Here is a 57,671-nt window from a genome sequence, read left to right on the forward strand (position 1 = left end):
GTGATGAAGCGAATTGGAATTCTGACGGCAGGCGGTGACACTCCCGCCCTGAATGCGACGATCTACGGTGCCGTCGAGCGAGCGAATACCGCCGGAGTGGACGTCTTTGGATTCCAGCGGGGATACGCAGGGTTACTCGATCCACGCGTGCCGCACGTTCATCTCAATCCGCTGTTCACAACGATTCCGGAATTGGACCCATGCAAGGGCGGGACTCTGCTGGGTTCGTCACGCACCTACATCGATCGTGACACAACCGACCATCTGGAAACCATACGAATTCATCTTAAAAAACTGGAAATCGACGGACTGATTTGCATCGGCGGTGACGGCACGATCAATGGCATGCAGCCGATCGCTGAATTCCTGCCCTGTGTGCTGGCGCCCAAGACAATCGATAATGATTTGGGGCTCAATTATCTCGATGAACCAAACGAATGGGTACGCACGCCCTGTGCGAACCACCCTGGCTACATTGAAGGTCGGACCGGTGGACAGGAAGTTCTGCGACTCTCTGACATCATTAACTATGCGACGCCGGGTTACGCAACCGCTGTTTTTGTTGTGGCTCAATGTGTGGAACGAATTCGAACGACGGCAGAAAGTCATCGTCGCGTTGCAATCGTGGAGGTTATGGGACGACAATCCGGCTACATCGCTCTGGGGTCGGCCTACGGTCAGGCTGACGTGATTCTGATACCAGAGGTGGAGTTCAATCTGGACGAACTGGAAAGACGTGTCCGACAGATCTACTCGGTTCAACAACATTGTGTCATCGTTGTGGGCGAAGGCGTTACGGCGGCAGCGGACGGAATCGAGCTCGGGGCTGCCATGCCAACCTACGATCCCGCGGGAAACATTCGCTACAGCGGCGCTGCGGATGCATTGCAGAAGATGCTGGCGAAGCGACTCGGTGACGATATGTTCCTTGAAAATCGGGCATTTGAACCCGCCTCTTCTGCGCTATTCACCCGTAAAGTGGGACACACGCAACGGGGAGGGCGGCCAATTCTGTTTGATCGCTTCAATGCTTCCCAGCTCGGCGGCAAAGCCGTCGAACTACTCATGAATGGGTACAGCAACGAAATTGCAACGTTGCAGTATCAAAGCGACCACGGGTTTTCTGTGAGTTCAGTTTCGGCCAACAGACTTCGTGATCAGTGGGGAGAGATTCATCCGCGAGAAGTCCATCCAAGCATGTACGATGCTCGACGAATGCACTTGTCCCAGTTCGGGATCGACTATCTGAAACCAATCTTCACAAATGCCATTGGCTGGGACGACATGGAATTCTGTCGAGCGACTCTGTTCAACCCTGGCAATCTGACAAGCCGCTATCAAAGCGTGAATACAGATATTCGAAAACGGATCCGATATCTGTAGATCTTCTTCTTGCCACGTTGAGGCTCCCGGTGAACCCTTCCTGATTCTGCAGAACAAGCGATACCGGGATTGAGTCTGGGTGGTTCTGTGAAGTGCCGACGAATCTCCGCCTGAGAAGAGTTTACGCAACAGGATGCATCCCGCTAAGCTCCGCCCATGCAATGCTCGTATTTTCAGCAGGGGATTTGTCGATCCTGCTCGCAACTCGATAAACCCTATCACCAAACGGTGACGACCAAACATCACGCGCTGGCTGCACTGTTTCCTGACGTCCGCATTCAGGACTTCCGAATCAGTGAAGCCGCAGGGGCACGTATCCGTGCCAGGATAGCCATCAGTGGCAGTATAGCGGCGCCGGAGTTTGGTTTTCTGGATCAAACTCGAAAACTTGTGGCTGTGGATCAGTGCCCGCTGCACCATCCTCGCATTAACGGGCTCATTGAATCTCTGAAGCCGTTGATTGCTGAATATCGTCTGCATCCCTGGTCGGTTACGACAGGGAAAGGCGAGCTGCGGCATATCATCGTCACGGTCTCTCCTCTGGACGGGCGGATGATGCTTCAGTTCGTCCTTCGTTCCCGCGAGGCTGTCGATCGTATTCGCAGCCTGTGGCGCTGCCACAGGGACAACGTTCTGTCATCGGTGGATGTGCTGTCGGTTAATCTGCAGCCTGGTCGAACTTCACAGCTGACCGGTGATACAGAAATCCCGATCTCTGACTCAAGTGAGTTTCGGATTCTCTATCAGCTATCGGAAGACCAGACCAGCACAGATTCCAACGAAGCCTCCGCGGTTGGGCTGTATTACGGACCGCAGAGTTTTGTTCAGACAAACCATGCGGTTGCGACCCGGTTGTACTGCGAAGCTCGCAACATTCTGCAATCCCACGGATGTACTCGGGTGCTCGATGTGTATTGTGGTGTCGGGGCGTTTTCATTACTGGCGATCGGCGGCCAGAATCAGGATGGCAGAGGCGTGTCGATACACGGATTCGACATTTCCGAGGATTCCATTCACTGTGCCCAACGATCTGCCGTTGCCATAAAGAACCTGGAAACACATTTTGAAGTGGCTGATGCAGCGACCTGCCAGGCGACACGGACGAGCTTTTCGACAGACAGCAATGGTTCAGCATTCGACGCGGTCATCTGTAACCCACCAAGGCGAGGACTTGATGAAGGGGTCCTTCAGTTACTTGACCGCACGCCGGCACCAATGGTGTTGTATTCCAGCTGCAATCCCATGACTCTGGCTCGGGATCTGGTGCGGCTTTCAGGAACCTATCGCTTCGAACAACTGACGCCATTCGACATGTTTCCATTTTCGGAACACATGGAAGTACTGGCCGTTGGGTTCGCTCGATGATAAGAGACGTGGAGTCACGCTGATTATTGGCCGCCATTCCGCTCCATGATACGGGCTGGGCTACCCACCGATGGCGTACGATATCGCTCAGCCGAACAAGTCATCGGAAAAAGGATGCAGATTCTTCAGCCCACCCTTCGTTGGCAAAGCGTTGACGAATAATTCCGCCAGCCGGAAGTCCTCCGGTGTGGTGATTTTGATGTTCATGGGCCATCCATCGACGACGAAGACTGCATGCCCGAATTGTTCGACGACTGATGCATCATCTGTGGTCGCCGTCAGGTCTTTGCAGGCAGAATATGCATCCAGAAGCAGCGATTTCTTAAAAACTTGCGGTGTCTGCGCCTGAACGAGGCTGGTCCGGTCAACCGTCTCAGAAATGCTGTTCCGCGGTGTCAGACGTTTCACTGTGCTGCTGATTGGCAATCCGGGAATTGCGGCTCCGAATTTTCGAGCTGCATCAAAAACGCTGTCGATCCACTGTTTTGTCAGTAACGGTCTGGCTGCATCATGGACCGCGACAAATTCAGCCTGATCAGCTACCACTTTCAATCCGTTTTCTACACTTTCTGCACGGGTCTTCCCGCCTTCCACGAGTGTCAGTGTCATGAATGCCAGGTTCGCGCGGAACTGTTCTTTGAACCATTCGATATCGTCGGGGCTCACGACCAGAATGGTCTGACAAACGTCCGGATGGTTTGCAAAATGTTCTGCCGTGCGGACCCAGACGGGGCGTCCCTTCAGTTCAACGAATGGCTTTTTCCTTCGAAACCCACTGAATCGACTGCTTTGCCCTGCGGCAGGAAGGATGACGGCAAATTTTGACATGCTGATCGCCTGGAAGCTAAATCCCCGAAATGTGCATGGTTCTGAACTTACGATTGGAATCACGCATCGGATGCTGCGCGTGACACGCGTTTGCGTATTGCAGAAAACTGGTCCGCCATTGCCATTCTCGCCTTCGTAAAGCCTTCCGGCGATTTATCTGAAGTGCGAACGTAATCCAGAACAATCTTCTCAGCCAGAATGAGCTCGCGGCAGACCTGAGCAATCTCTGAAGCGATGTCCAGTGGAATGGTTGTCACGCCATTGCAATCCCCGTGAATCAATGTGCCCTGATGAATGGTGGTGCCACCAACTGAAACTTCGACGCCAACATCCATGATGTGGCAGTATCCATGCGAACAACAGGTTCCACTGGTAAACACAGGAAAACCAATGGCTCTTACCTGGTCCAGGTCCCGCCCTGTGCCGGAGGTGATCAGCCCGACGGCTCCAAAGTTCTGATAGGTGGTGCACATCACTTCACCGAACGTTGCCGCAACTGACGGTGCATCAAGATCCTGAAATATTATCACAGGTGGGCCAGGTAGCGCTTCGAATGCCTTCAGCTGTCCATCGATGCCAGCGTAGGAAGAACCAGCTGGTGGGGCCTGTTGCGCGCGAAATGTGGATGTCAGCGCGTATCCCACCAGTGGGGGCATCTCCGGAAAACAGCTGCGAATGCTGGAGTTAATGTACCCGGATGTTCGCGGCCTGACATCGAACAGCTCGATGGCATTACAGATGGTGGGCGTGTCGAACTCACGGAGTTCCTTCAATTGGCTGCTGGAAAGCGCACTCACACGACTGTTCCTTCGAAGAGATGTGTACAGAATCAGTTCACGAGTCCCATTCCACGACAACAACGATCCTGCCAGGGGCGACTCATCTTGCTGCGCGTGTCCTGCCGACAATCATAATGAAATCGCTTCCAGCAATCGCCTGATATCGGCCTCTGTTGTGTACAGATGCGCCGAGATGCGTAGATATCGGTGTCCATTCCACGAAGCTACCGGGATTTCGATGCCGAAATCCTTTCGCAACGACAACTGCAGGGGATCCGGGTGCCCATGATATCCGGGTTTCCAACCATCAGGCTGCGGCAATTCCATGCCACACATGCTCACGTAAGTATCAGGCGCGGGATTGAAGAAAGGTCCGGTGTGCGGATGCTTCAGCAACTCGCTGCGTGCCATCGTTACCAGTCGATGTGCGTGGCTGCGAAATGTTTGAAGTCGCTCTGGCGTGAAGAAGTCAATTGCTGCGCCAATTGCCAGTAAGGCGGCCGGGTCCCGTGTTCCCAGCCAGTTGATGCGGTCCTGCCAGGAAGCGGCTCGGCCGGCGATGCTGCCACCCCAGCTGACAACCGGGCAACGCACTTTTCCATGGTGCCGTGGGTGCACCCAGAGAAAGCCACTTCCAAACGGAGCGCAAAGCCATTTGTGGCAACTGGCACAATAAAAATCGCAACCAATGTCCTCCATGAAAATGTCCAGCATGGCTACGGCATGCGGTCCGTCAATGCAGACCAGAACACCATGACGCTGTGCCATCCGGCAGATGGCCTTCACCGGGAGTATGCAGGACGTTGCCGAAGTGACATGGCTGACAACAATCAGTCGTGTTCGGGGTGTGATTCGTCTTTCGATGGCGTCGACAATTTCGGATTCGGAGTCTTCCGTCGTTGTTTTGTCCCTGGTTGATCCCAGGGACAACGGAATCTCTACCGACTGCAGTCTGGCGCCGGTACTCTGACATTTTCTGCTCCAGATGTTTCGGACAGCACCATACTCATGATCCGTGAGAAGAACTTCGTCTCCGGCGCCCAGCACGACAGAATCTGCAACGACGTTCATTGCGACCGTCGCATTGTCAATCAAAGCCAGTCGCTCTGGTTTGGTGTGCAGAAAGCCCGCCAGCTTTGCGGCAGTGATCTCCAGATGTTCTTCCATCTCCTGACAGAAGAATCGCATCGGCTGCCGTTCGAGCCTTTCCGTCCATTCGTTTCGAGCTTTCTGTACGGGCAGAGGAGATGGCCCGAAAGATCCGTGATTGAGATAAACGGTGTCCGGATCCAGATTCCAGAACGATCGCAATTGCTCAACGGATTCTGTACTTGTCGACGGTTCTGTACGGGATCCGGATTCGATTGTCTCGTGCGTCATTGGGATCGTTACTTCCTCGATCATTGCGAAATGCTCATCTCATCGGACTCCTGAAAATGTCTCGCGTACCGGAACTGTTTCATTACTGGCAATGAGAGGTGGATTACGAAACTGAGTTGCGAGCCTGATGCAGGTCGGTAGCATGCCGAAAGAGTTTATGGGTTCTGAAGTGGACTCAGTACAGATTTGCCACCGCCGCTGCCAAAAGTCTCACGGAAATTGATGCAAATGAACTTTGACGACGAGAAGATTGCCTTCATTGGAGCGGGCCAGATGGCAACCGCGCTGGCGTCCGGGTTTGCCAGGAGTTTCGTCCTACCAACGGCAATCAGTGCCTGCGATCCATCCGAGGAGGCACGAGAGCGTTTTCTGTCTGCGGTGGGTGACGGCGTGAAAATATCGGGGGTGATGGGCGACGTGGTCAGCGATGCAACCATTGTTTTCCTCGCCGTCAAGCCGCAGGTCATGTTTGCGGCCCTTGAGGAACTGTCGACTTCAGTAACGCCGGATCATCTGGTCGTTTCAATTGCCGCAGGAATTCCCCTGAAGCAACTGGAATCGCGAATGCCGAGTGGAACTCGTGTCATTCGGGTGATGCCAAACACACCATGCCTGGTCGGTAAAGGTGCCAGTGGAATCAGTGCCGGAAAGCATGCGACTCCAGGCGACGTGGAACTGATCACCACTCTGTTGCAGACCGCCGGGTTGGCCGAAGTATTCCCGGAATCTCTTCTGGACGCAGTGACAGGCCTTTCGGGTAGCGGGCCAGCATATGCATTTCAGATCATCGAAGCGTTGAGCGATGGTGGAGTGAAAGTGGGACTGCCACGCGCTGCAGCCACTCGTCTGGCTGCTCAGACATTATTAGGTGCGGCAGAGATGGTGCTTCGTACGGGCCGCCATCCTGCAGAATTAAAAGATGGTGTGACCAGTCCCGGCGGAACCACAATTGCGGCCCTTCATGCGCTGGAACAGGGGGGGCTGCGCGCGGCATTAATGGACGCCGTGGAAGCGTCAACAGTTCGCTCAAGAGAACTGGGGGCCGGATAGATGGAAGTCAGGAAATCGAGCTGACTTCTGCAGGTGCGGCTGTCTGGCCTTCCCCTAATGAAACGTCCGGAATCCTCCGGACGAAAATTCGCGACGCTGCGATGTGTCAGCGATGTCCAGTTACTGCGCTCATTCGGTTTGATCCGATGGGTGGGATTTCACTATTCCAGATGCGCTGAATCTAAGGATTGTTGCAGTCAACGGACGTTAGAGTTTCTCACCAATCTACCGACATCGTGTTTCAGAATGGCATACATTTGTTTGAAGCGACCGATCGTCAATTGTTGATTTGATGCCGCACCTGGCAGTTCTGCCGTGTGAACTCAGTCGACACAGCCAATTCGAGCAAAACCTTGTCTGCAACGAAGTCGAGTACCAGCATTTTTTCTGGCGGATGTGCGGGGTTAGCCCCAGCCGTCCCAACGGATACGTGCGCGATTCTCTCGAACCTTCTGCATATTTCAGATGACGCTTTGCGGCAGAGCAATGGTAGTGACATTGAATGCATTCCGCGGTCGATCTTATCGATGCTGCTCAAAGCCATGCAGTTGCGAGACCCCTCGACTCTGACCCATTGTCAGCGTATCGCGGCCATTTCGAGTGGTGTCGCGAGACTTCTGGGTTGGGATGACGAACAACGACGTCAGCTGGAAACCGCGGCGCTGCTTCACGATCTCGGCAAGATTGGAATTCCTGAGCACATCCTGAAAAAGCCAGGCAAGCTCAGCAGCGAAGAATACGACTTTGTTCTTCTGCATCATCATGCGGCCGTCAATCTCCTGCAGGCATTTCAGACGCATCCCACAGTTGTGTCGATGTTGTCTATGCTTTACCACAATTTCGATGGTGGAAGCATTGTTGTCGACATGGAAGCGATCCCACAGGATCTTCCTCTGGGAGCACGTATTCTGGCAGTTGCGGATGCTTACGATTCACTTAATTCTGCCAAGCCGTACCGCCGTGGGATGACTCACCAGGAAGTGATGGCGGTGCTCGAGGAAAAATCGGGCAGTCGATACGACGGCAATGTCGTTAGAACGCTGGCCCGATGGTACGAACTGGAAGGCGACACCTTATTTCGGCATACGGAACCGTTTCAGCAGAATGAACCGTCAGGCGACTTGGGAGGTGAACTCCGAAACAGCATCGTATTGCTGTCTCAGGTGGTCAATACGCTGTACCAGTTTCAGCAATTGTACGACGGCTACTTCCTGCTCGATTCCAGAGGCAGATATTGCATCTGGAGTGACGGAATGCCGGGAATGACCGGGCATACCCTGCATAAAATGCTTGGTCGATCATGGCAGCCGACCGACGTGCAGTTGCGTTCGCTGACAGAAGATAAAGACGCCCCGGCGTCGCTGGATGAGTCTGCTGTCGGGCAGGTCATGAAGAACAACCGCGCACAGTTTTCGAGCCAGTTGCTGAAGAACAGCGAATCCCGACACTTCAAAGTCGACGTGTATACCATTCCAATTTCAGATCACTCCGGCAATCCGTTCGGTGCGATTCAGTTGCTTCGCAACAAGAGTGGTGTCCGGCGGCAAAGCCGCGAATATGTAGAATTAAAACTGGCTGCGACGCGGGATGCTCTGACCGGTGTTGCAAATCGAGGGCAGTTGGAAACTCAGCTGCGACACTTGCTGGAAGATTTTCACGCGCATGAGGGCACTCGGAATCTGAGTGTCATTTTTCTTGACGTCGATAAATTCAAAGGGATCAACGACACATACGGACACCAGACAGGTGATGAAGTGCTCGTCGATCTCACGCGGTTGCTGCAGCACGAAACCTACTCTGGCGAATCCATCGGACGATACGGTGGTGAAGAGTTTGTTGTGCTTTGCCCGGATACCGACCTGCCATCAACTGTTCGACGAGCCGAACGTCTGCGCCAGGCGATTCAAAAGAGTTCCATTGGTGGGGTGAGCACCTTAAATGTTACCTCTTCTTTCGGCGTCTCAACTGCTCGTCTGGGTGACACCGTGCAGACTCTGCTGGAACGAGCTGATAATTGCCTTTACCGAGCGAAGGAAACCGGACGAAACCGCACCTGTTGGGAAGGACAGGACGAGACTGTTGAGGAAGAGCCGCAGGAGGAGGAATCTCCCTATTTCAACACGGTGAATGGCGTGTTTACGTTCAACGACCAGATTGAAGTAGCCACCTCACTCGAACTGACCGCGATGAAGCTTCATGCGTTCATCCGTGAATATCAGGTCATCATTCAGCATCAGGACCATGGAAACATTAAGTTTCGCATGGGGGCTCTTGGTTTCACTCGGCGGTGGGGTGGCTCAAAGGATCGGCAGCCACTGGATGTTGAACTGAAGTTCGAATCCGCCCGGATCGTCAGCAAGATTGATGGAAAGCCACGAACGCAGCGCCGCGTGGTTGTCACGGCAATTCCGCATGGTCGGGCTCCGGATATGACGACGTTTGCAACACGCTGCGGAATCCTGATCCGAGAATTGCGAGCTTACCTCCTTGGGTCTTAAGTCAACGCTGAAGAACAAACGCAAAACCGGTTGACCGATACCATGGTATTCAGTCAACCGGTTTTATTTTTGGTTTCAGACTTGCTGACACCCATTCTGGTGGTGACATCAGGTTCTCCTCTTGAGATCTCGAAAATTAAATCCGCGGCAGTAGCCGGAACGGACCATCCTGGTCCATCCGTGCCGGTGATCGGCTTTCGGTTTAGCGAACCGCTGTCACGATATGGGCTGGGTCATTAAAGTTCTCAAGTGATGAACTTCGTGCGGCAGATGGCTGTCCGGTGCGACAGGTTCCAGCTGCTTTGGCCATTTCCTGCACTTGTGTACTCTGAGCAATCCGAACGGCCTGCATCAGAACCTTGTCGCCATTCGCAACACCGTCCGCGTCTTCCACTCGCACATCGGGTTTGACTCCCTGACCGGCCATCTCCCGACCATTGGGGGAATAGAATTTCGCAGTTGTGAGGCGAAGATTCCCACTGATTGAGTTGAGTGGAAAGTGCGTTTGAACAGTTCCCTTACCATACGAGTTTGTACCCACAACTACACCACGCTGATTCTCCTGCACGGCTGCAGCAAAGATTTCACTTGCACTTGCACTGTCTCCGTCGACCAGCACCACGAGTGGAGTGTTCCAGGTCCTCGACCATGTGGCTTGTTCGAGCATGTTGTCCGTGCTCAGCCGACCTTTCGTTGAGACAATCGTACCACAGGGCAGGAATCGATCACTGATTTCCACACAAGTCGTCAGCAGTCCGCCTGGGTTACCTCGAAGATCAATGATCAGAGAATTCATTCCCTGCGAATGCAGTTCAGAAAGTGCCTGATCCAGTTCGGCGGTTGAATTCTGAGCAAAACGGCTCAGGCTCAGATAACCAATCTGTGTGCCATCAAGGATTCGTGTGTCGTTTACAGTCCAGACTCGAATTGAGCGACGGACGAGTGAGAAGTTCTTTTCCCCTTTACCGCTTCGATAGATGCGAACCACCATGCTGCTGCCAGCAGAGCCCTTCATCAGATCGACGCTGTTGACCATAGGCACGCCTTCGATAGAACGTCCATCAATACTGACAATCACGTCACCCGACTGGATGCCGGCTTCTTCAGCAGGTCCGCCCCGCAGAGATTTCACAACCAGCAGTCCGCGCTGGTCCTCTTTCACTTCAACTCCAACACCAACAATCTGATCTTCGAGCGATGCGTTACGCGTCTCCTTTTCAACGGCGGCACCTGGTACCGCAGGATCTTTGGGTTCAATTCCTGAAAACTTATCAAGAGTGTCGATGCTGGCATTTGCAAACTCAAAGGCAACGACGTTTGGTGAAAGTCCGGGAACTGTCTGTGCCTGCTGCATGACTGTGTTCATAACATTGCGGGCATCGGACTGGTTTGAAACTCGCATGGAACCAGCCATGCTGGACAGAGTGTTCCGGAAACCATCAAGGCGAAACGAATCCGAGGAGATCCCCAGAGACTGTGTAAAAGCGGGATTGTCGAGTGCCATGACAAGGTTTCGTAATGCTCGACGGACTCGCACATCGTAGGACGTTGGCTGCAGATGTCGCTCATCAATTCTTTGTGAAACTTCCGCGAACAGGTTTGTGGCCTGGCTGGCGGACATCGCCCAAATCGCTCGAATATTTACTGGGTTCGAATATCGTGAGGAGATTAACTTGTTGATAGCATCAGCCTCATCGTCCATGCGACCAATGGGTGTTGGAGCTGGCACAAACGGATCGCGGCCCGGTGTTGGTGAGTATCTGTCTTCGTACGATGGTGTCGCGGGGCCGATAAATCGATCACGACTCAACTGTGGCTGATTCCAGTCGCGTGAATCAAACTGTGAACCGTCCGGATTGCTCCGATCCAGAGGAATTCGGTACCGAGTCTGTCGATGGCCTACGCCCGAACCGAATGGATCGGCGTCGCTGTTCCGACCGCGATTCAGTCCCCGGAAGGGATCCTGCAGACCTCGATCGTATCCATCATTGATTGGTGTGCCGTAGCGATTTCTCCAATCCAGCTCTCGACCATTCCCATATCCGTTTGCTGCACCGGAAGAGTAACTCACCGGCAGTTCAGGAAACTCCCCGCCGCTGGTCCCCCGATATCCGGCAGCCCGGTGGAAGGGATTGCCAGACGAAGCATTTGGTGATCTCCATGTATCGAGATCACTTTGCATGTCTCTGATTTCCGGCATCCAATTATTGGACGCTGCAGGCCGATCCACGCTGTCATACCGAGGAACACACTGCCCATTGGGGCAGTTGTAGCCCGGCGTGCTCAGGTAATTATTTGTATTGTTGTCGTACGCACCCGTCGGACTCGTGTAGCCCCGATACTGGGCGGCTGCTGGAACACAGAAACTCAGCATCGATACCAGGGCAAGTCGTGTGATTTGATTTAAGGCCGTCATGTCCATTTCTCCTGAATTTGTTGAGACTGTCTAGGTTGGGAAAACTTGATAATGAAGGAGGTTAGGCAACGTGCGGAAACTGGTCTGAAAGCACACCGAAACCAAATCCGGGGAGCGAGACTGTTGGTGCGGCGACGGGCTTTTCAACAGCAGCCAGTTCGCCGCGAAGCACGCGGACATTGATCGGAGCCTCAATCCCCAGCTTGACCGTTCCATTTCCGATCCGTGTCACTTTGATAACAATGTCATCGCCGATTCGGATTGTTTCTTCGGTTTTTCGTGTCAGTACTAACATTGTCCCAGACCTCCTGTGATGTGTTCTGATTCATTCTGACACTCAGCTTCCAGTAGTTGAGTGCATTCGTCGTCACTGTGATAAGTACATTGCCAACGGTGTGCCAATTCGGATGCATTTCGGCCAAAAGATATCTGCACCGCTGTAACACGCTGCTGCCATTGGGTTTATGTTGTGTGTTAGTTGGTAGCGATTGAGTTATCTTTGATGGTTCAGCAAAACCTGCGTGGAAAACATTTCAATGATCCCGCAGCGGACACGCCGACGCATTGTCAAATCGACAATCCGCATCGCGACAGTGAAATTTCCTCAAGCCGCGTGTGCCATGTGCCGAAGCGCTGGCCGAATGCTGAAGTGCAGTAGTTGTGTTGCGCTGGGAACATTTGCGCGGAACGTGGTTGAATTAATGCCCAGAGCGCTAAGTATGGTCGTGCGCGGATGTTGACATTTTGCACGCAGGAGTTTGCCTCAGACTCCCCAGCCTGCCACCGCATCCTGCGCTCTGTGGTTTAGGATTCTTACGCAGGTGGATTCTTTCAAAAGACCACCCGGGATTTTTCAACAACTCAGCAGTGATTGGGTTTGGTGAAGCCAAACAACAACGGTCTAATAGCAAACGAGGCCCAGCTACTGAGTGCCATAGTTCCGCGAACGGATTTGCGGACTTCCGAATCGAGGGCGGAGGTTCAACAGATGCGATTGCAAATCATTTTCTCTGGCGTGGCAGCACTCCTGTTTGTGTCCGGAACGGCAATGGGGGGACTTTGTGGTGTGCCCTCTTATTCATGCTGCCCAACGACGGCCTGCGCTCCGGCGTCGTGCTACACCACGTGTAAAGTGATGAGCGAAACCTGCTACCGTTCCGTTTGCGAGACGGTTTACGAGCCTGAGCAGTACAAAGTCATGCGGACGGTGTACGAGAATGTCTACGAAGACGTCGAGCAAACGTGCTACCGCAACGTGACTGAAACTGCCTACCGAGACGAAACCTACACTGTTTGCCGTCCTGTTACCGAGACAGCTGTCCGTGAGGAAACGTATTGTGTTCAGCGGCCGGTCTATGAGACCCAGTACCGTGACCATGAATATGTTGTTCAGCGACCGGTTTTCGAAGAACATGTGAGAGAGCAGAAATATACGGTGATGCAGCCTGTTTGCGAGACTGTTCAACAGACCTACCAGCAAACCGTAATGAAGTGTGTGACAGAGACCGTGCAGCAGGAACGCTGCTACACAGTCATGCGTCCTGAAACTAAAACTCGCTGCGTACGACGAATGACCGGTAGCTGGGTCACTCAAACTCAATGCATTCCCGGTCCGGTGCTGCCTCGAATCGTGTGTGGACCATGTGGCCCCAGTGTCTGCATGACCCAATGTCCGCCTCGGCAGATCGCCCGCCGTGTTTGGTGTCCTCGCGTCGTCGAACAACAGGTCCCCTACACAGTCATGGTACCACAGGTGGTTCGTCAGAATTGTCCAGTGCAGGTGACGCGATACGTTCCGGAGACCGTTACAAAAACTGTGCCCGTTCAGGTGACCCGAATGGTGCCAAAGGAGCTGGTTCAGCGAATTCCTTATCGTGTGTGCCGTATGGAGACAGAAACGAAAGTTCAGCGAATACCCTATCGGACGTGTCGCATCATGACAGAGCAAAAGACGCGGCAGATTCCTTACACGGTTTGCAAAATGGTATCGGAGACTCAGACGCGACAGGTTCCTTATTGCGTCACGAAACGAGTGCCATACACCTCCACACAGCGCGTTTGCAAGACGGTTCCACGACAAGTGGAAGCCACGTGCACGCGGATGGTCGCGAAGCAGGTTGTCAGGCAGGTTCCCTACACTCGTTGTTACATGGTCCCGGAAACTGTCTGCGGCGGAGCAATGTGTGCGCCATGCGTTGGGGGCGGTTGCTCAACTGGCGGCTGTGCGACTGGCAACTGCGGGGCGACGGTCGAAACCGGGAAACCGGTTGTTCCAAAGCCGGACGAACTGAATTCAATCTGAGGTCGCGGTGCTGCCGGATTCCGGCGCTGCACAGTCAACCAGGTGAATTCGCTTCCAGCGCCCGGTTTGGAAGCGAACGAACATTGCCGTTCCGGCAAACGAAATGTGCAGCGCACAGGTCCACCAAAGCAGCGGGAGGGTCGTGGTGGGCTGGCGTGACAAGTACCATGCGGGTACGACCATGATCAGCCAGCTGGACCCCATGGTCAACAGCATCGGATAGACGGTATCGCCAGCTCCACGCAGTGCCGAGGAAAAGATCACGGCAAGTGCATCGAACACGGAGTAGAACGCGACAAACCGAAGCAGAAGGATGACCGACGGTGTCAGTTCATCAAGTGCTGCCGCTGCGGCCGGACGCTCCTGAGCGAAGGCCGAAAAGGGCATCAAAGCAACTTCGGGAATCGTCAGCAGCAGTAGGCTCGTGACGCCGGTCCAGCCGATGCCCAGTTTGACCGCATTCCATGTGGTCTTTGACGCCGCATCCGGAAGTCCAGCGCCCAGATGGTGGCCAACAATGGTTTGAATCGCCGTCCCGAATCCGAGGAGCGGGACAAAAATCAGACCATTCACACTGAATGCCAGGTTGGTCGATGCCAGAGCGTCGCGCCCAAGGTTGCCAATCATCAGTAGAAAGATCGTAAACCCCGAGTTATCCACGAAGTAATGAAGTCCGCTGGGGAAACCGTAGCGAAAGTACTTTGCGAGTAATTCAAAGTTGGGACGCCAATGCGCGAGCAGTGGGAAGTTTGTCCTTCGGACCGATCGGTGAATCAGGAAGCAATAGATGATGATATCACCGCACCTTGCGATGAGCGTGGCGATAGCCGCGCCTCGAATGCCGAGTTCCGGGAAGGGCCCGACTCCATAGATCAGCAGGTAGTCCAGGACGAAGTTAACAACGACGCCCAGCATATTTACGTACATCACGACCGATGTTCTGCGGCGGCCGCTGAAGTAACAACTGAGTGCAATGGAGAGAAGCAGGATACTGCTTCCGGCACACAGAGTATTGAAATACACCGACCCTTCCGAAATGACTGCCGATGGTTGACCGCTGACTTCAAAGACCATTCGGCTGCACGGCAGCAGTGCCACCATCAGCAGACCGCAAACGATGGCGAGCCAGATGGCCTGCCAGAGCGAGGATGCCATCCGATTCGGTAGTCCGGCGCCGTCAAACTGAGAGATAAACGTATTCGCGTAGAGAATCGTTCCCATGGGGATGCAAACGACTGTCCAGTGCAGCATCGAACCGGGAGTGACTGCGGCAAGTGCATCGGCAGAATATCCGGTGAGCAGGATTCGATCGACAGCGCTCATCAGCGACAACGAGCCAGCGCTGAGTACCAGTGGAACGGCGACTCGCAGCAACTCCAGCATGCTTCCCGGCGCAGCGTCTCTGGCTTCTGGCAGTTCGGTGGGCTGATCACTCTTTGGCGACATTCGGGGCCGGGATCGCTGGGATGTGCGAAGCTGCAGGGCAATTGTTGCAGTCGCGGAGAATGGCGTGAGATAATTGGACGCGGAGTCTGATGGATTCTCCTGCCGATCTCAAGCAGCCTCGATTCGGCCGACGCTCATAATTCATGGACCGGGTGTAAATCCGTGCAAAAGCTGCTAAAGTCGATGGCCGAGTTTTCAACAATGAACAAACCGGACCATTAACATCGCTGATACTCTTCAAGGCAAACTCGTTAGGAACCGTATATGAACCGTCACCATCACGGAATGCGAATTCTGCTTTGTTCTGCAGTTATTGCAGTGTGTGCTCCCCTGGCATCAGATTTCGCCGCAGGACAGAGCAAGCTCGAAGGGAGTCGTCCGAACATTATCCTGGTGATCACAGATGATCAGGGCTACGGTCCCGTTGGACGCCATGGCCATCCCTGGCTGAAAACTCCCAACATGGATCGCATGTTTGATTCCAGTGTTCGATTCGATCGATTTCTGGTGAGTCCCACATGTTCCCCAACTCGTTCAGCGGTGATGACTGGTCGTCACCCAATGCGAAACGGGATTACGCACACAATCCTTGAAAGAGAACGCCTGACCCTGGATGCAGTCACCCTGCCTCAGATGCTTAAGAAAGCCGGATACACGTCAGGCATTTTCGGTAAGTGGCATCTGGGGGACGAAGAACCCTATCAGCCCCACAATCGTGGTTTTGATGAGGCCTTTATCCACGGCGCTGGGGGAATCGGTCAGGCCTATGACTGCAGCTGTGCGGACGCGCCTGACAATTCTTACTTCGATCCCGTGATCCGTCACAACGGATCATTCGTGAAGACGAAGGGGTTTTGCACAGACGTATTCTTCCGGGCTGCATTAGGCTGGATTGAGAAAACGAAGGATCGGGATCAGCCGTTCTTCGCGTATCTTGCCACCAATGCTCCGCACGGGCCATTTCTGGCGCCGGAGTCGAGTAAAAAGCGATTTCTCGATGCGGGATTTACGGAGCAACAAGCAGGATTCTATGGAATGATCGAAAACATCGACGACAACGTCGGCCGCCTGCTTGATCAACTGGACAAATGGAAGCTGTTCGAGAATACCGTGGTCATCTTCATGTCCGACAATGGAATGACGGGGGGCGGTTCAGGAAAACTCGGACAAGCCATGGGCACCGCCGGAGATGGAACAAAGATGCTGCCGTACAACGCGGATATGCGAGGTCTGAAAGGGTCGCCGGATGAAGGTGGAGTGCGTGTGCCGTTCTTTGTCCGCTGGGATGGTCATCTGAAAGGCGGACAAAAGGTCGAACGCATTGCGGCACATATCGATATCGCCCCGACGCTGGCCGCGCTGGCGGGTGTGGATGTGCCCGGAGAACAAGTGGAAGGCAGAAATCTGTTGCCCCTGATGCTGGACCCGGAAGCGGAATGGAGCGATCGCACTCTTGTCACCCACGTTTGTCGCTGGAAAACAGGAGATAACCCGGACAATCATCAGTGGGAACGGTTTTCATTGAGGAACGAACAATACCGATTCGTAAACAACAAGGAATTGTTTGACATGAAAGTCGATCCGTCACAAACCAGGAACGTGATTGACCAACACCCCGAAGTGGTGGCCGAATTCCGAAAGTTCTATGAACAGTGGTGGAAGGACACCAAACCGCTGCTCGTGAACGAATCCGCACCGATGTCGCCAACTCGACCGTTCCACGAACTGTATCGCGCACAGCTAAAATCCGGTGGAATTCCAAACTGGGAGTAACCGGGTGGTCTGCCATTCGGCGGCCCGAATTTGGATTGCTTGTCTACAATCCTACCGTTGCATTCACGCTGAATACTTTAAAGTTCCGCTCTATGGCTGAGTTTTCTTCTTCAATTGTCCTTCCCTGTTCGCTTGCCGCCGTGCGGGCATTCCTGGGGACGCCTGCGAATCTTCCGCGGGTCAGTGATCCGGAGCTCAAGCTTGAAATTATCTCTGCGCCGGAAGTCGTGACCGTGAATGAGCGGATTGAATTTCGTGTCACCTCATTTGGCTTCAAACATCGTTCCATCCATGTCTATACCCATATCTCGGATACAGAGATCTTCGAAGAACAAATTGAAGGACCAATGCGATCGTGGCAACATCGCCAGAATTATGAGCTGGTCGAAACCGGGAAGATGAAGTTGATTGACACATTCACATTCGAGCCACCCGGGGGCATGTTGGGATTTCTTCTGACTGAAGAACGGCTTCGCGAGTCACTCGAACAAGGTATGGAAGCCAGACACTCGGCATTATCAGACATGGTCGAGGCTGGAGAACTCGTGTGAATCGACACCCTGTCTCAAATCGACCGCCGACAGTAACCCTGGCAATCATGCTTTTGCTGGTTATGGGGGCGGCCTTTGTGGGTCTCATTTCGATCATCATCCCCGGCGCGATTCAGATGGTTGGCGTCATGGTGGTGCTGTTCCTGTTTTTCGTGGCACAGTACTTCATTTGGGGCAAATGGCTTTATCCGTATGTCGTTAAACTGGACGCTGCGCGGACGACTGAAACTTCTCTTGACCACGAATCTGTCGCTGCGGAATCACCGGACGATTCTGGTATCGAATAAATCGCCGGGAATTGCATCGAAACATCGCACGTCACCCGGGGGATTGTCACAGATTCATCGGCTTCCAGGATGAAGCCTGATGCTGACCGTACCTGAAACTGAAGCTCACGAAGTCGGACACGTTCAGAAATGCCGGGGTTTCCCGCCGACTTTCGATAGTGGATGCAAGGCGTTCTCAAAGCCTCAAGCTTCTGAAGTTGAATGTCTCACTCTGGTTGTCGACCAGACTCCGACAATTCCAATGACGATACACAGCGCAGAGGTTGCCAGCCACTTCGTTGGAAGATGTTCCGCCTGAATATCTCCCAGTGACAGATTGGCAAGTTCATCTCGAAAATGTGCTAGTGCCAACAGGGTGGAATTGTGCAGGACGTGCATCACCAATCCAGGCAGAACGCTGCCGCTTCGGATCGCGATCCAGGAGAGGAGGCAGCCAAGTGCCGTACTTGGCAACAGGCGTTCCAGCGTTGCTCCTTCAGCCGCGATGACGTGAAACACCCCAAAAATCGTGCCGCAGGCGATGATGGCCATCCAGGGACGAATGGCTTTCTTCAATCCGGAGAGAAGGAAACCCCTGAAGAACAATTCTTCGCAAACGCCTGGCAGCACACCGAGACAGATAATCATTAAAGCGAGCGGGACAGCACGCCATCGTTCCAGGATCTCGGCAACCTGCTTCAATCGGGCGGGGTCGAGCTGTGCCAGGCCGAATTGTTGTGTGGTCATTACGAGTTCATAAATCCACGGCCAGGTCCCGACTCCGAGTATCGCCACGAATGGCCAGAGAAGGAGTGAGATTCGGTGATCCAGCGTTGGATTTCCGCGAGTGACTCGAAGCATGGGCCACGTTGCAGAGAACGAAAATCGTTGCCACATAACAACGATCGCCGGATAAACGGCGAAGAGCAGTACGGTTAGTGTTCCGGAAAATAACAGCCTCGCGTTCGGAGAGACGGCATCGGCGCTGCGTCCCAGGAGTCCATTGGCGAAGAAGTAAAGAGGGAACATTGTTGCCAGCGTCAGCATCGCAGCCACAAATGTTGGCCCGCTTGATTCTGATTCGGGTCGTCGGAAGAGATCGGCCCAGCTGCCGCGACTGCCAACGGCCATGGCGTCACGCCCAAAATATTTTGCGGCCAGAGCAAGGGCGCTTGCCGCATAAATAAGCGTCGAAGCTACTGCAGCTACGCCTGGCAACAGGATTGCGTTTCCTTCGAATACGTCTCGAGCCAGAAGAAGCATATTGACCAGTGGAACAACTGCGATGGCGCCACTCAGATGCCATCCCGGAAGCAGGATCGACAGTCCCGGGGCGATCGAAATCAACATCAAAGGAATCAGGAATGCCTGAGCTTCTTTGAAACTGCGCGAGGTGCTGGTAATTGCCAGCAACACGGCGGAATAAAACAACGCGAAGACGATCTGGATTGAAAGCAGCGAAATCACCAGCTTCAGGCTGATGCCCTCGCTCCCGAAGAGTTGTGTTTCCATGCGCAGGGCATATACGGTTGCCGTCATTGCGACCAGGTTAATCGCTCCGGTGAGCATCGTTACGACGAACACGGCGATGTATTTGGCCATCAGTAAATGCACGGTTGGAATCGGCAGGGCAATGAGCGTTTCCAGGGTGTCGCGTTCGCGTTCTCCTGCAGTCAGGTCAATCGCCGGGTACACGCCACCGGTCACAGTCATGAGCAACAATGCCAGTGGCAGCAGCCCCAGAAACCCCTGTGTTTGTTGAGTTGATTCCACTGTTCTGTTTGAAAAGCGCACGGGCAGACGCAGGCGGTCGTTATACCGGCGTGCTACGTTGACGGCGTGGAAAAGATTAGCTGCAGCCAGCCTTTCTTCCAGCAGTCGTTCAGCTTCACGACTGATGGCTGATCTCTTGTTGGAGTAAACAGTGACGTTCGCATCTTGCAGGGGTTCGACAATCCCGGACCACTGGTCGAATTCCACCTGCACAGACAGATCGGTCTCCCCGGATGCAACCGTCTCCTCCAAATCGAAATGGATGTGTTCATCAGCGACAACAATATGAAGCTCTGGCTCCGGATCGGCTGAAGCAAGGTCAATGACAGGTTCAGTGTCCATGGGAGAATCCTCATGGAATTCTGCATCCGATCGAACTGCAGGCTCAGCGTTTGCGTCTGCCATATTTGGTGGATCGAACTGTTCATTCGCAGAACCGCGTCGCCGGAGATCGATCATTTCCTTACCGATTTCCAGCGCGGATTGCAGCCAGACACCTTCGACATCACTTCCGACAGAAATAGTGTACTGAGGCGGACCATTCCGGGACGTGAGGCGGGAAACTGCCAGCATCCGAAAGGTCATACCCAGCAGCGGGTAGAGGATGATCGGCATGGCCAGAAGTGTAATGATCGTGCGACGATCACGGAGCGTTTCCCGCAGCTCTTTCCGGACCAGTAACCCCGCGCGATCCCAGAACGAATTGTGCGCCACTGCCGATTCGTAATCTGGTCTTCGATTCTCGGCGGATGCCGGCTCGTCGCGATGGCCGTGAACATTGAGATCATCCGGAGTATTCAAGGGGACTGCTCCCTGAGCATGTCGACAAACATTTCGACAATTGTCGAGCGGCCTGTCGCGTCGTGTAATTCATTCAGGGTGCCTTCGTACCGCAAACGTCCCCTGTGCAGCAATCCAAACCGATCGCACAGCCGTTCTGCCTCATCCAGTTGGTGCGTGCAGACGACAACCGATTTGTTGGCGATCCGAAGAGTTCGAACGAATTCAAAGACAACCTGAGAACCCACGACGTCCAGACCACGCGTTGGTTCGTCCAGCAGAACGACTGGAGGGTCATGAACAAGCGCCCGGGCCAGATTGACTCGCTGTTTCTGACCGGTACTCAGAGTTGCGCAACGTCGGTCCAGAAATCGGCCCAGATCCATGAGCTCCGCCAATACCCCGACACGACTTTTCGATTCGGCACGGGTGAGGCCGAAGCCACCGGCGAAGAATTCCAGCAACTCGCGAGGCGTCAGCCATTGATAGAGCCCAGCGCTTGCGGAGACGAGTCCCAGCTGCCTCTTGATTCTTTCCGGATGGACTGAAACATGCTGTCCGAGGATCTCGACATCCCCTGATGTGGGTGACAGCAGTCCCATAATCATTCGAAGGGTCGTTGTCTTGCCGGCGCCATTTGCCCCGAGTAGTCCGTAGACTTCTCCTGGCGGCACGGAAAAGGAAAGTGAATCGACGGCGCGGACCGTTGTATTCCCTTCTCCAAATGTTTTGGTCAAATCATTGACTGTGATCACTTTGGGCCCTGCGAACCGAACGGCAACAAATCCTTCGATGACGTTGGTATAGTCTGTTTTTGTTTTCTGGAATCAGTGTCGCGGAGTCTGGCAGATCGAATCGGCAAATCCAATGATTTGTGACCGCCCGGCGATGCAAATGAGTTTCGCAACGCCAAACAATTGAACTACCATTTGAGAACGGCAAAGGCCGAAGTCAAATTTCCCCTCAGCCTGCACCTCACCTACGCTTTTGGATTGCAAGTTATGCGAAGTATTTTTCTGTGTTCGCTTTTATTGTCGACAACGACAACGGTTCTTGCGGATAACTGGGCACACTGGCGAGGTCCGGATGGCAACAGCGTAGCGAAGAACGCTCATCCTCCCACGGAATGGTCAGCGACGAAGAACGTCAAGTGGAAAGTGGAATTGCCCGGGCGCGGATCCAGTTCTCCCGTTGTTTGGGGCGACAAGATCTTCATTACGACGGCGATTCCAACTGGAAGGGGAGCCACTCCCGTCCCGGGGAGGAGAGGCGGTGGAGGACTTTCGGAACTCGATTTTCGAGTGCTCTGCTACAGTCGAGCCGATGGGAGCGTTATCTGGCAGCAAACGGCCATCGTCGCGACACCTCATGAACCAACCCACAACACGAATAGCTTTGCGTCCGCCTCGCCCTGTACGGACGGGGAACACGTTTACGCGCATTTCGGTTCACGCGGGCTCTACTGCTACACGATGGATGGAGAACTGGTCTGGAAACGAGACGACTTTGGCAAGATGCAAACACGAAACGGATTCGGAGAAGGAAGTTCGCCGACTCTGGCGGGAGACAAGATACTGATTCCATGGGATCACGAAGGACCTTCCGCTCTTTATGCACTGGACAAGGCAACAGGCAAAACAGTGTGGAAGGCAGATCGCGACGAACCAACGTGCTGGGCAACTCCGCTGGTCGTTGACAACAACGGCCAACCGCAAGTGATCATGAACGGTCAGACCTGTGCTCGTTCATACGACCTGAATACCGGGAAGGAGTTGTGGCGATGCGCCGGGCAAACCGAGCGTCCCTGCGCTTCACCCGTGGCAGCCAATGGCCTGGTTATAGTCGGGAGCGGTCATCGCGGTTCGTTCATCGGTGCATTTCAGCTGACGGGAAAAGGCGATATTCAGAACTCAAAGAATGTCGTCTGGACGATTGATCGAGATACGCCAGACATCGGATCACCACTTCTTTCCGGCAATCGCCTTTACTTCCACAAAGGAAAAACAGGGCAGTTGTCGTGCGTTGATTTCCGTACGGGAAGGCCATTTTACATGGCCGAACGACTGCCAAGACTTGACACCATCTATGCATCGCCTGTCGCTGCAGGTGGGGCGATCTACCTGACTGCAAGAAACGGCACGACCGTAGTCATAAAGGATTCGGACAAGCTGGAAGTCGTCGCGGTCAATAGCCTTGATGAAACCGTGGATGCCACACCTGCTCCCGTCGACAATCAGTTGATTATCCGCGGTGAAAACCATCTATTTTGTTTGCAGTAAACAAATCGGGCCGATAGGAACGTGGTCTCGGCACAAGATATTGAAGCGAAATCCAGCAATCTTCCCATCCGGCTGGAATCCGTAAGAATCCCCGGGACACCTGAATGTCACGCGCCTTTACCTGCATGTTTTGAGATGAGCCGTGCGCTGGCGCGGCTGTCCAGGGACCGAAGAAAAATGTGGGTGAAGGTTTGCGGATTTACTGACGTGGCAAATACCGTCAATGCGGTGAGGACCGGTATCGATGCCGTCGGCCTGAATTTTTTCGAAGGTTCAAAACGATTCGTAACTCCGGCGACGGCGGAATCGATCTGTCGCACCCTGAAAGTGTCCTCAGACGACTCTCCGACGGTCCGTCAGTTGACTCGCTTATCGTTGCGTCGTTCACACATGGTAGATGTTGTGGGTTTGTTTGTGAACAGCCCGGCTGAAGATGTGATTCGAATCTCCCAACAGCTTGATCTGGATGCCATCCAGTTTCACGGGGGCGAAGGTATCGATGACATCCAGCAGGTCCACCGTGAGTGCGATGACATAACAGTGATCCGCGCTGTGCGCGTAAACCGGTCGGGCCTCGAAGAGGCGATTCAGCACTGCCGAGGCCTGGCCGTGCAAATACCGAATATTGTCTTTCTGCTGGATGCTCTCGTTGCAGGGCAATTCGGCGGGACCGGGGCGATGGTGGATCCCGATGTTATCGACACCTTTTGCCATGCATTTGTCGGACATCGAGTTGTCATTGCCGGTGGCTTAACGCCCGAAACTGTCTCTTCGGTTGTCACACGTCATGCACCCTGGGGAGTGGATACAGCCAGCGGGGTCGAGGATTCACCAGGGCAGAAGAATATTGAACGGGTGGAGCAGTTTATCGCCAACGCAAAACGGCCGCGTTGCTGAACACGGCCGGATTTCGTTGGAGATAAAATGCATTGTTGTCAGCTACCATTTCCAGTCGGTAACACCCTTCAGATTCTGAATGCATCCCTCTGGCCAGCCCCCCTGTGACAGTGTGATGATGGTTTGGGCAGCCATCGCGCAGGTGTCGTCGTGGGATTCGTTATCAAGCCCCGCAATGTGACCACTGAGCAGTACGTTCTCCATCATCAGAAGCGGACTGGAGACGGGCAGTGGTTCTACTTCAAAGACATCCAGTCCTGCGCCGCGCAGCTTGCCGCTCTTGAGCGCATCGATCAAAGCAGACTCGTCCACCAGCGGACCGCGTGACGTATTGATCAGCACCGCACCGTCCTTCATGCGGGAAAGACTTGTTCGATTGACGATATGTCGAGTGTCAGGTCCCGCTGGCATGTGAAGCGAGATGACATCTGATTTCTCCCAGATGTGTTCCAGAGGGACCATTTGCACACGGTACTCGGTCAGAAAAGCCTGAGGTGGGAACGGATCGTAGGCGACGACATTCATCCCCAGTCCAAGAGCACGCGTTGCAACCGCCTGGCCGATCCTGCCAAGCCCAAGCAATCCCAGAGTGCTGCCCATGATTCTTGGTCTTGCGACCCTGTTCCACTGGCCGCGTCGAACCTGCATGTCATATGCCGGAAATCCTCGCCCCACGGCCATCATCATTGCCACTGCATGCTCGGCGACTGAGTGGTGATTCTGTCCTGGAGTTGTTGCCACCACAATTCCCTGAGCATCGCATGCTTCCAGATTGATTGCGTCGAAACCAACTCCGTATCGTGACAGGACACGAATTTGCGGATTAGCTGCCAATACCGCAGGAGTAAATGGCTCGGATCCGGCCAGGACCGCCTGGTAACCCTGCAGAGCATTCGAAAGAACGGTCTCGTCCCAGAGATTCAGGCTGCGATCGACGACATTGCATTCAAATCCAGCATCACGAAGCAGTTTGAAATGAGCCCCTGTTTCAACACTTAGCGCCGTGCATAACACTCGTATCATGGATCGACCGATTTCTTCAAAAACAACCACTGGGTTCGTGACGTCAGACTCTCTGAGTGAATGGAGAAAACGTCATGCTTGAAATAAACTCCTGCCGCGTAGCTGCACGCAGTGGAGTCTCACGGTAGCATGTTCTCGTCAAATTTGAATGAATCCGGCTTCTGCCTTTTCATTTCCTCCGGCATAACAATTTGCCTGCGATCGAATGTCCTCCAGCGGATCTGCCCAACGTGACAGAAGAAAAAAACAGTGTGCTTTCACTTCGCCTCACTTCTGAAGACCGGTTCCTGGTACGAATCGGCCTGGAGGAACGGACTGGTGAAACATACTATCTGGGCCTGGATCCGGAGAATGCAGGCATGCCGATGTCCGTAACGCGTGGTCTGAACCTGCTCTTGAAAGGATGGCTGCACGTTCTTGAGAGCATCAACGACGGCGACCTGATTTATTTGCCGTTTGATTTTAGTGATGAATACACGCGATGGGTTGCCTGCCAGATGACTGGGCATGATATCCATATCGTAATGGGTTGGGCCGCGGTCGAAGGGTGGGCCATTTCACCGTCGAATTTTGAATCTCATGCACGCTCTGTGAGTCAGTTTCAACCGGATGAACCGCTTACGGTCCAGAGCTTTTATCTGCCTCGGTTCCTGAGTGAACTCCGGCGTGAGATTGGGAAGTTCGAAGCCCGCTTGCGGTCTGCAACGGCTTGAGATGAATCTCAGGCCGTATGAGCGGAGCAAAAGAAAACCGCGGACAGAAGATTCCGTTCAATGGAACCTGTCTGGCCGCGGCTGAGCCTGGTAATGCCATGTTTTGTCGAGATGGCAGATCTCAATGAGCATGGCTTATTCAGGTAGACGCCCGGAAGTGACGTATGGAAACGATCCCGTGCAGGCACGCATGAATTCGACAAGATCCAGCTTTTCCTGCGCGTTGAGATTTAGCGGAGTCATCTTGTCGCTAAGCCATTTGTTTTTCGTTCCGCCCACATTGTAATGTTCGACGACCGCTTCCAGCGTTGGAAGGCTGCCGTCGTGCATGTAGGGGGCAGACAGTGCGACATTTCGAATCGTTGGGGTCTTGAAAGCACCTTTGTCCTTCTCAACGTTCGTCACCACAAATCGCCCCAGATCCGGTTCAGCAGCATCCATTCCGACTCCCAGGTTATGGTATTGCTCGTCTGCCAGATTCGCGCCAACATGGCAATTGCTGCAGCCCACTCGCTTACTGAAGAACAGCTCCATGCCTCGCACAGCACTCTCGGACATCGGCTGCTCGTTCACAGATTTTCTGTACATTTCGTACTGGGCGTAAACGTTCGGAGCGTCCTCTTTCAGGTCTTCAAGGTCCTCTGGTTCCAGTTGAGCAAATCTCTTATAGGCTTCTTGATAGTCGTACGCCGACGGACCGGTAACGAGAACGCGTTCAAACGCAGCAATCGCTTTCCCGACCGCTTCAATTGTCACACCCTCTCCCGGAAAGATCTTTTCGAACTGCATCCGGTAACCCGGGATTTCTGCCAGTGATCCAACGCATGCTTCATGAGAATTGCCCATCTCGATGGGATTCTGGATCGGACCTACCGCCTGTTCTTCCAGCGACGCCGCCCGACCATCCCAGAACTGCTTGTCGCTCAGGATGCGGTTGTAGCTGATGGGAGAATTTCGACCTCCCATTTGGCCGGCGATTCCCACACCGGTTTTCGTGTGACGCGAAAACCCTTCCTGAGGATGGTGGCAGGTCGCGCAGCTGATCGTGTTATCTGCCGACAATCGAGTGTCGAAATAAAGTTGCCGTCCGAGTTCAATTTTGGCTCGGGTCAATGGGTTCTCTTCGAGGCCCTTCATCTGCGACTGGCCCAGAGACAAGCCCAGAGGAAGGTTGATGCTGAGTGTTTCGTGATTCGAAGAATCGGCCAGCCAGTCTTTCAACTGCTCTTCGGTCAGAGGTCCTGTCCCTGGTATTCCACTGGTGAGGTTTGTTTCAGCCAGATTGACGTCGGCTGCCGATGAAGATGCGGTCGAAACGACGCCTATCACAAGCGTGGCGAGAGCCTTAAGAGAAACCCGAACGAACTTCATGAAGCAACTCCTGATCACAATGATGAACGCAACAATGATGAACGCAACAATGATGAACGCAACAAAGATGAACGCAACAAAACCGTAGGAAGTGAACTCACGAGACGTTGCTCATGACGACCGGTGTCGGAGCCACCTTACACTAATTCTGATCTGGAAACCAATGTGCATGCCGGCAATTCAAATGTCGATCATGCCGCATCTGCGCGAAAAAAAAGCGAGTCCATGAAGGACTCGCTACTTTCGTAACCGGACACCGAATAGATCGATCATCCGATTCTGCCAAACCGCGTTTGAATCAATTCAGATCCAGGGTTGGCTCCTGATTCGCTCGGCGAGCTCGCATTTCGGCTCGGCGTCGATCACGACGTCGCATGTCACTCGGTTTTTCGTAGAACTCTCGCTTGCGCATCTCTTTCTTGACGCCCGCATGCTCAACCAGCTTACGGAATCGTCGAACCGCCTCATTCACACTTTCATTATCACGCAAACGCAGCTTAACCACAAAAAACCTCCTATTGTGTGCACACTTGCACAGTTGTTGAAATTGAACCGCTTAAATTTACCAAACAGGATTCGATTTGCAAATTCCTGTACTCAGGTATTTGCAGCCAGAACCCATTTTTCGGACGCTGTGGCGTTTTGATCGGGAGATTGAGGCTCTGTGCCGCTCCGGATCGGCGAACTGGACGATTTCTATCGGCATTCTCCCCAATGAGCAAAGACCGCATTTACGTCATCGATACGTTTTCCCTGATGTTTCAGGTGTTTCATGCGATTCCACCAATGACGGGAACGCAGGGGCAGCCAACAAATGCAGTTTTCGGGATCACTCGTGACCTCCTTTCAATCCTTGAGAAGAAGCCTTCTCATCTGGTCTGCGCGTTCGATTCGCCCGGTCCCGGGCAACGAGAACAGATTTTCGAAGCGTACAAGGCCAATCGTGCGGAGATGCCTGAGGATCTTCGACCGCAGATTCCACTGATTAAGGAGGTACTGGCCGGATTCAGAATTGCCGCCGTGGAATGCGCTACATGGGAGGCAGATGACGTCATCGCTACCCTTGCACGGATGGGGACCGAAGCCGGACTGGATGTGGTTATTGTGTCGAGCGACAAGGATATCCGCCAGCTGTTGGGGCCCAATGTACGGCTTTACAATTGTCGGAAGAACGTCTTTCTTGACGAGGCCGGGTTGATGGAAGACTGGGGCGTTCGGCCGGATCAGGTGATCGACTTTCAGTCGCTCGTTGGCGATTCCGTCGATAACGTGCCCGGAGTTCCGAAGATTGGCCCGAAGACTGCGCGTACGCTGATCGAGAAGTTCGGAACCCTGGACAACATCCTTGCCAATGCAGCGGATGCTCCGGGAAAAATCGTGAAGGCCAATTTGGTTGAGTTCGCTGACCAGGCTCGAATGAGTCGAGAGTTGGTGACCCTGAGAAATGATCTGGAACTTGGGTTTGATCTTGAGGACGCAAGGGTTGCCGAGCCTGATCGACCGGCTCTTTTCGAACTGTTCACCAGACTGGGTTTCAAACGATACGCCGCGATGATGCGGGACAACGATGCGGATGGAGAGATTGCACCCGTATTCGGCAGCGAGAATGCAGGAAAGACATCATCCCGGCGTTCCGGGAAAACAGCGAAGCGTGAAATCAGTCTCGACGAGATTCAGGCCATTGAAAGTCCCGCCGAACTATCAAACGTCCTGTCACAATTCGAGGCCACGTCCACCGTATTTCTGGATGCGTCTATCACAGACGGATTGCTGAGAGATTTGAAATTCAAGTCCATCGGATTCAGCGACGGTCAGGGGCATTTCTGGTTTTCTGAATTTGTGGAGAGAAAGTCGGACCTCACCGCAGGAAGTGGCGACGAGTCGCTCTTCGGTGCATTCCTCACCTGGCTTTCCAGTTTTGCCGGTGAGATTGCGCTACCCAATGGAAAGGCCTTTCTGCACGCCTCACTCAATGCGGATATCCATCCAAAAGCAAAACTGTTTGACACTTCGATTGCAGACTACTTGCTGGACGCCGGTGCTCGGGAGCATGAACTCAGCGACGTTGCGGACCGTCATTCCTCCCGGAACTTGTTAGTTGTCGGGAGATCCAGGCCCCAACGTCAAAAGACGATGTTTGATGAAGAAAGCGAAAAGCCAGACGCCCGATCTGATTCAACATCCATCGAAAAATCGCTGCTTCGGTTGCACATGCTGGTGACAGTGACTCAGAGTCTGAAAGCAGCTCTGGCTGGAGACAGCATGCATGACCTTTATGAATCTCTGGAGCGGCCTCTGATTACAGTGCTGGCAGAACTCGAACACAAAGGGATCTATGTTGATGTCGAGGAACTGAATCGGCAGTCGAATAAAGCAGCAGACAGAATTGAGCAGCTGACTGCAGAGATATTTGCCGCCGCGGGTACTCAGTTCAACGTGGATTCACCGAAACAACTTGGCGACGTATTGTTCAAGCAGCTGAAACTACCAGTTCTGAAGAAAACAAAGACCGGCTTTTGTACCGATCAGGATGTCCTGGAGAGGCTGGCGCTGGTCCATCCTTTGCCTGCCAAAATCATTGAACGAAGACAACTGGCCAAACTCAGGGGCACCTACCTCGACGCGCTGCCACAACTGGTTCACCCGGAAACAGGAAGAATCCACGCGACTTTCCATCAGACCGTGGCTTCGACGGGCAGACTCAGCGCCAGCGACCCGAATCTTCAGAACATACCCATTCGGACAGAAGAAGGTCGGCTTGTGCGTCGCGCATTCCGAGCGGGAATCGAGGAATGGAAACTTGTTTGCGCGGACTACTCACAGATTGAACTCCGTGTCCTTGCCCATTTCAGTCGAGATAAAGCACTGACGGATGCATTTCGGCGAGGTGTGGATATTCACGCTGCGGTAGCCTCAGACGTTTTTCAGATCCCGGTGGAGGAAGTGAAAAGCGATCAAAGACGGGTGGCAAAGGCCGTCAATTTTGGTGTGATTTACGGTCAAACGCCGTTTGGTCTCGCCAATGCTCTTGGGATTTCCAGGGGCGAAGCGGCAGATTTTATTCGGCAGTATTTCGATCGATATGCAGGTGTGGCTGAATTCTGCGAACGTGTTCTCAGAGAGACACTGCAAAGCGGATTTGCCAGAACCATTCTTAATCGCCGTCGAGAAATCACTGGCATCCGATCCGTGACCGGCATTCAGAGAAATATGCCGGAACGTACAGCGATCAATACCGTCATTCAGGGGTCCGCTGCGGATCTGATAAAGAAAGCCATGATTGACGTGGCTCGAGTTCTGGATGAAAGTGAACTCCCTGCAGCATTGCTTCTGCAAATCCATGACGAGCTTGTCTTCGAAGTCTCAGCAGAGCACTGCGATCAACTCATTCACCTGATAACGCCAGCCATGCAGAATGCAATCCCACTGGATGTGCCGCTTGTCGTTGACATCACCAGTGGAAAAAACTGGCTCGACCAGGAAGAGGCGTAGCCGGTTGCGAGTTCTGGCAAGGACACCTGCTGAATCGACTATTCACTTCGTAACGATTTCATCAATCAGGGGCACCAGGCCAGCATTTTGCGGTTGTCTCCCGACTTAAACGGGTGACAAAGTCAGGCGCTGGACAGAAAGATGCCTCCTGCAATTGATCATGACCTAGGCTGGATCAGAATTTCTGCATGCGCCAGCAGAGCTTCATGTACTTCACCTGGATCGAAATGCGAGGGCTATCGTGGCAGACTATCAGGACCAGATTGACGGTTATCGGGGCACGCTCGAAGCAGGACCTGAAGTGTCCCCATCAGAGAATCCTCAAGTGCCCGCGGCGCCAAAGCCCCAGAAGAGCGAATCCGCTCTGTATCGAATCAGCCGCACTGTCATTCTTGGCTGTGTGCTGCTGAGGGCTCTCGGAGGTGGCACATCAGAGCACGAACAGAAAATCATCGATGCGCGCGCTTCTCTTGATGCGGGCAATCTACAGGCAGCTCAGAGTCAGTTTGAAGAGATTGCAAATGACGGGGCGACGCCATCACCATGGTCCTCAGTTGCCAGATTTGAGCTTGGTCGTGTTGCATTTCGGCGTGAGGATTATCCTGAGGCAATTCGGTTGACGACTCAGGCACTTCAGCTTTCGGATCTGCCGGAGGAAGAGCAGCTGCAGGCCCGCGTCATCCGGGGAGCAGCGGCTTGTGAGTCTGGTGACTACACCTGGGCTCGTGAAGACATTCCAATCGTTCTGGCTCAGAATGATCTCACTGACCAGTTCCGTGCGCGAGCTTTGCTGGTGCGTGCCATGGTCCGTTCGCAGGATGGAAATTTTGAGGCGGCCATTGCCGACGAAACCGAAGCAATCAAGCTGGCGTCAGGGGATATCGATCTCATTACAAACCTGCTGTACAACCGCGGTGTTGACTATGGATCCCTGAATCGGCTGGACGAACAACTTGCAGACTATGACGCTGCCATCGCGCTGAATTCATCCGAGACATCGACACGTTTGCTGGCGTATCACAATCGCAGCATCGTTTACGCCCGGATCGGTCGTATCGATGACGCAATCGCGGACGCAAAGACAGTACTCGCGATGAACAATCTGACGACGGCCGATCGCAATCGCGCGATGCAGAAGCTCTCCGACTTCATGACTGCGAAATCGCAGGCGTTTGTTGACGCTGAGGATTTTGCAGCGGCGATTGAGATCGAAACAGAAACCATCGAAGCCGTGTCTGCTGACCCGGACTTGAAGAGTCTTCATTGGTACCGACGCGGCTCATGGGCGGCGTCGGCAGATCAGCCGGCGAAGGCTATCGAAGACTATGATCGTGTCATTCAGTCGGGAACCTCCAACAGGATCATTCTCAGCTGGTCGCACCACGATCGATCCACGCTCCTGCAGGATGAAGATGAGGCGCTCAAGGGCTATCAGGCAGCAATCGAAGTGAACCCGGAGGATCTGGAGCTGAAGCTTTCCTGTTTGACTCATTGCTGCAGTATCCACGAAGACCGTGGTCATTTTGAGAAGGCAATTGAGTCTGCGGCGGCGATGACAGCCTGCGAAGGTATGGATGCGACGCAAACGGCCACTTCGTACTATCTTCGGGGTTACTATGCACTGCAGTTGGGGCAAAACGATCCGGGGCTGAGTGATCTCGCACGTGCGAGGAAACTTGCGGTGGCTGAAAATCTGACAAAAATCGTCGAGAGCATCGACGAAATTGCCCCGGAACTGCCCGAGTTGCCACCCGAGTCAGCAGACGGCCAGATTGTGGCAGAGCGATAGAACCAGTTCATTCGAACCAGTTCATTCGAATCATTGAATCGAAAAACGAACGAAAGCTTCTGAGCTGCGAAACTCAGAAGCTCTTTTCTTTGTCGTCTGTCCTGAATTCACTCTGATGCCCCCTATGGGGATCGGACCGACGGGTTCGGCCAGGCATGTTGCCCTGGATCAGTAGACACCGGTGACACTGGCTGTTCAGGGAGAATGGCTACCGAGGCGAATTCGCCGCTACGAAACGTCAGTCTCACAGAACGGGAAGTTTCCCGGATCGGCGTGAGTAAATCGGCCGTTCCAGCTAAACTACCGCGACGAAAGTGTACGGGAAACGCCGCCAGACCGGTGGGACTCGTGCAGCCCTGTCGTGATTCTTTTGTTGCCCGGTACTCGCAGGATAGAGGACGCCCTCGGTGGCTCGGAAAAAGTCGAATAACAGAAGCGGCCGCTCAAATGGGCTGTTTACCGGCGAATCGGAAACGCCGGACAGTAACGTTCAGTTCGTGGCGATCAGCGATGAAACACGGCGTCGGTACCTGAATTACGCCCTGTCGGTCATCACCTCGCGAGCGCTGCCTGATGCTCGCGACGGTCTTAAGCCGGTTCAGCGTCGCATCATGTACGTGATGTACGATCGACTACGGCTGACAGCGGATGCGAAGACACGAAAATGTGCAAAAATCTGCGGTGACACCACTGGTTCATTTCATCCGCACGGTGACATGGCGGTCTACGAAGCTCTTGTTCGGCTGGCTCAGGATTTCACCCTTCGCTATCCGTTGGTGGTCGGTCAGGGAAATTTTGGTTCCATTATGGGTCTGCGCGCAGCGGCGGCTCGCTATACCGAAGCAAAAGTGTCGAAGCTTGCCGAGAATCTGATGAGCGAACTTCGCTATCAGACGGTCGACATGCGACCGACCTATGACGCCGCGGACGAAGAACCCGTCGTCATGCCGTCGCGTTATCCAGCTTTGCTGGTGAATGGGACCTCTGGGATTGCTGTCGGCATGGCCACAAACATGCCGCCACACAACCTGAATGAAGTGACCCGGGCAGCCGTGCACCTCATTCAGAATCCCGAGGCATCTGTTGCGCAATTGATGCGTTTCGTCAAAGGGCCAGACTTTCCGCTCGGTGGACGAATTGTTACAGACCGGAACGCCTTGCGGGAGGCTTACGAGAATGGTCGTGGTGCCATCAAGGTTCGCGGGGAATGGCGATTTGATGTTGAAGGAAAGAAGGAGATTCCGAATCGGCTGATCATTTACAGCGTCCCGTACGGGGTGACGACTGGCCCGCTGATGACGGAAATTGGTGATCTGGTCGAAGCCAGAAAGCTACCGCAACTGGTTTCTGTGAACGATGAAACCAATGAAGAAAACGGATTGCGGATTGCCATTGAACTCAAGAGTCGGGCCGATGCCGACGCGGTGATGGCTTACCTCTACCGTCATACTTCACTGGAGCAGAATTTCAGCTACAACGCCACGTGCCTCGTGCCTGATGAGCACGGCAGCCTTGTACCACGTGTGCTGAATCTGAAGGAACAATTGCAGTACTTTCTGGATTTCCGCTACGAAACTGTCCGGCGTCGACTTGAGTATCAGCTTGAACTACTGCGTCGACGGATTCACATTCTTGAAGGCTTCGAGATTGTCTTCGACGGACTCGACCGCGCTCTCAGGATTATTCGCGCCAGCGACGGCAAGAAGGACGCTTCCAGGAAGCTGATGGCGGAGTTTCCTCTGGATGAGTTACAGACAGACGCCATTCTGGAACTGCAGCTGTATCGCATTTCGAAGCTGGAAATTGACAAGATTCGCGAAGAACTGGCTGAGAAACGTGCTGAGGCTGCCCGCATCGAACGCATCCTGAAGTCAAAGAAGAAGATGTGGGAGTTAATTACGACGGAACTGGAAGAGGTTGCCGCAGAATTTGGTGATGCCCGACGCAGTGAGCTGGGGTCATCCGAAGAAGTGGTCGAATTTGACCCGCAGGCTTACATCATTCGAGAGAACACGAATGTCGTGATCACCAAAGATGCCTGGATTAAGCGGGTCGGCCAGCTTGCCAGTGTCAGCAAGACACGCGTTCGCGAAGGAGATTCTGTTCTGACGGTCGCACCAGGAAGTACGCTGGACAATGTTGTTTTCTTTTGCAGTGATGGTGTGGCTTACACGCTTCCGATTGACCAGCTTCCGGTATCCAGCGGATATGGAGAGCCTCTGGCCAAACGAGCGAAAATTGGCGATGGCGTGTCTGTTGTGAATGCGATCACGACAGACCCGAGATTCGTCACGTCACTGGAAGAGTCAGGCGACGACGTCGGTGTAATGCTTTTGGTGGCAACACGCCTCGGAAATGTATTGAGGGTACCGTTCGAAAGCCTTCGTACACCATCAACCAAAGCTGGTCGAAAATACTGTCGGCTGAACAAAGGTGACGATGTCATCTATGTCGGTTTGATTACCGATGCCGAAACCATGTTCATCGCATCTCGAAAGGCGCGGTTACTACACTTCAGGATCGACGAGATCCCTGTTCTTTCCGGTGCAGGTAAAGGCGTTCGTGGCATCAAACTGGAAGTTGGCGATCAGGTCCTTGGAGTCGTTCAGCTAAGCCGACCAAGTGATACTCTGAAAGTCCGAAATGAAAATGATAAGGTACTGAGCTTCGGGCAAACCAAGTATCAGGTGACTTCACGCGGTGGGCGAGGCGTCAAAACAAGTATGCGCACTGCCTTTGTGGAACTCATACAGACCGATATCGAACTGGTTGACTGGAGTGAACTTGGTGGTGTGGGCGGGAATACGGAGTAACGTCAGTACAGAGTGATCAGAGAAAGTGGCTCGATGTGTTTCACTATGCAGTGATTTCGTGGTCGCTGCCGGTAGTTGAGGACATGATTGAAAATGTTCCAAACGCTCGAGGCCTTTCTGACTGGATTCTCCGCCGTTGTTTCAACGGCCTTGCTGCTTGTCCTGATGGAGCGAGTCAATCGCAGTGTTGTCCCGGCATGGTTGCGAGTGCTGGTATTTGGTGGCTGGCTATGGCATGCTGGATGTTTCCTGCACGTTATGCTTGCGGATTCGAGTGGACTTCTGGCATTGCGGCTCGATCAGCTGGTCATTGTGACGATGTGTGCGGGACTGTTGCTGATGCCATCCGGAATGCTGCATGCTGCATTCCGGCTGAAGCAGTCAGGTTTGGATCCTCGTCCCGAATTTGACTGGCGATTTACGCTTCTGTATCTGCCGGTTCTCTGGTTACCCGGGCTGATCCTGCTGGTCACCAGAAATGTCTCCCGGGACTTTCTGACTGTCGTTGCTCCGATGATTCCGCTCTATCTGGTCTGGTTGTTTTCCGCGGACCTGATGGCTGCCGTCTTGTTCTGGAAAGTTCGCAATTCACTTTCCGCCCCATCAGCCCCCGCTTTCTTTTCGCGATTGATTGCTGCATTAGTCCTCACGACATTAAGCGTGATCCTCTACTGCACCGTCGCAACAGACACGCCGATTGACCGGTGGCTTCGGCTGACAACGACGTTACTTCCTTTAATTCCAGCCCTTTTATTCGTCTGGTACACGCTGCGCCAACGACTGCTGCCACTGGTCCTGGAAAGAACCATTCTTTACGGGGCAGCAATTGTGGCCATTCTGATGGTGCACCGCCTTGTGGTAACACCGATTTCAGCTGCCGTGGAACGCACAATTGATCTGGACTTTGTACTTATTGAATCACTGGCTGTACTGCTGGCCGTCCTGGCCTATACGCCGGTTCGCGCGCGAGTTCGCGAGGCTTTACGAAACCTGGTTAGCCGCGATTTGATGCAAACACGCGAAGCCGCTCGGCGGATTGCGGTGGATCTCTCTCGTCGATCCGGAGACTCCCCCAATGAAATCATTCATTGGTTTCAAAGTGTCATCCAGTCCACTTTCAACGTGCGTTCATGCCGCATCGAAATGTGGGGAGAAACACATCTGAATCGTGAGACAGAAGAAATACTAAAAGCCCTGCAATCACTGGACGTTCCGTGTCTGGATCGCGGCGATGATCTGAACGACGCTGTTGAATCTGCGATGGTGCGTTCCGAGGTAATGTGGGCCGTTCCTATTCGTTTCCAATCCGTTGACGGTGCAGTACTGCTTGGTGCCCGCAACCGAAATGACCGACTTGGTATCGAACAGCTTTCTACCCTCAGAATGCTTTGCGAACAATTTGCTGCGACACTTCACAATCGACAAGTCGATCTGAAACGTCTTGCAGCAGAACGTAAAGCGATGCAGGCGGAGAAACTGTCTGTGCTTGGTCTGATTGCCGGCTCTCTGGCACACGAGATCAAGAATCCGCTCTCTTCCATGCAGACAATTGCTCAAGTGGTGCTGGAAGACCTGGGGGAACGTCATGAATGCGCGCAGGATATTCAGTTGATCCTGACCGAAATTGACCGTTTGAATCAGACAACAGGTCGATTGCTGGAATACGCCCGGCCAGCCAATGCCGACACCGCATACTGTCGTCCGGATCACATTGTTCAACGGCTCCTTCACATTCTGTCGATCCTGGCACGACAGTACCACGTTGTTTTGATCACGACACTTCAGGCGACAAACATTGTCGTTTCCGGCAGTGAAGAAGCCATGTGGGAAGTGTTGTTCAATCTGATCAAGAACGCGATTGAAGCTGTTCGCGACCAGGCGGATGGGGTTGTGTCAATTTCTTCGTCAGTGAATTCTGTTTTGTCAGAGTCCATTGTTGGTGATGGCCATCGAGTTATCAAACTTTGTGTCACAGACAATGGACCGGGAGTTCCGCCGGGAATGCTTGATGGTATTTATGAGCCCTTCGTGTCTTCAAAATCAAATGGCACAGGCCTTGGACTGTACATCGCCGCAGAGAGAATTCGTGAAATGCATGGTTCCATCCGCTGCGAGTCGGTCCCCACGGGAGGCACCGTCTTTAGCATCGAATTACCAGTATTCGAAGAGTGATTCTTTCAGAGAGGCTCTTCGTTGGCACGAAATCATCGACCGCAACGATCAAAAAAAACGGGCAGCGACTGTATCATTACGCTGCCCGCTTCGGGGATTGCCGTTGATTGCAGTGGATGACTGCCTGGTTGAATCAGGCAAACAACGCCGGAATCACGTTTCCATCCCGAACGATCATGACCGGTCGGCCGGTTGATGTGTGATATTCGGTTGTATGATCGATCCCCAGAGCGTGGTAGAAGCTCGCCGCCACATCATCCGGTTTGAAACCTTCATCGACGGGCAGACTGCCCGTGGCATCGCTTTCGCCCAGGACTTGTCCGCCTTTGACGCCGCCGCCAGCCATCAGCATGAACATATTGCGTGGATAGTGGTCGCGCCCAACACGCTCGTTATTGATCTTTGGAGTTCGACCGAATTCGCCGGTGACGTACACGACGGTTGAATCGAGTAAGCCCCTTGCGGCGAGGCCGTTGAACAAGCCAGACAAAGCTTCATCCAGAGCGGGCAGCTGTTTCGTCTTCAGCACATTCCAGTTGTCGCGGTGTGTGTCCCAGCCTCCATTGGTGACCGTGACGAAACGGACCCCGGCCTCAACCAGTCGCAAGGCGAGCAAACAGCTCGATCCAAATCCAGACTTGCCGAATTGTTCAGCAAACGCAGGTGATTCCTTACTGATGTCGAATGCATCACGGGCACGTGTGGAAGTGATCATGGTGTGGGCCTGTTGCCCAAACTGGTCGAGCCCATCCAGCAGTTGATCCTGTTTTTCAAACTCTCCGAAGGTTCGATCGAGTGAGCTGAGCAGGTTCTGTCGCTTTTCAACATCCTCAATTGTTACGCCGCTGGCGAGTGACATTCCACGCACGCGATACGGCGTGCCAATTGTTGGTGTGGAAGTGGTGTTCATCGGGGCGTAACGAACACCCAGATAGCCGGGTCGCTGAGCGCTCTTTGGAATTGCAACAAAGGTTGGCAGTTCAGGGGGCCCTGAAAGCTCTTTGCTGACAACAGCGCCGTAGCCAGGAAATTCCAGCGATGGCAGTGGCCGGTTTCCGGTGTTGACGTATTCGGTGCCCAGTTGGTGAGCGGCGACTGCATGCGTGACGCCTCGGAGCAAGGTAAACTTGTCCATGCTGGCTGCCAGTTTTGGCAGGTGTTCTGAAATATAGATCCCGGGAATATTCGTCTGAATGGGAGAGAACTCTCCTCGATATTCATCCGGAGCATCAGGTTTGAGATCGAAGGTGTCCATGTGCGACGGACCACCATTCAGATTCACAAAGATCGCCGCCTTTGCTTTCGCTCCCGGCTTGAGGGATCCCGCTTGTGCCATCTGAGCATACGTTGCAAGCGACAGACCGGCTCCTCCGGCAACGCCTGCTCGAAGGAAATCGCGGCGTCCAACACCATCACATGTTCTGAAGAATGCCATTGTTATAACTCCGTAGAGAACAAAATTCTGAATCAGAAGAGGCGATAAACTCGCTCAATTAACTAGTGGTTGACAATAAACTCTTTGGTATTCAGTAAAGACCAGACAACGCTCCGCAGACCGTCAATCGGATCGTCTGCCTGTTCGATAAATTGCTGTGCAATCTCCAGCTCGCTGGTTTCAGGCTCACGAGAGAGCGAGCGAAGATATGCCTCAGTGACAAGCTTCACGGAATCCCAGCCTTTGGGGAGGGCCGTTCTTTTCGTTGCATGATCATCAGACACTTTCGAGTCTGAAATGTCTGCCAGCCCGTTCGATTCGGCCTGATCCTTCAGTCGGCGCAGCTGGGCCTGCAGCCGGTCAATCTCTTTCTGGTTTTCGGCTTTCCTGGCTTTCTCCAGGTTCCGCCGAATCAGCTTGACCTGATTCTGATAACGCTCTTTCGCCTGCTCCAGGCGTCGTGACGCTGCAGCTGCCTGAGCATCATTTCCAGAGGCCGAGAAATTCAGGTTGTGTTGCTTCGCAACCTCGGCGAGCCATCCTTGACGGTCATCCATCATTGCCAGAAGTTGCCCATCGTTGCGAATGAAGATTGTCTGAAGCAGACTTGGTTCTGAGGAGCGATCGCAATCACAATTGCTTTCTCGAATCGATCGCCCGAAAACGGTCAAAGCGTACGCAGCAGCACTCCGGTCCTGACGAGAATTTGCTCCGGCAATGGCCAGTGCCCGGTCATCAAGACTCGAAACAATAGCCTGATTCGTTTCGTTGTTTGCCAGAGCCTGGGCCATCATATCCCAGACGACTTCGGCTGGCAGCCGGCGGGGTATGGCACGTGCGAAGTTCTTTTCATCAAGTCGATTGGTCGCGTTGGGAACCCAGCTCAACTGATAAGTACGGCTATTCAGAATCGATCGATGAACCCACTTCATATCAAAGTCGTTCTCAATGAATCCCTTTGCCAGGTAATCCAGCAGTTCTGCATTGCTCGGTGGATTGGCAAGATTCAGGTCATCGGATGGATGCACGATGCCGCGATTGAAGTAGCTCGCCCAGACACGATTAACAAACGCCTTTGCAAACAGGGGGTTCTCTGGAGAACGAAGCCAGTCCATGAGTGGCTTTCGGACGTCTTCGTAATCTGCAAGCTGAATGACTTCCCCGCCGAGTAATTTTGCTGTCGGGCCGGCGTTCGGAGCGGCTTCGCGTCTTCCTTTACCCTTTGCTCTCGCATTGGATGCAACAGGAGTTGGAATCACTTCTCCGAATGGAACCGTCTTTCCTTCTCGCAGTAGTTTCGCAAACTGATTTCGCAGCTGGTTACCTTTGAGTCCATCGGTACCGGACAGCTGGGCTGTCATTTCGTTGTACTGCTTGCGGATCCCATTGTGAGGTGCCGTCGAATTACCGTTGGTGTTCTTGAAGAAGCCTTCGAACTGCTTGAAATCGTCCTGTGTCCACTGATCAAATGGATGCTTGTGACACTGCGCGCACTGGATACGTGAACCCAGGAAAGTGTAAGCAAACCCGATGACTCGATCTTCTGAGGTCCTGAAGTTTCGGCGAGCCCAGTAGTGGGGCAGGAACGAACGATCGGCGAATTCGCCTTTCGGCTGTGGCCGATTCAGGTCGCTCATGTTCTGGCAATACTCTTCATACGTTTCGCCCGGTTCGCGGCTGACGGCCAGTACGATTCCTTCGACGATGTCGTCATAACCAGCGTTCTCCTGCACTCGTTTGAAGATCCAGTCGTACCACTGCTGGGAGGCGGCTGATCGAACAGGAGTCACGTTGTTCAATTGTTCGTCGCTATTGCCGGTGAAATCGCAAAGCTGTGTTGTCCACCAGGCCACATAACCGGGGCGTTCGAGCAATTCGTCGATCTTGCGGGAACGCTTATCGGGAGAAGTGTCGGCCAGAAAACTTCGAACTTCATCGGGAGTTGGCAGCGTGCCTGTGGCATCCAGACTAGCGCGACGCAGGAATTCAGCATCGGTACAGAGGTCGGACTGTACAACTCCGATCTTACGGAGTTTCTGCACGATCAGTTCATCGACCTTTGTCGGCGTTGGAGTCTCCGGATAGTTTTCGCCAATCCTGTCGGTGACGGGACGCATCACCGGAATCGGAATCACTGCGCTGTCATAAAACACCACAACATGGGTATCACCAGTGGCTCCGGACAGGACTTTGCCTTCTGCATCAATATCAGCAATCAGGTCATCATTCGTCTGGAATCGGCAGAGTGTAGTGACATCCTCACGAGATCCATCCGCCCAGACTGCGACCGCTTTCAGCTGCGTACTTTCACCTTCTGCCTGAAACTGAATCTCCCGTGGAGTCACTTCAAGGGATTGAAGTTTAATCGGATCGCCATCTATTCCCGCGGATCCATTTCTGATCCATGAGAGGAGCAAATGGTGCTCCCAGCTTCCCTCGTTCAGGCGACGCCCACCCTCGTGAGGATCCTGCATTAACGGTTTTGTGAGAATCAGACTTGCCGTGGCATCATCCGGATCGATCCGTCCGGTGAGTTCATCGTGATCCGACTTGAAGTCATAGCCAAACAGAGAAAGACGAAACCCGCCTCGTCCCTGAAACGAGCCATGACACGCGCGGCCGTTGCATCCAAGTTTGCCAAGCAGTGGAGACACATGCTTTTGAAAGTCGGGAGAATCCTGAAACGCTGCGTCGCCGTAGCGTACGGCGACCGAGGCCATCTCGTCCTTATCGGCGGCGTGGGAAGCGGAACTTCCGATTGCTGCTGAGAGCACCAGCGCCGTCAACCCGAATCCAAACCTGGTGTACGTCAGGCAAGACCTTAGAACCATCATTCAAACACCTCATTGCGTGAGTTAAAATTCACGTTCGTCTTATTCGATCGGTTTCAGTCAATCGACTTGTTTTGATTCTTGAGCGGGCTGACCCACCCGTGGCTTTTCGCCGACAGACTTTCTTGCAGCTCCTGTCTGACGAACAAGCCGTTGCCATTCGTCATCGACCTGCTGATCCAAATTACTTTCCACCGCATTAATCTGATCCGTTGTCGCTGCCAGTCTTTCCTCAAGTCGCTGCCGATCCTGCCGCATCTGTTCCAGCCGCAGTTCGCGACGCTGCCGTAGTAACTTGCGAATCTGTACTTCCAGTTCAGGATCTCTCGACATCACCCACCTTGCGGTCAACAGGCGAGCTTTGGATTCAAGTTGCCATGATGCAAGATCGGATTTGTATCGCTGTGGAGTTCGTTCGAGACTGCGTTCAAGACGAGTGATCTCAGCAGAAAGCTGTCGAATGGCCCGCTCAAACTCATTCGATTTGGCTGATTGCAGATGACGAAGCAGAACAGCCAATTCCGGGTGGTGCTTGTCAGCAAAAGCCAGCACCAGCTCCGCATCTATCTTCTCTGCCTTCTCGGGAGCTTCAGACTTCGGGCTTCGGACTGTCCCGGCATCCGGTGTGCAGCTCGAAACACGGCCGGTGGCAATACAGGTGACACAGAAGAACACGCCACAGCAAATCAGTTGTCTGGAGGTGCAAATCATTCTCAGAAGACCTCCCGTTTGTCATCGGCGTCGATATCGCGATGTGGCATATCGGCTGCTGCATCCAGCTGAATTGCAGCCAGTAGCCATGTTGGCACATTCAGTTCGTCTTCAATCTCCTGGTCAGGACTGTCGCCTGGCCAAATGGACGATGGTTCCTGAAATGCACTTTCAACTGCGTAGAGCGTAAGAAGTTGTTCTGCGGATCTGAGGTCGTCGCTTGACACGGAATCGGGATCCGCCGCGTCATTCTTGACATGTCCCGCCTTCGTTGACGCAGGCGACGATTGCTGGGCGACGGTTGGCGATTGAAAATGATTGTTCTCGAAACGGCTCACGAAGACGAAACCGAGTGTTAAAGCTGCGAGAGCAATGCCCATGGCCACAATGCTGGAAGATGTATTGGACCGGATCGAATACCGACTGTTCTGATGCAAAGCCGGAGATGGATTGTACTTCGTGAAATGCCATTCGTCGCAGGACATCTTCAGCGTGGACAATAAGCGTGTCGCTTCAATGACGGACTTCTGCAGCCGCTCGTCTTCGAGCAAAGCGTCTTCGAACAACTCCATTTCCGAATCAGAGAGTTCGTCCGCGATGTAGCGAAATGCAAACCACAAACGATCTGCTTCGCTCATCTTCACATCCGGGGAGTAAACTTCACGCGACATGACCACGCTGCCTGCTTCCGTCACCAAAGGTCCTGAAGTTCTGCATCATTCCTCAATTGTTCCAATCCGCGACGCATCCAGGTCAAAACGGTCCCCAGCGGAACATCAATATCCCCGGCAATCTCCGAAAAAGCTTTTCCGATGAAGATTCGCTGGTGGATGACAAGTTGCTGTTTTGGTGGAAGCTGTGCGAGGCATTTCCTGACCTTCTCGATAACCTCTTCCCTCATTGCACTTTGCTCTGCCGACCCACAAGAACCAAGTAAATCCTTCAGCCACTCGAAAGAGCCCTGTTCCACTGCTTTCTGAATTCGATCGGTATCTCTCTTCGCCTCTCGACGCAGTAAACGCGCTTCATTGACCGCAATCCGAAACAGCCAGCCTCTCAGAGTCTCTTCTCGTACCTGAAAGGACGCCTGCATCGCCTTCACTACAGTGCGCTGATAGGCTTCTTCTGCCAGATCTTTACTTCGCAACATCCCCGCCAGAAGGGATTTCAGTTCCACAGCGAAGTCGACACAGGCACGTTCAACCGCGGGATGCCGTTGTGGTGCAGGCTGTTCTTTATCCGACTCCGCCAAACGAACATCTCCAATCACAATTCTCGCTGGCGAAACTACGATGTCGCTGAGCAGCGGATTATTTCAAAATTCTTCTGACAAAGGTCTTCATGCAGAAATTCTCCGGAAAAACGCTTACGGTGCGTACCAAATTGCTTCTGCACGTCTGATCGGGAACCCCCATGTTCGACAAACTCAAAGACATGTTCAATTCAAACAGCCCCCGTGGGGCCGGAGAATACCAATCAGGCAGGGTAGGGGGATTGAACGATGCCGAGATCCTTTCGCGATGGCAAACGCAAACGGTAGATGGCCGACGGGTGGATGTCTTTCATCCTGCCCCGGTTGATTCAGCGACAAAGCCCGACGCGGCCGTGCTTTTCCTGCATGGACATGGCCAGGTGATGCTGAACGAAAACCCTGTTTACAGTCGGCTGCTCCTCGAAAATAACCTGATTGCTGTATGTCCGGATGGAAAACGAAGCTGGTGGCTGGATTTGGTTTGTCCTGAGTTCGACCAGCTGCAAACCCCTCAGAGTTGGCTGATCCAGACGCTCCTCCCATTCATCGAACAACAATTTGGAATAGCGACACCGCGAATCGCCGTGTCCGGAGTCAGCATGGGTGGGCAGGGAGCTTTACAACTGGCCTATCGGTACGCCAGCAGATTTCCAGTGGTCGCCGCAATCTCACCTGCCGTGGACTTCCACCAATTATACGGAAATGGCCTTCCACTCGATGACATCTTCCCGGACATCGAAACATGTCGGCAACACACAGTGGTGCTCAATCTGCATCCGCTCGCGTGGCCACGTTATCAGTTCTTCTGTTGTGACCCCATGGACCATGATTGGTACGAAGGCTGCGCGAGACTGGCAATGAAGCTTTCGTCATCAGGAATCCTGCATGAAAGGGATCTGGAAACATCAGCGGGCGGGCATTCATGGGACTATTTCAACTACATGGCCGCCCCGGTGTTTCAGCACATCCGAAAGGGACTATCAGGAGTGATTTAAAGCCTGCTGTATTCGCTCTTCCGATATTCCGTGATCGGATTAAGGCAACCGCCCGAATGTCATAATCGTAATGTCATCGTTTTGCGGTCGACCGTTCGCGTGTTTGCGGACGTCTGCCAGCAGGGCTTTGCCAAGCTCGTCCGGATCAGTTGAGCCGGCTCTGACGAATTCTTTGACTCGATCCTTCGTGTATAGATCTCCATCCGGGTCCATCGCTTCGTCAACGCCATCTGTTATCAGCACAAAAAGTTCACCGGGGGCTATTTTTCGCTGATGCACTTCGTATGGATAGTCATCCATAATTCCTACTGGTATGCCAATCATGGCATCCTCAAACTCTTCAACATCACCATTGGGCTTTCTGATCAGAGGGGACATGTGCCCGGCGTTCGCCAGAGTGATGGTGTTTGTCTCCAGATCAATCACGCCCAGAATATAGGTAACAAATCGCCCTTCCACCATGTTGTGACACATGTGCGAGTTGATCCTCGCGATCGCAGTGGCGACGTCGTCTGTGAACGTCATCGTATTCTGAACCACGCTGGACATTCGTGACATGATCAGCGCACCCGGGACTCCTTTTCCCGCAACATCACCGAACGAAATACAAACCTTCGTCCTGCTGATCATGAAACAATCAAAGTAGTCCCCACCGACTTCCTGAGCAGCATCGTAGGAGGCGAAGAAGCGATATCCCGGCACGTCCGGTAGTTTCTCGGGCAAAAGAGCTCGTTGCACATTACTTGCAATACGCATCTCCTTGTCCTGCTTTTGCTTGTCAAGATACGTCTGCAGCAGTCTTGCATTCTCGTACGAGTGGGCGGCCTGAGATCCGACGGCCAGAAGGATCTCCAGATCATCATCCGTGAAGCGTTTCATCGGATTCTGACTGTCCAGATTGATGACGCCAAACGGTTCGCCTTCCATGTCCAGCAGCGGCACGCACATCATTGAGTGAATCGTCAGACTCGAAATCGACTCGCTGGCGCTGAAGCGAAAATCACTTGCGGCGTCGGCAGAAAGGATGCCTGCCTTATCATTGAGCACACGCTCCAGGACCGTTCGACTTAATCGAACTGATTCATCATCGGCTTCGGATCGCCGCTTTTGGGCGGCCGGAACAAACTTTCCCAGTCGTTCGTCACGAATCATGATCGATCCGCGGTCCGCCTGAGGAAAGATGTCAAACAAAGCATCCAGGACCCTTGGGGCGATTTCGTTCAGATCAATCAACCCGGCAAGGCTTTGATTGATCTTCAGTATGCCCTTAAGCTTCTCTTCCGGGCGCACTTCCAGCAGCCCGTATCCCTTGGCTGACGCGGAGCCCATAATCGTGGACGTTCCGCCATCCGCGACATTGAGGCCGAAGTCCAGAATCGATGAGCCACTGCGGTTCAGCTCATCTTCGAAGCGAAATTTGAGTGGGCCGAGTTTGATTCGGTCTCCATCCTTGAGTGGTGACGGCTGATGTTTTTCGACCTGCCGACCATTGACGAACGATCCATTTCCGCTCCCCAGGTCTTCCAGGTAGATGCGGCCGGATTCCTGAACCAGCTGCGCGTGGAATCGCGAAACCATGTTGGAATCCAGCTGGATGTCACAGTCAGGATGCCGCCCCAGCCTCGCCGGGAATGACCCCAGTTCGTAGGGAACCGTCTGACCGTCTTTCAGGAGAACAATTCGAGCCATCGATTGCTCGCTCCGGTAAATCTTCGAGTACGGTTGAGGTGATCATTCACCAAAAATAGTTTCAACGTTACCCCGCAGAACCAGGCGTCCCAGATCGACAGCCCGATCAACAGACCAGCTACGCCCCAGGACAAACTCTTCTGCCAGTACTTTCGCAAGAATCCGTCGGTACATCGCAAACTTGGGAAGTGCAAACTCCAGCTTATACATATCACTGTAGTACCCAATTTGCTTTGTCATCGGAACTGCCTGCAGTCGACTTCGACAATCCTTCTCAATGAAGGTTGGGATGTTCGAATACCACCAGTGCCCGCTGGTAATAACATTCGGGAAGATCCAGGCATAACTGACCAGTTCCTGGTTACTTGTCTCTGACAACACTGAGATGGGGAATTTCACTTGGGGGAAGGCGTTGAACAGTCGCTTGTACTGGATCAGAGACACTCTCTTATCGTACAGGTCCTGCCCCTGAAAGACTCCGGATTCATAAACCCGTCGATTGACGCCAATCATCAGATCGAATGGCAATTGAAATTCCGCACAATACTCCGCCAGCGTCCAGAAGACGAAGTTGCTGAGGCCCCGTGCCTCATCAGTATTTAATTCTTTGCCGGAAAACACTTTCGAAACGAGTTCGTCCGATGTTCCGACGCCGACAGGCTCCGGGGAAAAATCCGGTGGCAATGAAATCGCGCAGGCGCGAGCTCCACGGGACTTGAAGTGTTGAAACAGCTTGCCAATGGCGTCTTTCAGCGACGCGGCGTTCGAAGGGGAGTCTCCGGTCGCTTTTGTCAGGCGTGCACGCACCTCCGGCTTTGTGAGATGGAATACGAGGTCGTCCGTGCGCAGGCACGGCACGTAAAGCCGGGTGTCAAACCCTTCTAACGTGTCATCGAAGTCGTTGGTCAGGTACACCTGATCGAGACCACTGCGTTCAAGGACAGTTTCTTCCCAGCCTTCAGACTGCATCTGCGCCAATGCAGTGTCATACAGTGTTTCCCAGTTGCCGGTTGTGATCCGCTCCTCCTGAAAATTGAAGAAAACCTGACACATTTCCAGCAGCCAGCTGTATTGAGCGGTGTTTTCGATGGTTGACAACCACGGTACAAGTCGTCCCACCTTTTCTTTGGGCGAAATTCCGGCTTCTTCGATTTGTTCCTTCGGCAGTCCCGCCGAATGCGCAAGCTCTGTGTAGTAGTGGTAGCCAAGTATGTCTGCCAGCGTTTCAGATGCGGCGGAATGGGGATTGATGTGTGAATGCGGATCGATCAACCGCATTTCCTGAAGCGGCGAAAGAATCTCTTGTATCAGTGAACTCGACATAACGGTCCCGAATCTTACGTTGAACCTGGTAACTTGCCTTTTGCCCCACGATCGGGGATGTTGTCCTGTCCGGCAGTGTCGTAAGCACCGCGCTGAATCGCAAGACAGCCGAATCACTTTTCCGTCGGACACTTTGAAGCGAGAACAATAAGCGAGAATCTGATGCGAACCCTTTCGTACCTCACTGAGATGATTCGATACCCGTCCGTCAGTTCCGAATCCAACGTCGCTGTGACGGAGCACGTTGAAAGTTGGCTCGTCGAGCTCGGCTTCGAGGTAGAACGGGTTGACTACTCCGATGACAACGGTGTTCGAAAGGCAAGCGTTTTGGGTCGAAAGGGCCCTATGGGCCAAAAGCCCGGTGATGGTCTTGCGTACTTCGGTCACACAGATGTGGTCCCTGTCAATTCGTGGAGCTTCCCCGAAGCCGGGCCATGGGAACCATTTCAGGCGGATGGTCGCCTGTACGGTCGAGGCTCCTGCGATATGAAGGGGTCTGTCGCTTGCATGCTTGCTGCGTTGGAGGCGGTCCGGGACCAACCGCTCAAGACCCCCCTTTATTTCGCGGTGACAGCGGATGAGGAGGTCGGTATGCGCGGTGCCAGGGAACTTGTCGCTTCCAGTCAGATCTATCGGGAGATTGTTCAAAACCAGTCAAGAACGATCATCGGGGAACCCACTCTGCTACAGGTGGTCCACGCCCACAAGGGAGGAAGAGCGGTCAAAGTGACATCGCATGGTCGGGCTGCACATTCCAGCACCGGGCTTGGGGTGAATGCCAACCTCGCCATGGTTCCTTTCCTTCTGGGTGTTAAAGAAATCTATGATGAAATGGAATCCTCTTCTGTCTGGCGAGACGATCGGTTCCACCCCCCGACACCAACGATGAACTTCACCGTCAACGATAACAACGGCGCGCTGAACATTACGGCTCCACAAAGCACCTGTATCGTATACTTTCGGCCAATGCCCAATCAGCCAGCTGATGAGGCTGTCGAACGCCTGCGAACACTTGCCGAGAATCTGGGACTACAGTTCGAACTTCTTTTTAAAGGCACGCCGCTCTATACGGACCCGGATTCAGCCTTCGCGAAGGAACTGGTGACTCAAACTGAGTACCCCAGCTCTCGCACAGTCGCATACGGTACCGACGGGGCTGTCTTCACAGAACTGAAGAACATTGTGGTGCTTGGTCCGGGGAGCATCGACCAGGCGCACACGGACGATGAATGGATTGCAATGGATCAATTGGAACAGGGGACGGCTCTCTACGAGAAGCTCATCCGACGCTGGTGCATCTGAAGCCACGCAAAGTTTCAAATACTCGGGAGATTTCCTCCACGAAAAAGGATTCAGCCTGTCGAGAATCGACAGGCTGAAATGATTTCTCCGGTGGATACTTCCCAGCAAAACGGGTTGGGTTTCGCCAGGTTCGAATATGCTCAGAGCATGATGTCGCTGTACCTGCACTTCGGACCTCAGACCCGGTTCATACAAAAGCAGCTGGAGCTTTCCATCAATTTTGCGAAAGTCCATGCAGTCTATCCTCGCGAAATAACGTCAGAAATGCGTGCACTTTCCAAGCAGCAAACACGGTGCTCAGAAAGTCCAGCGCCAGTCACTGTCCAGCTGCCAAACGCATCGATGACCGTCAGAAATGGAACAGCCGAGTCATCTTTCCGCCCATCGCTGACATCTTATGACGGCGACGGAAGATGCGATCGCCTCAAGCCCCGTACCACCTGACAGCAGTTACCGAATTTCCAGCTGTTTGATTTTCTGTTGCAGGTTTTGGCGGTGAACGCCGAGCCGTCGGGCAGCAGCGCTGACGTTATCATTTTCGGCCGCGAGGGCTCTGCGAATGGCCATGACTTCAAAATCTCGCGTCAGTCGCAGCGTTGCTTCTGTGAGAGGTAAATCCAGATACCGGGCAAATTCGCTGTATGCGTCGACCTGAGAATGCGGTTGAGAAAGTCCAAGGTCCTGCGGCAGAATTGTTGTGGAATCGGACATCGCTGCCGCCGACAACATCATCTGCCGCAACTCCCGAATGTTTCCAGGCCAGTCATGCTGCAGAAGGGCATTCACTGCTTCTCCGGAAAGCTGACGATCGTCGGGAAGAAACTCACTGGCCAGCATCAGGATGTCTTCATGCCGACTTCGCAGGGGGGGAAGAAAGAGTTCTATTCCTTTCATGCGAAAATAGAGATCATGTCGAAAGACTTTCTCCTGAATCGCGTCTTCAAGGTGCTGGTGGGTGGCGCTGACGATGCGTACATCGACCGGGACGCACTGTTCAGTGCCAACGGGCTGGACAACTGATTCCTGAAGTACCCGAAGCAACCGTGTTTGCACGCCGGGGGGCATGTCACCGATCTCATCCAGAAACAGGGTCCCACCATCTGCCTGACGGAAGACGCCATCTCGATTCCTGTCGGCTCCCGTAAACGATCCTTTGATATGGCCAAATAGTTCACTTTCCACAAGAGACTCAGCGATCGCGGCGGTATTTACGGCGATGAACGGCCCGTTTGCCCGATGGCTGCGGGCGTGAAGTTCGCGAGCGACGAGTTCTTTGCCGGTTCCGCTTTCCCCTCGAATCAATACGGGCAGATCTGTTCGCGCAGCGCGTTCAATCTGCCCGAACAGTTTCTGCATCGCCCGGCTGACACCCAGCATGTGACCAAATTTGTGTCCCGTGGAGATCTGGCGCTGCAGTCGTTCGACGGTCTGCTGAAGGCCCACTCTCTGTTCCGAACGGCGGACAATAGCGCGAAGATGTTCAAGGTCGTACGGTTTGGTGAGAAAATCGGAAGCACCGCTCCGAATGCATTCCACTGCGTGGTGAACGGTATCGCTGGCGGTGACAACGATCATTTCCGGATGAACCATATTTGAATGTTGTTGCAGCTGCCGCAGCACGCCGAGGCCATCCAGGACAGGCATGTTCAGGTCCAGGAAGACCAGATCCGGGGCGTTGGATGCAATGGCGTCCAGTGCATCCTGACCATTGGCGGCTTCAAAGATGATTCGATTCTCGCCCTTCAGCGCCCTGGCCATTCCATATCGCGCAGATTGCTCGTCGTCGGCAATGAGGATTTTCACGGTAGTAGGGCTCGCCTTGTCAGCTTGGAGACAGGTTTTATCGATTAAGCAGTCTGGGACCAGGTGACGATCGTATTTCACCACATCGTTGCCGGAGTTCACCCGACCGACGGCAAAAGACAACCTAACGTTGAGAGATCCCCTCTCTCGCATTTTGCAACATGTTGCCATGGATGGCCACGCTGTTTCCTTTGTGGCATTTCACGCTGGGAACAGTTTTGCAGGTGCTCCAAAAACGCATTTGACAAGTAGTCGACATCTGCCGGGAAAATTATTGGCAGCAATTATTACGTCGACGGGACAACCGAGGGGAATACTTATGGCACGCGGTGCATCCGGATCTTTGCTGGTCGTCGATGATGATCGCCACATCCAAAACGCTATGGCTGACTATCTGAGAAGCCTGGGCCATCGAACGGAAACCGCCTCCACATGTACGGAAGCCATCGAACGAATGGAAGAGTTTCCATTCGAAGTCGTTGTCTGCGATGTGAATCTGCCTGATCAGGACGGCTTTCAGCTCCTGACGTGGGCACGTGAGAACACACCTGAGACCGCAATCATCCTGCTGACCGGATTTGGCACGATCGAAAGCGCTGTCGAAGCTATCCGAATGGGGGCATTCGATTATCTGACGAAGCCCGTGATCGATGAAGAACTGCGATTCTCAATCGATCGAGCACTTGGTCAACGGCAAATTCTTGTCGAAAACAAGAAGCTCAAGGCGCAACTTACGCAGCGTTTCGGTCTCTCCAGCATTGTTGGAAAAGACTATAAGATGCTGCGGATGTTTGAGCTGATCGAGAGCGTAGCTGACACACGAACTACGGTATTGATTCTCGGTGAGAGCGGTACCGGCAAGACAATGACGGCCCGTTCTATTCATCAGCTCAGCAATCGCGCAGACCGTCCCTTTGTTGAAGTTGCCTGCGGAGCACTTCCCGAGAATCTGCTCGAAAGCGAACTGTTCGGGCATGTAGCCGGTTCCTTCACCGGAGCCTCTCATGACAAGGTCGGGAAGTTCCTTCAGGCTGACGGTGGAACCCTGTTCCTGGATGAAATTGCTACCGCATCACCATCGCTGCAGGTGAAGCTGCTTCGTGTCATTCAGGATCGCGAATTTGAACCGGTCGGCGGTAACACGACTCATAAGGTGGACGTTCGGCTCATCCTCGCGACACATACGAATCTGGAAGAAGCTGTCGCAAACGGCCAGTTCCGAGAAGACCTCTACTATCGAATTAACGTCATCACACTGACGCAGCCACCGTTGCGTGAACGTATCGGTGACATTCCTTTGCTTGTTGACAATTACATCCGGATCTTCGCCGAACAAACCGGGCGGGCCGTCAAGCAGATTGACGACATGGCAATGCAGGCATTGCAGCAATACCACTGGCCCGGAAATGTTCGTGAGCTTGTGAATGTGATTGAACGGGCTGTGGTCCTTTGCCGCGATGGTCACGTGACAGCCGCCGATCTTCCCGAGAAGTTATTTGCCCACCATGAGCACAGAAATATTGATGCTCAACTTTCCGGAGCCTCTCTGAAGGCGGCTTTAACTCAGCCAGAACGTCAGTTGATCATCCAGGCCCTTGAATCCAACGGATGGAATCGACAAAAGACCGCAAAGGCTCTGGGAATCAATCGGACAACGCTCTACAAGAAAATGCGACGCTACGAGATCGACTTCGAGTCTGTCTACAAGCACATTTAATCTCGACATCAAGGGCCACTGTTGACCAGTGGACCATATCAAACATCCATCTGCCCTGAACTTATCGCTGACCAGTCCGGTCACTTTCAGTTTGGGGCAGATTGCGTTGAGAGCTCTGGATTGTCCCGGCCTTCCAGCAGCGATCTGAGCTCACGCGACCGGTTTCAGGCAGACGTTGTATCGCAGAGCAATTAAACGCATGAGTACGACAACAGACGTGCTGCCCCACAGGCAGATGTCATCATGGAAATGCCCCCATCGCAGGAGAATCAGAGTCCAGCCACCGACAAACGCGCAGGTTGCGTAGAGCGGTGTCGAAGGGCGAAACAAGCTTGGCACTTCATTGCAAACAATGTCTCCGATCACGCCGCCAAATGTCCCCGTCATTACCCCAAAGAGCACGGCGACAAAAGGTGCGACATCAGACTGAATCGCGTAACTTGTGCCAACCACGCTGAAAAGAGCAAGGCCGAATGCATCCGGGATATCCAGAAACCTGGTGAACCAATCGGGAATTCGGGGGACGAGTGAGGCGATGCCCGCAACGCAGAATACGATGATCGGGTAATGGGGATGCTGAATCCAGAAGAGTGGGTGCCTGTCCAGCAGAAGGTCACGCAGGGTTCCGCCGCCGAATGCAGTCATAAAGGCGACTGCAAAAACGCCAACAATGTCCATCTGTTTGCGGCGGGCAAGTAGTACGCCAAAGACGGCTCCGCTGACGACTGCCAGAAATTCGATGATGGTTGCCATGTTTCAGAGGTTTTCCGCCAGAAATGTCAGTGCTTCGACAACGGCTGCCTGCTGCCGCAGCTGGCGAAGCGCAGCGCCGTCGGATACGGACACTGACAGTTCCGTCAATTGAATCAGTCTTGTCGAGATTCTCTCGGGCAGACGCTCCTCGCCATCCGGTACTCTCTTCGCAATACCCAGCCAAACGACACCATCCAGCCCGGCAGGAGCTCCGGGGCCGAGGTGTCCCGTGATGCTCAGCGACACATCTGCATGAGGCGTCATTTGAAGAACCCCCGTCGCCATTTGTGTGGCGATGACTTCACTAACCGGACCTGGGTTAGCCAACAGACCGCGGTCCGCTCCCAGCCAGCAGGCTTTGGTTTCGACCTGATAAACGACGGTGGATCCCGCAAGGAAATCTGAAACGCCGGGAATTCGGCCCAGCGTGGCTGCGATAAGCCCGGCGGTGCAACTTTCGGCAAAGACGACTTTCTGTGTATGAAATTCAGAGGAAGCCGCCTTCAGCAACTCAACAACCCGTGTCGCAGCGTGATCCATTTGGCTCTGGAGATCCGCAGAACCAGAAAGTGATGTGGCAAGCATCGCAGAATTCTCCCATTTCATCGTCGAAAGTCGGTATTCTGACGACGGAAACGGGAATTGCCATGGCTCCGCTTGATGCAGTTGCCGTTCCCAGGTACACAGACGCACCCAAACTTCGTCGTAACCCCTGTTCTGCAGTACTGATTGTGGAATGGAAGGTTTCGAATTCGCCTTTTTTTCGTACTCGCGAACGCTCATGTCGGTTTTGATGCAACTGGTCGACGGCCAGAAAAGTTACGGTGATCAGCAACTGCTTGATAACGCTTCGGTCACCCTGTATGAAAACGAGAAGGTCGGATTCATTGGCCGAAACGGCGCTGGGAAATCCACACTCTTGCGCGTATTGCTGGGGGAAGAAGAACTCGACAGTGGTGAAGTCATTCGGTCGCCACGGCTGCGTGTCGGGTATCTGCGCCAGCATGACCCTTTCCAGCCGGGGGAGTCTGCACTCGACTTTCTGATGCGGGACAGTGAACAACCGGACTGGAAGTGCGGCGAAGTCGCGGCCCAGTTCGAACTGAAAGGCGACTACCTTCACGGCCCCGTGAAAGGCCTTTCGGGAGGCTGGCAAACTCGTGTCAAGCTGGCCGCCCTGCTGCTGCACGATCCGAATCTCTTGCTGCTCGACGAACCAACGAACTTTCTTGACCTGCGGACTCAGATTCTTCTGGAACATTTTCTACGGGATTTTCCCGCCGCTTGTTTGATTGTTTCGCACGACCGCGAATTCCTCACTGCAACGTGCAACCAAACGCTGGACCTGAATCGTGGTAAGCTCACAATGTACAGTGGCAAGATTGGTCCCTACCTGCAGCAGCTGGAGGAGGATAAGCAGCGAGCCGAGCGCACCAACGCAGCGGTGATGGCCAAGCAAAAGCAACTCCAGCGGTTTATCGATAAGAACCGCGCTCGGGCAACGACCGCAAGCCAGGCCAGAAGTAAACAAAAGCAGTTGGACCGCCTTTCTCTGGAAGAGATTGAGGTCGATCTTCCGACCGCACATATTCGGGCTCCTCTCGTGGAACCTCGACAAGGGCCGGCCCTGAGGTGTCTTGATCTGGCAATTGGCTATCCCGATCATACGATCGCGACCGGGATTGAACTGGAAGTTGAACACCAACAACGTGCAGCCATTGTTGGGGACAATGGACAAGGCAAAACGACACTTCTGCGCACACTCGTGGATTCGCTGAAGCCGATTTCCGGACAGGCGAGATGGGGTTACGGATGCGAAATCGGCGTTTACGCCCAGCACGTATACACCTCGTTGCCACCAGATCAAACCGTGCTGGAATATCTGGAATACAATTCCCGTCCGGGCACCACCACGCAGGATTGCCTGGCGTGTGCTGGCTCATTGCTGTTCCGAGGTGGGCATACGAAGAAACCAATTCGTGTGCTGTCCGGTGGTGAACGCGCGCGACTTTGCATGGCGGGACTTTTGCTCGGTACTTACAACATTCTGATCCTGGACGAACCCGGGAACCACCTGGATGTGGAAACGGTTGAATCACTTGCAGAAGCGTTGCTCGCCTACAAGGGCACCGTCATTTTTACGAGCCATGACCGTCACTTTGTGCGTCGCATCGCAACGAATGTTATCGAAGTACGCGACGGACGAGTCCGAAATTACTCCGGCGACTACGATGCCTATCTCTACTATGTGAACAAGGAGATTGATGAAGGCGAACGTGAACGAGCCGGAAATCGTATGGCTGGAGCGCCTGCTGCCAAAATCGGGAAGACGGAAAAGCCAGCCGCGGCAAAAGATCAGCATTCGATGCGCAAACAGTTGCGAAATCTGGAAAAAGCGATCGCAAAACTCGATGACCAGAAGAAGGCACTCAATGCCGAACTGTTGAACACTTCAGATGTGGATCGAGCGATGAACCTGCACAACCAAATTGAAGAACTGACACGTGAACTCGAAGAGTCTGAAGCGAAATGGTGCGAGTTGCAGGAGGAGCTTGGCGAATGGTGACGGCGAGTTATTCGCCCAGCATTTTGCTCGAAAGACGCCACAGCATTATGAATGGCCACAGTAGACCAACCACCCAGAACGCCGGCCGGAAAACAATTGCGAAACAGTGGGGGCAGTACCGGCGACGAATACCCACGAACAGCAGCAGGATGTCAGAAAACTTCAGCGGGACTCTCTTCAGCGGATCCCTGCAAAAATGACACTTGAATACGATTCGGGTGTTCAGATGCATATAATGTTGGCTGCGATTGGGCTTTAAGTCTGTGGCCATAGACAACTTTTTACCTTGGGGTTGGCCCCTTTTTGTCTATGGAACAGTTCTTCCTGCATTCTCTGGAGGAGTGCAGAAAGCCATTCAGGAAATGATTCAGGCCCAAATTCAACTGGTGTACAGTATCATGCTGCAGAAACGTATTCCAACAAAGTGATTTGTCCAGAAATCGTTGTCCTGTGACAGTTCCCGGGCACGATCTGGTCACTTTGGGCAAAAACCGGCGATTCAGAAGAATCCGTTCGCATCCGAGATTTCTCACGCAAAGCACCCGATTGACGGGTTATGCCGCTTGCTGCACAGAGGAACCCTGTTCACAGGCACCCGTCGCGCGATCATGGTTCTAATGGGTTTGAATGAGCCAGCCGCAGAGACCCGATGGCGGGTGGCATTGGAAGCATTGCCCACTGCAAAAGAAAACGGTTTCCGACGCGAGCCGAAAACCGTTCAGAATACCTGGGTTTCTATTGAAAGCGGTGGGACTTGAACCCACGACCTACGGATTAAAAGTCCGTTGCTCTACCAACTGAGCTACGCTTTCGTGCTGAAAATGTGTTTCCTGCTCCGTTCAACGGGCGCTGAATTTCACATTTCTTACAGCCTTGCGGCCATCAAATGACGCCGCGGTCCACCACCAACGGTGCGGAAGCGGAACTTTACGGGCGGTATCGGCACTTGGCAAACCAGAGAGCAAAAAAATGGGCCCTGAAGCGAGATTTCCCGCGATCAATTCATGTCAAGTCGGGGGACTCTCACGTTTCAGCTGAAATTCCTCTTTATGGCTCCTTTGGTACTCTTCGGCGCGGCTCAGTCAGTGCGTGGCAGGCGCCAGTCACGATCGAATGTGTATGCATCTCCTCCCGGGCTTTTAAGCCTGCGGGAAGACTGGTTTTCATCGTCCGGAAGCAAAGGCCGAACAACCATCAGGCAGGAGGCCTCGATGACAGCTGTTGCTTGATCCTGACGAAGCCATCGCATCTCCTGATGCGACTCCGCTGGGAAAGACTGGCTAACTGAATTCAGCCTCACGTCAGTATGGTGCGTCGGCCTGCTCGCTACGGAATCCGATGCGTGGGCTGCAGATGGACTAATGCGTCCACCATGCATTTAGCGTTCATGTCAGGCATCCTGACGGGTTGTCACGTGTCGTCGCTATCGATTGTCGAACATTTTATGGTGGCTGTATTCGAAAGCGGGATGCAGGTACATTCCGTTTCTGCTGCCATCTCCATCCGCTCAAGATCAGGATCGTGAAGTTCCATGTCAATCCATCCGGTCGATGCATTGATCGTATTCGTGTATGGAGTCATGGTTACGTGGCTGGGAATTCGCATTGGTCGGGGGAGTAAGACATCGTCAGATTATCTTTTAGGCGGTCGAAGTCTCCCCTGGTACGCCGTGCTGGGTTCTATTGTGGCAACTGAAACGAGTACGGCGACGTTTCTGAGTGTCCCGGGACTCACATTCGCTGACGGCGGAAATTTTTGTTATCTGCAACTTGCGATTGGCTACATCATTGGAAGACTGTTGATCGCCCGATTCATGCTGCCCATGTATTTTCGGGGCGAGCTGTTCACCGCATATGAAGTTCTGCACAAGCGGTTCGGGGGTGCGACCCGGCGGACCGCATCGTTGATTTTCCTGGTTACCCGGAACCTTGGTGATGGACTGCGTCTCTTTCTGACAGCGATCGTGTTGAACAAAGTTGCGGGCTTTAACCTCCCGACCTGCATCATCATCATTGGCATTGCGACAATCGCGTACACGTTTGCCGGGGGGATGAAAGCCGTCGTCTGGAACGACTGTATTCAGTTGGTCGTGTACGTCTGCGGTGGAGCGATCGCTTTATGGCTCATCATATCCCGAATGCCAGGCGGCTGGAGT

At 53.5% G+C, this 57,671-nt stretch carries 41 protein-coding genes and 1 tRNA gene (1 of these 42 only partly in view); 20 read left to right on the forward strand and 22 right to left on the reverse strand.

Features of this window, described 5'->3' with window-relative positions:
* Positions 1-3: 3 nt before the first annotated feature.
* Together R3C20_12905 and R3C20_12910 are read left to right on the forward strand one after the other, a co-directional pair.
* Positions 4-1,383 (forward strand): 6-phosphofructokinase, encoded by a 1,380-nt coding sequence (locus R3C20_12905; protein MEZ6041399.1) that lies wholly within the window; start codon positions 4-6, stop codon positions 1,381-1,383.
* Positions 1,384-1,539: 156 nt separating this feature from the next.
* On the forward strand, positions 1,540-2,748 hold the full coding sequence (locus tag R3C20_12910) for a methyltransferase domain-containing protein (GenBank protein MEZ6041400.1): 1,209 nt from the start codon (positions 1,540-1,542) through the stop codon (positions 2,746-2,748).
* Between the two features lie 87 nt (positions 2,749-2,835).
* Here the strand turns inward: R3C20_12910 and ispD are convergent, their stop codons facing one another.
* From ispD to R3C20_12925, 3 genes are all read right to left on the reverse strand, one after another.
* The gene (gene ispD / locus R3C20_12915; GenBank protein MEZ6041401.1) at positions 2,836-3,576 is read right to left on the reverse strand and encodes a 2-C-methyl-D-erythritol 4-phosphate cytidylyltransferase; all 741 of its coding nucleotides are present in this window, start codon (positions 3,574-3,576) and stop codon (positions 2,836-2,838) included.
* Between the two features lie 59 nt (positions 3,577-3,635).
* Positions 3,636-4,373 carry an RraA family protein gene (locus R3C20_12920; protein ID MEZ6041402.1) on the reverse strand — a complete coding sequence of 246 codons (738 nt, stop codon included), beginning with the start codon at positions 4,371-4,373 and terminating at the stop codon, positions 3,636-3,638.
* 111 nt (positions 4,374-4,484) lie between these two features.
* A complete protein-coding gene (locus tag R3C20_12925) occupies positions 4,485-5,735 on the reverse strand; it encodes an aminotransferase class V-fold PLP-dependent enzyme (GenBank protein ID MEZ6041403.1) in 1,251 nt (416 codons plus the stop codon).
* Positions 5,736-5,963: 228 nt separating this feature from the next.
* On the opposite strand from R3C20_12925, the gene proC reads away from it, so the two are divergent.
* Together proC and R3C20_12935 are read left to right on the forward strand one after the other, a co-directional pair.
* Entirely contained in the window at positions 5,964-6,785 is an 822-nt protein-coding gene (gene proC, locus R3C20_12930; GenBank protein MEZ6041404.1) for a pyrroline-5-carboxylate reductase, read from the forward strand.
* Positions 6,786-7,312: 527 nt separating this feature from the next.
* Positions 7,313-9,283 (forward strand): diguanylate cyclase, encoded by a 1,971-nt coding sequence (locus R3C20_12935; protein MEZ6041405.1) that lies wholly within the window; start codon positions 7,313-7,315, stop codon positions 9,281-9,283.
* Positions 9,284-9,485: 202 nt separating this feature from the next.
* Here the strand turns inward: R3C20_12935 and R3C20_12940 are convergent, their stop codons facing one another.
* Complete coding sequence (locus R3C20_12940; GenBank protein ID MEZ6041406.1) at positions 9,486-11,699, reverse strand: S41 family peptidase; 2,214 nt, start codon at positions 11,697-11,699, stop codon at positions 9,486-9,488.
* Positions 11,700-11,760: 61 nt separating this feature from the next.
* A complete protein-coding gene (locus R3C20_12945) occupies positions 11,761-11,994 on the reverse strand; it encodes a carbon storage regulator (GenBank protein ID MEZ6041407.1) in 234 nt (77 codons plus the stop codon).
* Between the two features lie 693 nt (positions 11,995-12,687).
* On the opposite strand from R3C20_12945, the gene R3C20_12950 reads away from it, so the two are divergent.
* Positions 12,688-14,001: a hypothetical protein gene (locus R3C20_12950; GenBank protein ID MEZ6041408.1), complete on the forward strand. Its 1,314-nt coding sequence runs from the start codon at positions 12,688-12,690 to the stop codon at positions 13,999-14,001.
* Here R3C20_12950 and R3C20_12955 read toward each other — a convergent pair.
* Entirely contained in the window at positions 13,993-15,447 is a 1,455-nt protein-coding gene (locus tag R3C20_12955) for an MATE family efflux transporter (protein ID MEZ6041409.1), read from the reverse strand. The two genes, R3C20_12950 and R3C20_12955, sit on opposite strands and share 9 nt — an antisense overlap.
* Positions 15,448-15,711: 264 nt before the next feature.
* Between R3C20_12955 and R3C20_12960 the strand changes: the two genes are divergently transcribed.
* The 3 genes from R3C20_12960 to R3C20_12970 all read left to right on the forward strand — a co-directional run bounded on the left by R3C20_12960 (position 15,712) and on the right by R3C20_12970 (position 18,058).
* The gene (locus tag R3C20_12960) at positions 15,712-17,220 is read left to right on the forward strand and encodes an arylsulfatase (GenBank protein MEZ6041410.1); all 1,509 of its coding nucleotides are present in this window, start codon (positions 15,712-15,714) and stop codon (positions 17,218-17,220) included.
* 92 nt (positions 17,221-17,312) lie between these two features.
* Complete coding sequence (locus R3C20_12965) at positions 17,313-17,771, forward strand: hypothetical protein (GenBank protein ID MEZ6041411.1); 459 nt, start codon at positions 17,313-17,315, stop codon at positions 17,769-17,771.
* Positions 17,768-18,058, forward strand: coding sequence for a hypothetical protein (locus tag R3C20_12970; GenBank protein ID MEZ6041412.1), 291 nt, complete (start codon positions 17,768-17,770; stop codon positions 18,056-18,058). Before R3C20_12965 ends, R3C20_12970 begins: the two co-directional genes overlap by 4 nt.
* A gap of 183 nt (positions 18,059-18,241) precedes the next feature.
* On the opposite strand, the gene R3C20_12975 is transcribed toward R3C20_12970, so the two are convergent.
* Together R3C20_12975 and R3C20_12980 are read right to left on the reverse strand one after the other, a co-directional pair.
* Positions 18,242-20,611 carry an ABC transporter permease subunit gene (locus R3C20_12975; GenBank protein MEZ6041413.1) on the reverse strand — a complete coding sequence of 790 codons (2,370 nt, stop codon included), beginning with the start codon at positions 20,609-20,611 and terminating at the stop codon, positions 18,242-18,244.
* The gene (locus tag R3C20_12980; protein ID MEZ6041414.1) at positions 20,608-21,327 is read right to left on the reverse strand and encodes an ATP-binding cassette domain-containing protein; all 720 of its coding nucleotides are present in this window, start codon (positions 21,325-21,327) and stop codon (positions 20,608-20,610) included. The genes R3C20_12975 and R3C20_12980 overlap by 4 nt, the downstream gene beginning before the upstream one ends.
* Before the next feature lie 264 nt (positions 21,328-21,591).
* Between R3C20_12980 and R3C20_12985 the strand changes: the two genes are divergently transcribed.
* Together R3C20_12985 and R3C20_12990 are read left to right on the forward strand one after the other, a co-directional pair.
* A complete protein-coding gene (locus R3C20_12985) occupies positions 21,592-22,869 on the forward strand; it encodes a PQQ-binding-like beta-propeller repeat protein (protein MEZ6041415.1) in 1,278 nt (425 codons plus the stop codon).
* 177 nt (positions 22,870-23,046) lie between these two features.
* On the forward strand, positions 23,047-23,766 hold the full coding sequence (locus tag R3C20_12990) for a phosphoribosylanthranilate isomerase (GenBank protein ID MEZ6041416.1): 720 nt from the start codon (positions 23,047-23,049) through the stop codon (positions 23,764-23,766).
* A gap of 42 nt (positions 23,767-23,808) precedes the next feature.
* On the opposite strand, the gene R3C20_12995 is transcribed toward R3C20_12990, so the two are convergent.
* Complete coding sequence (locus R3C20_12995) at positions 23,809-24,789, reverse strand: phosphoglycerate dehydrogenase (protein ID MEZ6041417.1); 981 nt, start codon at positions 24,787-24,789, stop codon at positions 23,809-23,811.
* Between the two features lie 230 nt (positions 24,790-25,019).
* Here R3C20_12995 and R3C20_13000 point away from each other — a divergent pair, with 230 nt between their 5' ends.
* On the forward strand, positions 25,020-25,502 hold the full coding sequence (locus tag R3C20_13000) for a hypothetical protein (GenBank protein ID MEZ6041418.1): 483 nt from the start codon (positions 25,020-25,022) through the stop codon (positions 25,500-25,502).
* A 135-nt stretch (positions 25,503-25,637) separates the two neighbouring features.
* On the opposite strand, the gene R3C20_13005 is transcribed toward R3C20_13000, so the two are convergent.
* Positions 25,638-26,873, reverse strand: coding sequence for a cytochrome c peroxidase (locus tag R3C20_13005; protein ID MEZ6041419.1), 1,236 nt, complete (start codon positions 26,871-26,873; stop codon positions 25,638-25,640).
* A gap of 298 nt (positions 26,874-27,171) precedes the next feature.
* A complete protein-coding gene (rpsU, locus tag R3C20_13010) occupies positions 27,172-27,378 on the reverse strand; it encodes a 30S ribosomal protein S21 (protein ID MEZ6041420.1) in 207 nt (68 codons plus the stop codon).
* A 209-nt stretch (positions 27,379-27,587) separates the two neighbouring features.
* Between rpsU and polA the strand changes: the two genes are divergently transcribed.
* From polA to R3C20_13030, 4 genes are all read left to right on the forward strand, one after another.
* Positions 27,588-30,365 carry a DNA polymerase I gene (gene polA, locus R3C20_13015; GenBank protein ID MEZ6041421.1) on the forward strand — a complete coding sequence of 926 codons (2,778 nt, stop codon included), beginning with the start codon at positions 27,588-27,590 and terminating at the stop codon, positions 30,363-30,365.
* 241 nt (positions 30,366-30,606) lie between these two features.
* Positions 30,607-32,154: a tetratricopeptide repeat protein gene (locus R3C20_13020; GenBank protein ID MEZ6041422.1), complete on the forward strand. Its 1,548-nt coding sequence runs from the start codon at positions 30,607-30,609 to the stop codon at positions 32,152-32,154.
* A gap of 407 nt (positions 32,155-32,561) precedes the next feature.
* Positions 32,562-34,967 carry a DNA topoisomerase IV subunit A gene (locus R3C20_13025; GenBank protein MEZ6041423.1) on the forward strand — a complete coding sequence of 802 codons (2,406 nt, stop codon included), beginning with the start codon at positions 32,562-32,564 and terminating at the stop codon, positions 34,965-34,967.
* A 93-nt stretch (positions 34,968-35,060) separates the two neighbouring features.
* Positions 35,061-37,139 carry an ATP-binding protein gene (locus tag R3C20_13030; protein ID MEZ6041424.1) on the forward strand — a complete coding sequence of 693 codons (2,079 nt, stop codon included), beginning with the start codon at positions 35,061-35,063 and terminating at the stop codon, positions 37,137-37,139.
* A gap of 133 nt (positions 37,140-37,272) precedes the next feature.
* Here the strand turns inward: R3C20_13030 and R3C20_13035 are convergent, their stop codons facing one another.
* The 5 genes from R3C20_13035 to R3C20_13055 all read right to left on the reverse strand — a co-directional run bounded on the left by R3C20_13035 (position 37,273) and on the right by R3C20_13055 (position 43,368).
* Complete coding sequence (locus R3C20_13035; protein MEZ6041425.1) at positions 37,273-38,574, reverse strand: DUF1501 domain-containing protein; 1,302 nt, start codon at positions 38,572-38,574, stop codon at positions 37,273-37,275.
* A gap of 62 nt (positions 38,575-38,636) precedes the next feature.
* On the reverse strand, positions 38,637-41,405 hold the full coding sequence (locus tag R3C20_13040) for a DUF1549 domain-containing protein (protein ID MEZ6041426.1): 2,769 nt from the start codon (positions 41,403-41,405) through the stop codon (positions 38,637-38,639).
* 60 nt (positions 41,406-41,465) lie between these two features.
* Positions 41,466-42,116, reverse strand: coding sequence for a hypothetical protein (locus tag R3C20_13045; GenBank protein MEZ6041427.1), 651 nt, complete (start codon positions 42,114-42,116; stop codon positions 41,466-41,468).
* 2 nt (positions 42,117-42,118) lie between these two features.
* Positions 42,119-42,787, reverse strand: coding sequence for a hypothetical protein (locus R3C20_13050; GenBank protein ID MEZ6041428.1), 669 nt, complete (start codon positions 42,785-42,787; stop codon positions 42,119-42,121).
* Between the two features lie 20 nt (positions 42,788-42,807).
* Entirely contained in the window at positions 42,808-43,368 is a 561-nt protein-coding gene (locus R3C20_13055) for a sigma-70 family RNA polymerase sigma factor (GenBank protein ID MEZ6041429.1), read from the reverse strand.
* 161 nt (positions 43,369-43,529) lie between these two features.
* Here R3C20_13055 and R3C20_13060 point away from each other — a divergent pair, with 161 nt between their 5' ends.
* The gene (locus R3C20_13060; GenBank protein ID MEZ6041430.1) at positions 43,530-44,363 is read left to right on the forward strand and encodes an alpha/beta hydrolase-fold protein; all 834 of its coding nucleotides are present in this window, start codon (positions 43,530-43,532) and stop codon (positions 44,361-44,363) included.
* A gap of 39 nt (positions 44,364-44,402) precedes the next feature.
* On the opposite strand, the gene R3C20_13065 is transcribed toward R3C20_13060, so the two are convergent.
* Entirely contained in the window at positions 44,403-46,052 is a 1,650-nt protein-coding gene (locus R3C20_13065) for a SpoIIE family protein phosphatase (GenBank protein MEZ6041431.1), read from the reverse strand.
* A gap of 42 nt (positions 46,053-46,094) precedes the next feature.
* On the reverse strand, positions 46,095-47,375 hold the full coding sequence (locus R3C20_13070; GenBank protein ID MEZ6041432.1) for a glucuronate isomerase: 1,281 nt from the start codon (positions 47,373-47,375) through the stop codon (positions 46,095-46,097).
* Positions 47,376-47,537: 162 nt separating this feature from the next.
* Here R3C20_13070 and R3C20_13075 point away from each other — a divergent pair, with 162 nt between their 5' ends.
* The gene (locus R3C20_13075; protein MEZ6041433.1) at positions 47,538-48,677 is read left to right on the forward strand and encodes a M20 family metallopeptidase; all 1,140 of its coding nucleotides are present in this window, start codon (positions 47,538-47,540) and stop codon (positions 48,675-48,677) included.
* Between the two features lie 450 nt (positions 48,678-49,127).
* Here R3C20_13075 and R3C20_13080 read toward each other — a convergent pair whose 3' ends face one another.
* The gene (locus R3C20_13080) at positions 49,128-50,480 is read right to left on the reverse strand and encodes a sigma-54 dependent transcriptional regulator (GenBank protein MEZ6041434.1); all 1,353 of its coding nucleotides are present in this window, start codon (positions 50,478-50,480) and stop codon (positions 49,128-49,130) included.
* 319 nt (positions 50,481-50,799) lie between these two features.
* Between R3C20_13080 and R3C20_13085 the strand changes: the two genes are divergently transcribed.
* Positions 50,800-52,197, forward strand: coding sequence for a sigma-54 dependent transcriptional regulator (locus R3C20_13085; protein MEZ6041435.1), 1,398 nt, complete (start codon positions 50,800-50,802; stop codon positions 52,195-52,197).
* Between the two features lie 150 nt (positions 52,198-52,347).
* On the opposite strand, the gene R3C20_13090 is transcribed toward R3C20_13085, so the two are convergent.
* Positions 52,348-52,950: a trimeric intracellular cation channel family protein gene (locus R3C20_13090; GenBank protein ID MEZ6041436.1), complete on the reverse strand. Its 603-nt coding sequence runs from the start codon at positions 52,948-52,950 to the stop codon at positions 52,348-52,350.
* A gap of 3 nt (positions 52,951-52,953) precedes the next feature.
* Positions 52,954-53,733, reverse strand: a complete 780-nt coding sequence (locus tag R3C20_13095; protein MEZ6041437.1) for a CinA family protein — start codon at positions 53,731-53,733, stop codon at positions 52,954-52,956.
* Here R3C20_13095 and R3C20_13100 point away from each other — a divergent pair.
* Positions 53,732-55,516, forward strand: a complete 1,785-nt coding sequence (locus R3C20_13100; GenBank protein MEZ6041438.1) for an ATP-binding cassette domain-containing protein — start codon at positions 53,732-53,734, stop codon at positions 55,514-55,516. The genes R3C20_13095 and R3C20_13100 overlap by 2 nt on opposite strands.
* A gap of 739 nt (positions 55,517-56,255) precedes the next feature.
* Here the strand turns inward: R3C20_13100 and R3C20_13105 are convergent.
* Positions 56,256-56,328: transfer RNA gene (locus R3C20_13105), tRNA-Lys, on the reverse strand.
* A 719-nt stretch (positions 56,329-57,047) separates the two neighbouring features.
* On the opposite strand from R3C20_13105, the gene R3C20_13110 reads away from it, so the two are divergent.
* On the forward strand, positions 57,048-57,671 hold the start of the coding sequence (locus tag R3C20_13110; protein ID MEZ6041439.1) for a sodium:solute symporter. The gene runs 849 nt beyond the window's last position; only the first 624 of its 1,473 coding nucleotides appear in the window; the start codon lies at positions 57,048-57,050; its stop codon lies beyond the right edge, outside the window.

The sequence above is a fragment of the Planctomycetaceae bacterium genome, from assembly GCA_041398825.1.
In the GTDB taxonomy this organism is placed as follows: domain Bacteria; phylum Planctomycetota; class Planctomycetia; order Planctomycetales; family Planctomycetaceae; genus F1-80-MAGs062.

Excerpts from the sequence above, each read along its gene's own strand:
- R3C20_12960 (MEZ6041410.1), top strand. The coding sequence starts at position 15,712 with ATGAACCGTCACCATCACGGAATGCGAATTCTGCTTTGTTCTGCAGTT.
- R3C20_13045 (MEZ6041427.1), bottom strand. The coding sequence starts at position 42,116 with ATGATTTGCACCTCCAGACAACTGATTTGCTGTGGCGTGTTCTTCTGT.
- R3C20_12925 (MEZ6041403.1), bottom strand. The coding sequence starts at position 5,735 with ATGACGCACGAGACAATCGAATCCGGATCCCGTACAGAACCGTCGACA.
- R3C20_12950 (MEZ6041408.1), top strand. The coding sequence starts at position 12,688 with ATGCGATTGCAAATCATTTTCTCTGGCGTGGCAGCACTCCTGTTTGTG.
- R3C20_12910 (MEZ6041400.1), top strand. The coding sequence starts at position 1,540 with ATGCAATGCTCGTATTTTCAGCAGGGGATTTGTCGATCCTGCTCGCAA.
- R3C20_12995 (MEZ6041417.1), bottom strand. The coding sequence starts at position 24,789 with ATGATACGAGTGTTATGCACGGCGCTAAGTGTTGAAACAGGGGCTCAT.
- R3C20_13070 (MEZ6041432.1), bottom strand. The coding sequence starts at position 47,375 with ATGTCGAGTTCACTGATACAAGAGATTCTTTCGCCGCTTCAGGAAATG.
- R3C20_13050 (MEZ6041428.1), bottom strand. The coding sequence starts at position 42,787 with ATGTCGCGTGAAGTTTACTCCCCGGATGTGAAGATGAGCGAAGCAGAT.
- R3C20_13065 (MEZ6041431.1), bottom strand. The coding sequence starts at position 46,052 with ATGGCTCGAATTGTTCTCCTGAAAGACGGTCAGACGGTTCCCTACGAA.
- proC (MEZ6041404.1), top strand. The coding sequence starts at position 5,964 with ATGAACTTTGACGACGAGAAGATTGCCTTCATTGGAGCGGGCCAGATG.
- R3C20_13040 (MEZ6041426.1), bottom strand. The coding sequence starts at position 41,405 with ATGGTTCTAAGGTCTTGCCTGACGTACACCAGGTTTGGATTCGGGTTG.
- R3C20_13030 (MEZ6041424.1), top strand. The coding sequence starts at position 35,061 with ATGTTCCAAACGCTCGAGGCCTTTCTGACTGGATTCTCCGCCGTTGTT.
- R3C20_12940 (MEZ6041406.1), bottom strand. The coding sequence starts at position 11,699 with ATGACGGCCTTAAATCAAATCACACGACTTGCCCTGGTATCGATGCTG.
- R3C20_13035 (MEZ6041425.1), bottom strand. The coding sequence starts at position 38,574 with ATGGCATTCTTCAGAACATGTGATGGTGTTGGACGCCGCGATTTCCTT.
- R3C20_13060 (MEZ6041430.1), top strand. The coding sequence starts at position 43,530 with ATGTTCGACAAACTCAAAGACATGTTCAATTCAAACAGCCCCCGTGGG.
- R3C20_13100 (MEZ6041438.1), top strand. The coding sequence starts at position 53,732 with ATGTCGGTTTTGATGCAACTGGTCGACGGCCAGAAAAGTTACGGTGAT.
- ispD (MEZ6041401.1), bottom strand. The coding sequence starts at position 3,576 with ATGTCAAAATTTGCCGTCATCCTTCCTGCCGCAGGGCAAAGCAGTCGA.
- R3C20_12945 (MEZ6041407.1), bottom strand. The coding sequence starts at position 11,994 with ATGTTAGTACTGACACGAAAAACCGAAGAAACAATCCGAATCGGCGAT.
- polA (MEZ6041421.1), top strand. The coding sequence starts at position 27,588 with ATGAGCAAAGACCGCATTTACGTCATCGATACGTTTTCCCTGATGTTT.
- R3C20_12985 (MEZ6041415.1), top strand. The coding sequence starts at position 21,592 with ATGCGAAGTATTTTTCTGTGTTCGCTTTTATTGTCGACAACGACAACG.
- R3C20_13005 (MEZ6041419.1), bottom strand. The coding sequence starts at position 26,873 with ATGAAGTTCGTTCGGGTTTCTCTTAAGGCTCTCGCCACGCTTGTGATA.
- R3C20_12990 (MEZ6041416.1), top strand. The coding sequence starts at position 23,047 with ATGTGGGTGAAGGTTTGCGGATTTACTGACGTGGCAAATACCGTCAAT.
- R3C20_12935 (MEZ6041405.1), top strand. The coding sequence starts at position 7,313 with ATGCTGCTCAAAGCCATGCAGTTGCGAGACCCCTCGACTCTGACCCAT.
- R3C20_13075 (MEZ6041433.1), top strand. The coding sequence starts at position 47,538 with ATGCGAACCCTTTCGTACCTCACTGAGATGATTCGATACCCGTCCGTC.
- R3C20_12965 (MEZ6041411.1), top strand. The coding sequence starts at position 17,313 with ATGGCTGAGTTTTCTTCTTCAATTGTCCTTCCCTGTTCGCTTGCCGCC.
- R3C20_12905 (MEZ6041399.1), top strand. The coding sequence starts at position 4 with ATGAAGCGAATTGGAATTCTGACGGCAGGCGGTGACACTCCCGCCCTG.
- R3C20_13085 (MEZ6041435.1), top strand. The coding sequence starts at position 50,800 with ATGGCACGCGGTGCATCCGGATCTTTGCTGGTCGTCGATGATGATCGC.
- R3C20_12955 (MEZ6041409.1), bottom strand. The coding sequence starts at position 15,447 with ATGTCGCCAAAGAGTGATCAGCCCACCGAACTGCCAGAAGCCAGAGAC.
- R3C20_13095 (MEZ6041437.1), bottom strand. The coding sequence starts at position 53,733 with ATGAGCGTTCGCGAGTACGAAAAAAAGGCGAATTCGAAACCTTCCATT.
- R3C20_13090 (MEZ6041436.1), bottom strand. The coding sequence starts at position 52,950 with ATGGCAACCATCATCGAATTTCTGGCAGTCGTCAGCGGAGCCGTCTTT.